This is a genomic window from Bacillus cereus group sp. N31 (genome assembly GCF_016483245.1).
Lineage (GTDB): Bacteria > Bacillota > Bacilli > Bacillales > Bacillaceae_G > Bacillus_A > Bacillus_A toyonensis.
In genome coordinates, this window is sequence record NZ_JAEHCH010000001.1 from 1 (window position 1) to 57,671 (window position 57,671).

The window sequence follows — 57,671 nt, forward strand, 5'->3', positions numbered from 1 at the left end:
TCCACAAGGTATACAAGGAGTACCAGGTCCATCAGGAGCAACGGGACCACAAGGAGTTCAAGGGATACAAGGTCCGATGGGTGAGATAGGCCCAACAGGTCCAGAAGGCCCAGAGGGACTTCAAGGCCCGCAAGGAATACAAGGAGTGCCAGGTCCAGTTGGAGCAACGGGTCCAGAGGGGCCACAGGGGATACAAGGCATACAAGGACCGGTAGGAGCAACGGGCCCACAAGGCCCACAAGGAATACAGGGAATACAAGGTGTGCAAGGGATAACGGGAGTAACAGGAGTACAAGGAGAAACTGGAATTCAAGGGATACAAGGGGAAATAGGAGCAACCGGTCCAGAGGGTCCCCAAGGAGTACAAGGTGCTCAAGGGGGGATTGGTCCAACAGGTCCGATGGGCGCACAAGGAGTGCAAGGAATACAAGGGATTCAAGGAGCAACAGGTGCACAAGGAGTGCAAGGACCACAAGGAATTCAAGGGATACAAGGTCCGACGGGAGCGACAGGAGATACGGGAGCAACCGGGGCGACAGGGGAAGGCACTACAGGCCCAACAGGAGTAACCGGTCCAACAGGGGTGACTGGCCCGTCAGGAGGACCAGCAGGACCGACCGGTCCAACAGGGCCATCAGGTCCGGCGGGAGTGACAGGTCCATCTGGTGGACCGCCTGGCCCGACAGGAGCAACAGGTGTAACTGGAGCAACAGGAGATACCGGGGCGACAGGCTCAACTGGAGTGACAGGAGCGACAGGAGAAACGGGAGCAACCGGAGTGACGGGTTTACAAGGTCCGCAAGGAATCCAAGGAGTGCAGGGAGAGATAGGTCCGACGGGTCCCCAAGGTGTTCAAGGTCCCCAAGGAATTCAAGGAGTAACGGGGGCCACTGGAGATCAAGGTCCGCAAGGGATTCAAGGCCCACAAGGCGACATAGGTCCAACCGGCCCCCAAGGAATTCAAGGCCCACAAGGTTCTCAAGGAATCCAAGGAGCGACAGGGGGAACAGGAGCACAAGGCCCACAGGGAATCCAAGGTCCGCAAGGTGACATAGGTCCGACTGGGCCACAAGGTCCAACTGGAATCCAAGGGATACAAGGAGAGATAGGCCCAACAGGTCCAGAAGGCCCAGAGGGACTTCAGGGCCCGCAAGGAATACAAGGTGTTCAAGGGCCAGTTGGAGCAACGGGTCCAGAGGGTCCTCAGGGGATACAAGGCATTCAAGGACCGGTAGGAGCAACCGGCCCACAAGGTCCACAAGGAATACAGGGAATCCAAGGTGTGCAAGGGATAACGGGAGCAACTGGAGCACAAGGAGCAACTGGAATTCAAGGGATACAAGGGGAAATAGGAGCAACCGGTCCAGAGGGTCCCCAAGGAGTGCAAGGTGTACAAGGGGCGATTGGTCCAACCGGTCCGATGGGGACACAGGGAGTGCAAGGAATTCAAGGGATTCAAGGAGCAACAGGTGCGCAAGGAGTGCAAGGCCCACAAGGAATTCAAGGGATACAAGGTCCGACGGGAGCAACAGGAGATACGGGGGCAACCGGAGCGACGGGAGAAGGAACTACCGGTCCAACAGGAGTAACCGGTCCAACAGGGGTGACTGGCCCGTCAGGAGGACCAGCAGGACCGACTGGCCCAACGGGGCCATCAGGTCCGGCGGGAGTGACAGGTCCATCAGGTGGACCACCTGGCCCGATAGGAGCAACAGGTGCGACAGGAGTAACAGGAGATACCGGGGCGACAGGCTCAACTGGAGTGGCAGGAGCGACAGGAGCAACGGGAGCAACCGGAGTGACGGGTTTACAGGGTCCGCAAGGAATCCAAGGTGTTCAAGGAGAGATAGGTCCAACCGGTCCACAGGGTATTCAAGGTCCCCAAGGAATCCAAGGAGTAACGGGGGCAACCGGAGCACAAGGTCCCCAAGGAATTCAAGGCCCACAAGGCGACATAGGTCCAACCGGCCCACAAGGAATTCAAGGTCCACAAGGTCCTCAAGGAATCCAAGGAGCGACGGGGGCAACCGGAGCACAAGGCCCACAGGGAATCCAAGGTCCGCAAGGTGACATAGGTCCGACCGGCCCACAAGGCCCACAAGGAATTCAAGGCCCGCAAGGAATTCAAGGTCCAACGGGAGCTACAGGAGCAACCGGAGCGACAGGTCCCCAAGGAATTCAAGGCCCGCAAGGAATCCAAGGTCCAACGGGGGCAACAGGAGCAACCGGTTCACAAGGTCCAACTGGAGATACAGGTCCAACCGGAGCTGGAGCCACTGGAGCGACAGGGGCGACTGGAGTTAGTACAACTGCAACGTATGCATTTGCGAATAATACATCAGGAAGTGTTATTTCTGTTTTATTAGGCGGTACAAATATCCCATTACCAAACAATCAAAATATTGGACCAGGAATAACCGTTAGTGGTGGAAATACTGTATTTACAGTTGCGAATGCAGGAAACTATTATATAGCCTATACAATTAATTTAACAGCAGGATTAGTTGTAAGTTCGCGTATAACTGTAAATGGCAGTCCGCTTGCGGGAACGATAAACGCCCCGACAGTGGCTACTGGTTCATTTAGTGCACCAATAATTGCTAACTTGCCTGCTGGAGCTGCTATTAGTTTGCAATTATTTGGAGTAGTTGCACTGGCTACATTGTCTACGGCAACGCCAGGAGCTACTCTAACGATTATTAGATTAAGTTAATAAGTAGAAAACCTTGGAACTTTTATGTTTCAAGGTTTTTTTATCCCAGTATTTGAGAGTAATTCTCGCTAATCAGAGGGGAATGGATAACTTCCTATGGTTTAAAGTTTCACTTTATTCACCGTAGCAAAAACATCGCAGTTCGAAAATATATTATAATAGAATGAAAAGAAAGAAATTTGGCAGAAAGGGAGGGTGGCGATGCAGGAGATGGTTAAAGACTTTTTTGGACGCCCACTTCAAGATTTACGCATATCTGTCATTGATCGTTGCAATTTTAGATGTACATATTGTATGCCAGCAGAAGTATTTGGGCCTGATTATGCTTTTTTGAAAGATGAGTTTTTACTGACGTTTGATGAAATTGAACGTTTGGCAAAAGTGTTTGTTAGCATCGGTGTACGAAAAATTAGACTTACTGGTGGCGAACCACTGCTTCGTAAAGATTTAACAAAACTTATTGCACGTCTCGTGAAAATTGACGGGCTAGTAGATATAGGGTTAACGACAAATGCGATTCATTTAACGAAGCAAGCGAAGGCATTAAAAGAAGCTGGATTACATAGAGTGAATGTTAGTTTAGATGCGATAGATGATGATACATTTAGAAATATTAATGGTCGAAATATTAATACGAAACCTGTGATTAAGGGCATTATAGCAGCAAAAGAGGCAGGGCTTGAAGTAAAAGTAAATATGGTTGTGAAAAAAGGGATGAACGATCATCAAGTACTACCGATGGCTGCATATTTTAAAGAACAAGGAATCACGCTTAGATTTATTGAGTTTATGGACGTTGGTAGTACGAATGGATGGAATTTTGATCAAGTAGTTACGAAGCGGGAATTAATTGAGACGATTCATGGAGTGTATCCGCTTGAGCAAGCTGAAGCGCATTATTTTGGTGAAGTTGCGAAACGATATCGGTATGTTGGAACAAATGTAGAGGTCGGTTTTATTACTTCTGTTTCTGAGTCGTTTTGTTCTTCTTGTACGAGAGCGAGAATTTCGGCGGATGGAAAGTTCTATACTTGTTTGTTTGCGACGGAAGGATTGGATATAAGGGAACTTCTTAGAGATAACCTTTCGGATGAAGAGCTATTACATGTTATACAAGATGTATGGATGAATAGAAAAGATAGATATTCAGATGAACGGACAGAAGAAAGTGCAAAAAATCGTCCGAAAATTGAAATGTCTTATATAGGAGGATAAGGAAGGGGGCTATCGTATGCAGGAGCGATATTCAAGACAAATGTTATTTCCTGGTGTTGGAGAAGAAGGGCAGCGAAAAATAAGAGAGAAGCATGTGCTTATTATCGGCGCTGGTGCCCTAGGTGCGGCAAATGCAGAAGCGATTGTTAGAGCAGGTGTTGGAAAAGTAACGATTGCAGATCGCGATTATGTAGAATGGAGCAATTTACAAAGACAACAATTATATACAGAAGAAGATGCAAAGCAGTATAAACCGAAGGCGGTAGCGGCAGCAGAACATTTAAAAGCGATTAATTCTGAGGTGGAAATTAATCCAGTTGTAACTGATGTAACGGTGCAAGAAATGGAAGAACTAGTGAATAGTGTAGACTTAATATTAGATGCGACAGATAATTTTGAAACGCGTCTTCTCATTAATGATATTTCACAAAAGTATAATATTCCGTGGATATATGGTGGTTGTGTCGGAAGTTACGGAGTGACTTATACAATTTTACCAGGGAAAACACCGTGTTTCCGCTGTTTAATGGAGCATCCGGCGAGTGGAGCAACATGTGATACAGTTGGTATTATACAGCCAGCGGTGCAGTTAGTAGTTGCGCATCAAATAACAGAAGCGTTGAAAATATTAGTAGAAGACTTTGGTGCGCTTCGTGAAACGATGCTATCGTTTGACCTTTGGAATAATCAGCAGATGGCATTTAAAGTAAATAGGCAGAAAAAAGATACGTGTTTATCTTGTGGAAGATTACGTACATATCCGAGTTTAACATTTGAAGCACAAACGAAAACGGAAGTGTTATGTGGGCGGAATACAGTACAAATTCGTCCAGGGATGCGGAAAGATTTTAATTTAGAAGAAATTAAAAAGCGCTTACAAAAAAGTGTAGAGGTAAAGGCAACACCTTATTTATTATCATTCCCGATAGAAGAATATCGATTTGTTCTATTTACAGATGGTAGGGCGTTTATTCATGGGACAAATGATATGAATGTAGCGAAAAGTTTATATGCAAGATATATAGGTTGAACCTAAAGGAAATCCTTTAGGTTCAACGGAGAGGATTACGAATTTCTCGTATAATCTCCACTTTTTCCACCTGTTTTTTCAAGTAAGTACGTTTCACCAATAATCATACCTTTATCAACAGCTTTACACATATCATACACGGTAAGAGCCGTAGCAGAAGCAGCTGTTAAAGCTTCCATTTCAACGCCAGTGCTACCTTCTGTTTTAACTTTTACTTCAATAAGTAATCGATATTGTTCTTCTGATTGTTTCCAATCGAAAGAAACGTCAACACCTTTTAATAATAAAGGATGGCACATTGGGATAATATCAGAAGTGCGTTTTGCAGCCATAATGCCTGCGATTTGGGCAACTGCTAATACGTCACCTTTCCCAATTTCATTGTGAGAGATTTTATCGTAAATTTCTTTCGTAACTACAATGCTAGAGCACGCAATTGCTGTTCGAACGGTTGTTTTTTTGTCGCTTATATCAACCATCTTCGCGCGTCCTTGGTCATTAAAGTGTGTGAATGAAGACATGGAATTCCTCCTTGAAGTAATTTCTGTTTAATATATAAAGTTTAATCGAGATAAAAAAAATTGCAAATATGGGGTGAGAAACGATGGTAGAAAAACGAATTCCAATTCAAGTTGCTGAGGCAGTAGAGCGGGTAATGAAATATGCGAAGCATGGTGAAGTAGAAGAAGTTTCTATTACGGAAAGTTACGGGAGAATTCTTGGAGAAGAAGTTGTCTCAGATCATGACGTTCCTCATTTTGATCGTTCTCCTTACGATGGTTTCGCAATTCGAGCAGAAGATACGAAAGAAGCGAATCAAGAGAATCCAGTTGAATTTGAAGTGATAGGAGAAATTGGAGCGGGGTCTGTTTTTGTAGAAGAGGTAGGCTCTTTTGAAGCAGTTCGTATTATGACGGGAGCAGCTATTCCAGAGGATTGCAATGCAGTCGTAATGCTAGAACTGACAGAAGGATTTGAGAAGAACGGAAAAACATATATGAGGTTAAAGCGTCCTTTTAATAGTGGTGACAATGTGTCATTTAAAGGAGAAGATATAAAACAAAATCAAGTTCTCGTTAAGAAAGGTGTTGCAATTAATCCAGGTGTTGCTGCGCTATTAGCGACGTTTGGATATAGTACTGTGAAAGTTGTAAAACAGCCTGTTGTCGGTATTGTAACGACAGGGAGTGAATTACTAGAAGTACACGAGTCGTTAGAACCAGGAAAGATTAGAAATAGTAACTCTTATATGATTGCCGCTCAAATTATGAAAGCTGGTGGAAAGGCCCGATATTATGGCCAACTGGCTGATGAGCTAGATGCATGTTTTACAGCTGTTCAATCAGCGATGGATGAGGTTGATATTTTAATTACAACAGGCGGTGTTTCGGTAGGAGATTATGACTACTTACCAGCTATATATGAAAGATTACAGGCGAATGTCCTCTTTAATAAAATAGCGATGAGACCAGGAAGTGTAACGACAGTAGCTGAAGTTGATGGAAAGTTACTTTTCGGTTTATCAGGGAATCCGTCTGCTTGTTATGTAGGCTTTGAATTATTTGTGCATCCGATTATAAAAACGTATTTGTATGCGAAGGAGCCTCACGTATATAGAGCTGATGCTATTTTACAAAAAGATTTTCCAAAGCCAAATCCATTTACTCGTTTCGTAAGAGCAAACGTGACGATCGTGGATGGGGCATTACAAGCGATGCCGGTCGGTTTAGATAAATCGAGTGCGGTATCTTCACTTGCGGATGCAAATGCGTTTATCGTGTTGCCTGGAGGAACGAGAGGATTTGAGGCAGGGATGAAAGTATCCGTATTATTGTTAGAGTATTCGGAGGGATGTGATTGGCCTTGGGCAAAGCCTCTTCAATCATACAAATAGTAGGGTATCAAAATAGCGGGAAAACAACACTTGTAGAGAAAGTGGTGCATGCTTTAGCCGAAAGCGAAATGAAAGTTGCTACAATTAAACATCACGGGCACGGAGGTTTTCCAGAAGTAGCACAAAAAGATAGTGAAAGACACAGAAAAGCCGGTGCTGTCGTAAGTAGTGTAGAAGGTGCGGGATTACTTTCACTTTCTTCGTTAAGAGAGGAATGGTCCTTACAAGAAATTATTCGCTTATATGAGTTTTTTGAAGTGGATACAATTTTAATAGAGGGCTATAAAAAAGAGAACTATCCGAAAGTAGTGTTACTTCGTTCTGCGGAAGACATTGAACTTGTACATAAAGTAGAAAATGTAGTAGCGGTCATTACGTGGTATAATGCGCCGGTAAATTTACGAGAAGAATATAAAGTATTTCATATAACAGAAGAAAAGTTGTACATAGACTGGTTTTTACAAACGGTTAGGAGTGCGAAATGATAAATACATATTATGAACTAATTGATACAGAAATCTCGATTGAAGAGGTAGCGAAGAAAGTAATTCGCCGTGAATGCGGTGCTGTTACAACGTTTATTGGAACGGTTAGGGAGTTTACGAAAGGGCGTCGTACATTATACTTAGAGTATGTCGCTTATAAGACGATGGCAGAAAAGATGCTACAGAAAATCGGCTCAGAAGTGAAGGAGAAATGGCCAGATACACACGTTGCGATTACGCATCGCATCGGTACATTGCAAATTTCTGATATCGCGGTTGTTGTGGCTGTTTCAACACCGCATCGTAAAGCGGCTTATGAAGCGAATGAATATATTATGGAACGCATAAAACAAATTGTTCCCATTTGGAAAAAGGAGTTTTGGGAAGATGGTGACTCGTGGATTGGTGACCAATTAGAAAAAACGCCATATCCGGCGGGAGAGCCTGGGAAGGAGTTATAAGTATGATTCGAGTATTGTTATTTGCGCACTTGCAAGAAGAAGCAGGAACAAGTGAATTACGAATAGAGAAAGAAAATATTACGGTTGCAGAGTTAAAAGATATTGTTGCCAATGAATATAATGTACCAGTATCAGCGCCAATTATGGTTGCAATTAATGAAGAATACGCAAATGAAGATGATAAAATTCAATCTGGTGATGTTGTTGCACTCATACCGCCAGTGAGCGGTGGTTAATATTGGATTCATTAAAACGACTTTCCTGAATAGGGGAAGTCGTTTTTTTATGGTATTTTTGAGAACACTAATTTATAGAACAAGGAGGGCATTATGAAAAAAATATGTGTAATGATGACGATGATATGTTCTATCTTTCTCTTTTCTCCAAGCGACTCTTTGGCGAAAGAATCGAAAGAACAACTTTTAGAGAGTGCGCTCTTAAATCGATATTACTCCGTTATAAGGCAAGCGACAGAAGATCAATATGAATGTGATTCAGTTATAAATATAGAGCGTCTCGGCAAGAAAGATGAATTCGTTCCTCGATTTGAAGTGACGCTACAATTTCTTACTTTTCAAGGTGCACATAATCCGCCAAATGACAAAGTTACACTTACTTTGGAAGATAATTTAGATCACATAAAGATCAAGAAAGTGGAAAGAGAAAAAAATGTTTCTAGTGCGATCGCAGAAAATGTTTGCGCACAAGCGAAGGAAAAAATGAAAGCACACTCTAACGGTGTAGAGCGGTAACTGATGACATTTCGTAAAGAAAGGTAATGAGCCATGGATATATTTTTAGCGATTTTACCAGCTATATTTTGGGGAAGTATTGTGCTATTTAACGTGAAACTGGGCGGTGGACCGTATAGTCAAACGCTTGGCACAACGCTTGGTGCACTTATTTTCTCGATTGTTGTTTATATTTTTGTAAAGCCAGTATTAACTCCTACCGTTATTGGAGTTGGAATTGTGTCAGGTTTATTTTGGGCACTTGGTCAGGCGAATCAATTGAAAAGTATTGATTTAATGGGTGTTTCGAGGACGATGCCAATTTCAACAGGACTGCAATTAGTTGCGACGACTTTATTTGGCGTTATCGTATTTCATGAATGGTCCACGACAATTTCAGTCGTCCTTGGAATTTTAGCGCTCGTTTGTATTCTTATCGGTGTTATTTTAACGTCACTTCAAAGTGAAGAAGAAAAAAATGCAGAGCAAGCAGCAAATTTTAAAAGGGGCATCATAATTTTATTAATTTCAACAGTCGGTTATTTAGTTTACGTAGTAGTTATTAGGCTATTTAACGTAGATGGTTGGTCGGCTTTATTACCACAAGCAGTTGGTATGGTGTTAGGAGGTATTTTACTTACGTTTAAACATCATCCATTTAATAAATATGCGATACGAAATATTATTCCAGGATTAATTTGGGCAGCTGGAAATATGTTTTTATTCATTTCGCAGCCGCGTGTCGGAGTCGCAACAAGCTTTTCACTATCGCAAATGGGAATTGTTATTTCGACGCTTGGCGGGATTCTTATATTAGGCGAAAGAAAAACGAAACGTCAATTAACAGGTATCGTTGTTGGGATCGTTTTTATTATTGCAGCTGGAATTATGTTAGGAATTGCAAAAGGTTAAGGAGGTATTGAAATGTATAGTGATTTAGAAGGGAAAGTCGTCGTTATTACAGGATCAGCAACGGGTCTCGGAAGAGCGATGGGAGTAAGGTTTGCTAAGGAGAAAGCAAAGGTCGTTATTAACTATCGCTCACGAGATTCAGAAGCGAATGATGTGTTAGAAGAAATTAAAAAGGTAGGCGGAGAAGCGATTGCTGTAAAAGGTGATGTAACCGTCGAATCAGATGTTGTGAATCTCATTCAATCTGCTGTGAAAGAATTTGGTACGCTCGACGTTATGATTAATAATGCAGGGATAGAAAATGCAGTACCATCGCATGAAATGCCACTTGAAGATTGGAATAAAGTAATCAATACAAATTTAACAGGTGCTTTCTTAGGAAGTAGAGAAGCGATTAAATATTTTGTAGAACATGATATTAAAGGGTCTGTCATTAATATGTCTAGTGTTCATGAGAAAATTCCGTGGCCACTATTTGTGCACTATGCAGCAAGTAAGGGTGGCATAAAACTTATGACAGAAACGTTAGCGCTAGAATATGCACCAAAAGGTATTCGAGTAAATAATATTGGACCAGGTGCAATTAATACGCCAATTAATGCCGAAAAGTTTGCTGATCCAAAACAGCGGGCTGACGTAGAAAGTATGATACCGATGGGCTATATTGGAAAACCGGAAGAAATTGCAGCGGTAGCAACTTGGCTTGCTTCATCAGAGGCGAGTTATGTAACGGGAATTACGCTATTTGCAGATGGTGGAATGACGTTATATCCATCGTTTCAAGCTGGGCGTGGGTAATATAAAAGGACGAAGAGATAAAACTCTTCGTCCTTTTTTTACAAAAAAAATAGCGGCCAGCTATTTTAAATTTAGTGATTAATTGTATCTTGAAGAAATTCTGTTGCTTGATGTTCAGTAACATTTTGTACGAGCGCGACTTCGCTGATCATCATTTTTCGTGCATTATCTAGCATTTGTTTTTCACTCGCATTTAATGTTCTCTCTTTATTACGGCGAAGTAAATCCCGAACCACTTCTGCGCTATCTTGTAAATTGCCATTTTTCATTTTTTCCATATTCATTGTATATCTTTGTTTCCATGAGAGTGATGGGTCTGACTCCCCGTTTTGAAATTCAAGAAGTATATCATCTAACGTACCTCGATCAACGATATAACGAATACCTGATTTTTTTAATTGTTCCATCGGAAGCATTACTTGCATATCTTTACTAATGATGCGTATCACACAATATTGACGTGAAGTACCTAATATTTCTTTCTCTTCAATTGCTTCGATAATTCCTGCACCGTGCATTGGATAAACGATTTTATCACCAATTTGAAACAAATCATCCACCTCCATATGTGGTAACCACTTTTAATGATAACATAAGTTCGTAAAAATGTCAAATTTTATATAATACCATATTGAATACATTTGAGTCAATATGTAAAAGGTCTTTTTTTATGTATTTTTTTTATGGTTTTATGTGAAATAAATATAGGTGACTTTTTTAGAAAAATAGTACAGGGTGAAGAAGGGGCATATCCACTTATTTTTAAGCATAAAATGTAAAATCGCTAATACAATATACCTAAATCCGTTCTTTGCAAAGGAGGGAGAGAAGGTGGGGCACACAATAAAAATTGATATTACAAATAAAGTTGTAGCTAAATTTAGATCAAATTATTTGGAATTATATACGAGTAAATTTATGATAGGTAAGTTTTATGTCTATACTGAAGATAAACAATATGTGTTAGAAGACGGATATATATATGAAAATGGAAAGTTTTATCGCATCATAGATACGCACCGTGGCAATAATCAAGCGGCGGAGGGCTGCGATCTAGGATGGTGTTAACATGATTCGTGTGAAAGTGTTTGATGAAAGTCACGAAAAAGACTTAGAAGACGCTGTAAATGTGTTTTTGAAAAAGATTGATGATAGTCACTTTGTAGATATTAAGTACCAAGTTGGTGTTTCTATTAACGATGATGAAAACCAAATTTATTGTTTTTCAGCAATGATTGTTTATAAAGCATAAAAAAGAGCTGGGTGAGCCAGCTCTTTTTTATGCTTTATGTTGGGACAACATGGGTTGGTAATACGTTCATAATAGATTGGGGTGCGCCTAATTTCTTTGTCGTTAAAAGATTTGCCTCTGTTTCATGATCTTGGGCATCTTTACACATACCAAGGTGATAACGATCACCTAAAAATGGATCAATATAAAAACCGTTTTTGAATACTTTATCATTCGGATGTTTTTCATGGTGAATGTCAGAACAGTTAATGCAATAGAACATAGCTTTCATCCCGATACGATAAACTTAACTAAATCTATATAATTCAATCAAATTTACACAAGTTAGTGCTTCATCGTGTTCTCGCACCCCCGAAGGGACGAGGGGTATAACACTCCACACGAGGCAGTATCGTTACCTCCTATTATCAAGCATTTATTTTACCCATCTTGATAAATTTATCGCAGCATTTACATCCCTATCATGATGGCTATTGCACCTAACACAACGCCACTCACGTATTTTTAAACTCCACTGTCCTTCTGGTTGGACTGAATGGTCGTATTTAACGCCGCAACATGAGCAAATCTTACTTGAGGCGAACCATTTATCAGCTTTTACATACTCAGTGCCGTACTTCTCACACTTGTATGATAAACATTGAAAGAAGAAGTTTAATTTTTGAAATGAAAATGCTTTTGATAGTTTTTTGTTTTTTAACAGGTTTTAGATAGATAAGTCTTCCACAACAATCCTCATTGGTTTGGTTTTCACCAATGTAGCTGTTGCTTGATGGATATGGTTATTTCGGATATTCGTAATTTTCCTAGATAACCGCAGGTGCTCAGCTTTAGCTTTTTCATATCCGACAGATTGAATTTTTACACCTTTTTTAAATCTCCTAGACATATCTCTTTGTGCTGACTTTTTCCTTTTCAAAAGTTTTTTAACCTTAGCATCTTTGTTTATATTTCGTTCTTTCATACCATTAGAAGCTACAAAAAGCTCTTTTAAACCAACATCCACACCAATCGACTCATCGGTTAGTTCTTGGAATTCAAAGGATTCTTCAAACCCTACACTAATCCACCAGTGACGACCATCAAAGGTAACTCTTGGATTTGATGTTTTTTTGTTCCTTGGTAGTTGTTGGCTTGTTTTCACTTCTCCAATAGACTGAATATGAACTACTTTTTTCCTATAATCAGTCTTTCATAATTGGCATAAAATCCCTGGATTAAATCTTTTTTAGATTTATAAGAAGTGTGAAAACCATTTTTGTACTTTTTGAACGAATTTTTCCTCGCCGTATCAAAATCTTTTGAAGCCTGTTTAGGAACTTGTGCATTGATGTCATTTAACCACTCATATCTCTTTCGCTTCTTGATCTTTGTAAATCGTTTCTGTAAAGCTAACTGTGAAACAGATTTTCCAAATAGCTTATAGTATCTATCACTCATTCTTTTACAATAGTTATAAGCGAATCTTGCAGCGCCAGCATGGTTTCTAAGCACTTTTTCTTGTTCAGGCGTTGGAATTAGTCTGACTTTCTTCGCCAATATCATCAGAATTTAACTCCTTTAATGAAAGATTTGTTCTTCTGAATAGTAGCGTGTTCCACTAGCATTCTCCTGAGAGCACTCGGATGCAAACCTGTTAATTCTGATACTTGACTAACTCGTAAAAATTTCATTATTATCCTTACCTCATTGAATTCACCATAGCACATACGTTCGATATATTCAATGAGGTTTGATAGATTTAATTAAATGTATCTCGTTCAACTAAGGGCGCAATTCCTTAGCCAGTTCTCTTATGAACTTCTCATGTTTTCACATGAGCGCAGACTATATGTTTATCTCTTTAGAGATAGAGGATTTTTCCACCACCATAGGCTTGTGGTGTACTCTCGTCAGTTATACGAGATAGTCGTTGAACGTTCATCTTATCCATTTTGACTTAGATGATTCGAGGCGGAAGACCCATTGTTCTAATGTTTAGGATTTAACCTTGCATCATCTGATTGATTTTTTCTGCTTTCGCAACATTCACGCTCGCCATTTCTAGCCACGTTGTAGTTCAATCAGCTTTAGGGATTGCCCGCAGTTAACCCTCACTACTAGCCAATCACTTGACTAGCAGGGCTTACTGATATATTTAATTAACTTTGGTTATAATTGGTTAAATAAATCGTAACAGTTAGTTACCCTTTTTATTTTGTTTGAAAAAAGTGAGTCGGTAGTCATTTCGCTCCTAAGGAAATGTTGAGGAGAAGAGAAATAACTACCTACTCAAATGGTGGGCATATTCCTTCTGATTTTTTATATCTTGCGTATTGCCTCTTGAGGGAAGGAGGAGAGACGATGTACGCATGATATAAGTAAGGCACTTCTTTCAATATGAATGATGGAGTTTCATGTTGAGAGAAGTTTTTATTTTTTATTGCCTTTGTGAGTATATTATGAGGGAATGCTGAGAAGGTGTTTGTCCTGTTGAAAAAATGTTGAGAATTTCTCAACGGTAAAAAGAATTAGTGTTGACATGAAACTAAAAGGTGTTATATCATTCAAATAAAACTAAAAGGTGTTATGTTTTAATGCCGGATAAAGGAGCTAAAAAAATGACTCAACAAAATACATTAAACGATATTAAACAAACAATCGTTTTTAACGCGTCTATTCAAAAAGTATGGAATGTAGTGTCAACTGCAGAAGGAATTGCATCATGGTTTATGCCGAATGATTTTGAATTAGAGGTAGGACATGAGTTTCATGTTCAATCACCATTTGGACCGTCACCATGTAAAGTGTTAGAAATTGATGAACCAAACCATTTATCTTTCTCGTGGGACACAGATGGCTGGGTTGTTTCATTCCATTTGAGAGACTTAGGAGAGAATAAAACAGAATTTACATTAATTCACGGCGGTTGGAAACATCCTGATGAAATTCTGCCGAAAGCGAATGCGAAGAGCTCTATTATTCGCGATAGAATGAATGGCGGCTGGGTAGCGATTGTAAATGAAAAACTGAAAAAGGTTGTTGAAGGATAAATGTCTTCGTCAGCAGCGAAATATGATGTATTTCAAGCAATTGCTGATCCGACCCGCCGAGAAGTGTTACGGTTATTAAGTGATAAAGAGTTACCAATTTCAAAAATAACGGATCATTTTCCGATGAGTCGTACGGCTGTTGTGAAGCATCTTCATATTCTTTCAGAAGCGAATTTAGTAAGTGGAAGAAAGAGTGGAAGAGAGAAGATATATTGTTTGCAGCCGGAGCCGTTAGAAGAATTAAAGCAGTGGCTCTCATATTATGAACGATTTTGGGATAATAAATTGTCCGTGCTTAAACATATTGTGGAAAATGAAGAATAAAAGAGGATGACCATTTGGGTCATCCTCTTTATTATTGCTCACTTGTTTGTGTAGCTGGTTTTAATAAGAGCCAAGCAATAATTAATGTAAATACTGCTAATACGAAAGTACTCATATAAATAACGTGTACACTTGCTGCTAATGCAGATTGTGATTCAGTTGCTACGTTTGCTGTAGTTCCGCCGTGTCCGCCAGATACAAGATCAAGGTTTTTAATACCGCGTGCGTGAATCATCGTATTGAAGATTGTACCGAATATTGCAGCACCTAACGTTTGACTAAATGTGTTAATAAATGTGTTTAAACCAACGGCTGTTCCGCGTGTATGAGCTGGTACGGCTGCTTGAATTGTTACCATGTAAATAGGTGTCACAAGCCCCATGCCTAAGCCGAATAATCCGACTGCAACATAAATAAGGAATGATGGTGAATTTGTTGACAATGTAAATAATAAGAAGGTGGCAACTGATAAAATGCTAGCTCCAAGTAAAATAATTTGTTTCGTTTGTAATTTGCCAACTAAGTTACCGGAGAACATAGCACCGAATGTCCACATAACAGGAATTGGCATTAAAATGAGTCCAGCTTCTGTCGCATTTTTTCCTAATACACCTTGGCTCCAAATTGGAAGGTACATTGTAATACTAATAATCATCGCACCGGCAATAAGAGTTAATATGTTTATCGTAGATAATGTACGGTTAGAGAAAAGTGCTAGCGGAATTAATGGTTCCGGAGATTTTTTCTCGATGTATAAGAAAATAATGAATGACACAGCCGCAAAGATTAATAGACCGATGATTGTAATGTCTCCCCAGTTTTGCTTACTGCTACCTGTTAATAATGCGTATAGTAAAGCAATTGTACTTAATGAGAAGACTGTCGCACCAAGATAGTCGATATGCTGCTTGGCGGCAGACTTAACAGATTCCTTATAAGAAGTGGCAAACATTAAGCAAGCGATAATTCCGAAAGGAACGTTTAAGAAGAAAATATAGCGCCAAGAAAGAGAATCAACTAAAAAACCACCTACTAACGGCCCGACAACACCAGATACACCCCAAACGGCACTCATCCAGCCCTGTGCTTTCGCGCGGTCTTTCGCTTCGCTATATAAGTCTCCAATAATCGTCATTGTGATTGGCATAACAGCGCCAGCGCCTATACCTTGAAGAGCACGGAAGAAGATTAATTGTTCCATCGATGTAACGACACCGCAAAGTGCAGAGCCGATTAAAAAGATTGTAGCTCCGATAAGTAGAACTTTTTTACGACCGAATAAATCAGCCAATTTTCCGTATATTGGAGTCGAAACCGCTGTGGCAAGCATATAAATTGCGTAAACCCAGCTAACAAGTTCGACGCCTGACAAATCACTCGTTATACGAGGGATTGCTGTACTAACAATCGTTCCTTCTACGGCAGAAAGAAACGTCATTAGCATTAAAGACACCATGACTTTTTTTCTCATATGTTTTCCCCTTACCCTTTTTTAAATATTCAACAATATAAAATATAAAGGTACTAAGGTATATAAAGCAACAAATAAGTAATGGGAAGTTAGGAGGAGTGTATATTTGTCGCTTATTGTCGGTAAGTCGATATATTTGAGAAATCGCCGATATAAGTTGCAGAATCGCTGATATTTTTGAAACATCGCTGATATAAGTCGTGGAATCGCTGATATATTTGCAGAATCACCGATATAATTTCGTGTACCTATAAAAAAAGAAACAGGAATCCTGTTTCTTTTTTAATATTGCATTTTCGCATTTTCTCCAGCTGTAGTTCCAGCAATTCTACCAGTAACGAGAGCAGATGTAATGTTATAACCGCCCGTATAACCGTGAATATCAAGAACTTCTCCGCAGAAATATAAGCCATTCGTGAATTTAGAAGACATTTCTTTCGGATTAATTTCTTTAACAGATACGCCTCCGCCAGTAACGAATGCTTTTTCAATTGACTGCGTACCATTTACATTCACAGTAAATTCTTTAAAGTCTTTCACAAGTGCACGAATCTTTTCATGAGAAACTTGTCCAGCTTGTTCGCTACCGTCAATTTCATTTTTTTCTAATAAGAATAGGAAGTAACGCTCGGGAACGTATCCTTTTAACACGTTTTTAATTCCTTTTTTCGGATCTTCTTTCATTTGTTTCAGCATGCGCTGGAATAGTTGCTCGCTATTTTCTTCTGGTAATGCATCAATACTCATTTGTATTGTATTCGTTTTAAACTTTTTCAGTGCTTTCACGACGAATTGACTACAGCGAAGAGCAGCAGGACCAGATAGGCCGAAATGAGTGAAGAGCATGTCCATTTTGTGAGAAATGATAGCTTTTCCTTTCGGGTTTAATACGCTTAAGTTTATATCACGTAAAGCAAGACCTTGTAATGAGCGATCACGTATAAACGGCTCGTTTGAAAGGATTGGTACTTCTGTTGGGAATAATTCTGTAATTGTATGACCACCTTTTTCAGCCCAAGCGTATCCGTCTCCAGTAGAACCAGTTTGAGGAACAGATTTTCCGCCAACAGCGATAACGACGTGATTCGTTTCTAACACTTCGCCTGTTTGTAATACAACTGCTTTCGTTTGACCATTTTCATATTCAATCGTTTCAACAGGTGTATTCGTACGGATTTTTACACCTAAATCTTTTAATCGTGTTAAAAGTGCGTCTACTACCGATTGCGCTTTGTTTGATACAGGGAACATACGGCCATGATCTTCTTCTTTCAATTTTACCCCGAGATTTTCGAAGAATGTAATAATATCTTCATTATTAAAAATAGAAAAAGCGCTGTATAAGAAGCGGCCGTTTCCTGGTATATGTTTAACGATTTCATCAAGTGGTAGACGGTTCGTTACGTTACAACGACCACCACCAGAAATCGCAAGTTTGCGCCCTAGTTTATTTCCTTTATCAAGAAGTAAGACATTTGCGCCTTCTTCTGCAGCACCGATTGCAGCCATTAGCCCAGAAGGCCCGCCACCGATTACAATAACATCATAATGCATAATATATCGACCTCATTTTCTACATTTCCTGCCTAAAAGAATAGCATGTTTTCCCTTAAAAGAAAAATAGAGTGAAGTACTGCTTGAGGGGAGAATTGTGGTACAATACAAAAGTTAGAGTTCAGCGTTATATAGGAAGTAGGAGGATTTTCGTATGTCCGATTCAAAATTTCTGCGCGGAACGCTTATTGTGACGTTAGGGACATTTTTAGTAAAGTTCTTAGGCATGATTTACGTCTTTCCGTTTCATGCATTAGTAGGCACAGAAGGCGGAACGCTCTATACATATGGATATATTCCATATACGATATTTTTAAGTATTGCAACGGCAGGGGTGCCGCTTGCTGTTTCAAAGTTTGTTTCCAAATATAATGCACTTGGAGATTATAAAACGAGCCGAAGAATGTTCCGCTCGGGAATGGTTATGATGATAGTAACAGGAGTTCTTTCCTTCTTAGTACTGTACATGACCGCACCATTATTTGCAGAAGCAATGCTTGGTAAACAAAGTTTACAAAATAAGGTAGAAGAAGTTACGACGATTATTCGCCTCGTAAGTTTCGCACTTATTGTTGTACCGGCAGCAAGTTTGATTCGTGGTTATTTCCAAGGTCACCAATCGATGGGACCGACTACGGTGTCACAAATTATTGAACAAATTATTCGTATCGTCTTTTTACTAGCGGGTAGTTTCATCGTTATTAAAATACTTGGCGGTACAGTAGCAACGGCAGTCGGAGTTGCGACATTCGCTGCATTCGTTTCAGCAGTTGGAGCACTCGGCGTATTAATTTGGTACTGGTTAAAACGTAAAAAATATTTGGATCAATATTTAATTGAACAAACTGTACCAGAATCGACAGTAAGTACCGTTCAATTGTTTAAAGAGTTATTTGCGTATGCAATTCCTTACGTTGTAATTGGGTTAACAATTCCTTTATATCAACAAATTGATACATTGACATTTAACTCTATTATGCAGGCAATTGGTCAAGGTGATATCGCAGAGCGAGCGCTCGGTATTTTCACAATGTGGACGCATAAATTAATTATGATTCCAGTATCGCTTGCAACAGCGTTTAGTTTAACGCTTGTACCAGCGATTACAAAATCATTTACGGAAAAACAATATCGCTATTTAAAATTACAAATTACACAAACATTCCAGGCGAATATGTTTTTAACATTACCAGCAGTTGTCGGTATTTCAACACTGGCTTATCCAATTTACACTGCGTTTTACGATTCAGATCCATTAGGTGGACAAGTGTTAATGTGGTATGCACCAGTTGCATTGTTATTTGCTTTATTTACGGTAACAGCCGCGATTCTGCAAGGGATTAATCAACAAAAACATGCGATTGTCGCACTTGTTATGGGTGTTATTTTGAAATTTGTATGTAACGTAATCTTTATTCGATATTTCGGTACAGTAGGAGCGATTTTAGCTACTGCAGTCGGTTTCTTAGCGTCCGTATGGTATACGAATAGACAAATCCAAAAACATGCACACTATTCATTTGGTGTTGTATATAAGAGAACATTCCAAATTGCAGTATTAACACTTGTAATGGTCGTGGCGGTAAAACTATCACAGTGGATTCTATCCTTCATGATTTCGCCAGATGGCCGTATTGGTGCTTTAATTACAGTTGCGATTTGTGCAGGTGTTGGTGGTCTTGTTTACGGTCTGTTAGCAATTCGCACAGGAGTACTTGAAAGGGTATTTGGCGGAGAAGCGTTAGAGAAAATCCAGCGTAAACTTGGCAGTAGATTCAAAATAAAGTTGAAATCAAAAGGGGCGTAAATACGTCCCCTTTTCTATGATAAATAAAGAAGGTGAAAAACGTGAGATTAGATAAATTATTAGCGAATATGGGATACGGAAGTAGAAAAGAAGTAAAGAAATTATTGAAAGACGGCGTTGTGAAGATTGATGGGACGCCGGTGAAAGATGCAAAGGTTCATGTAAATGTAGAAGAGCAAGAAGTTATGATTCACGGTGAAGTTGTAGAATATAAAGAGTTTGTTTATTTAATGCTGCATAAACCACAAGGTGTAATTTCAGCTACAGAAGATGATAATCACGAAACAGTAATAGATTTATTAGAACTAGAAGATGCAATCTTTGATCCGTTCCCAGTTGGACGACTTGATATCGATACGGAAGGTTTCTTATTGATAACAAATGACGGGAAGTTATCACATCAATTATTATCTCCGAAAAAGCATGTGCCGAAAAAATACTATGCACACGTTGCAGGAGTTGTAACGGAAGAGGATGTAAAAGAGTTTGCTAAAGGTGTTATTTTAGACGATGGTTATGAAACGAAACCAGGCGCACTTACAATATTAAAAAGCGATGATATTTCTGAAATTGAGCTTGTGATTACAGAAGGAAAATTCCATCAAGTGAAGCGCATGTTTGAAGCAGTAGGGAAAAAGGTTGTTTACCTAAAGAGAACAGAGATGGGTCCGTTAGTATTAGATGAAGAACTAGAACTTGGAGAATACCGAGAGCTAACAGATGAAGAAATAGAAATGTTAAAAACATATCAAGTAGATACTGAGAAGTAGTCCTGTTTTTAGGCGCAGAAAAGACCCCTTTCTAATGAGTTAGAAAGGGGTATGTATTTATTTACATACAATTATTTTTTCGTTATGAGGTCATTCTCACTTTCTTTCCTGTTGTTGTCCACTTACCGCGGCAAGGGCTATACACGAGTTCATTAAACTGCAACACATTTAGATCACGTTGTATCGTTCGCGGTGTGATCCCGAACTCATCTACAAGGTCTTTCGTCGTTACCGTTCCGTTTTCATTGATGTACATATAAATTGATTTAATGCGTGTTAGCATACGAGTAGTTGTAGGTTTCAAGAGAAAACCACTCCTCTACTAGTTTTTTTGACCCCATTCAGGAAAGAAGGTCGTTACTACCATTGTACTCTACATGATAAAATTCATGCTTTAATCTACTTAAATTTTACAAAAGTTTAACAAAATTTCATATAGAAAAATATTGGTAGTTGACATTGTATATATGATCAGTCAACTAACACATAAAATTCTACGTAAAACGCCAAATTCCTGCAAAATTTTTTGAAAAAATAAAAGAAAAACTAATGGGAAATATCTGAAATATTACAATTGTTCGGTATTTGACTTTCGTGTATGGCATAAGGGATTTCGGTTTGCTATGATGAAAGAGATAATATAGCGAAGGATGGATGCGTGATGTCAGCGATTAATTGGACAGAAGAAGTTGCAAAACGAAAAGATGATTTAATTCGTGATACACAACAATTTTTGCAAATTAAAAGTGTGTGGGAAGAAGAGTCGGCGAAAGAGGGCGCACCGTTCGGTGAAGGTGTAGAAAAAGCTTTATCTTTCATGTTACATAAAGGAGAATTAGAAGGTTTTGCTTCTAAAAATTTAGAAGGTTATGCAGGTCATCTTGAAATGGGACAAGGAGAAGAACTAGTAGGTATTCTTTGTCATGTTGATGTTGTACCAGAAGGAGATGGCTGGACGACTCCTGCATATAGTGCAGATATTCGCGAAGGAAAGATTTTTGCACGTGGTGCAATTGATGATAAAGGCCCAACGATGGCAGCTTATTATGCGATGAAAATTGTGAAAGAATTAGGGTTGCCTCTTTCAAAACGCGTTCGTATGATTTTAGGAACAGATGAAGAAAGTAACTGGAAATGTGTAGATCACTACTTTAAAAACGAAGAAATGCCAACAATCGGTTTTGCGCCAGACGCGGACTTTCCAATTATTAATGCAGAAAAAGGAATTTCTGATATACAAGTTGTGCAAAATGGTAGTGAAGAGAAAAAAGGTGTATATGAACTCGTTTCATTTGAGTCAGGCCGCCGTTTAAACATGGTTCCTGATTTTGCAAAAGCGGTTATTACAGGAGAAGATGTAAATGCACTTACAGTAGCATATGAAGAGTATTTACAAACGGCTAAAAAAATAGGGAACTCAACTATAGAAGGAAATACAGTGACGTTGCAAATAGAAGGAATTTCAGCGCACGGATCTACTCCAGAAAAAGGAGAAAATGCAGGTTTACTATTAGCAAACTTCTTAACTACAGTTTCACTTGATGGAAAAGCAAATGCATTTGCGACATTTGCAGCAAAAACATTTACTGGTGATATTTTTGGTGAAAAAGCTACTATTGCTTATAAAGACGAAGTTAGCGGTCCGTTAACAGTGAATGTCGGTCGCCTTTCTTATACGAAAGAAAACGGTGGTAACTTAGGGTTAAACGTACGTTACCCAGTTACGACTAACTTTGAAGAAATGATTGCGAAGTTAAAAGAATACGTTAGTATTCATGGATTTGAAGTAGCGGATTATTCTAACTCTCGTCCGCATCACGTCGATAAAGACCACGTATTAATTCGTACGCTGCAGCGCGTGTATGAAGAACAAACAGGAGAAAAAGCAGAGCTATTAGCAATCGGCGGTGGTACTTACGCCCGTTCATTGAAAGCTGGCGTTGCATTTGGCCCGCTATTCCCTGGAAAAGAAGAACTTGCGCATCAAAAAGATGAGTACATTGAAATTGAAGACTTATTAAAAGCAACAGCAATTTACGCGCAAGCAATTCATGAATTAGCGAAATAAAGGATATATGAATAATGACCGCTCTCTACTTTAGAGGGCGGCTTCTTTTTAACTGAATGAGATAAGAAAGAAAAGCAACAATAAAAAGAAGGAGATGATGTAAATGGAGCCGCATTATTTTGTCGCAATTACTTTACCAAATTATATAAAAGAAGTGCTCTCTAATTATAAAGAGGATATGGAGGAGGAATTACCATTTCGCTCGTGGGTACATAAGGAAGACTATCATATTACCCTTTCCTTTTTAGGGAGTGCGACAGAGGAACAATTAGAAGGAATAAAGAATGGATTACAAACACTTATAGAAAAAAAGGAACTACCTTTCACATTACAAGGATTTTCAACATTTGGCATGGAAGACAGGCCACGTATTTTTTGGGCGAAGGTAAGTGAGAATCATGAGTTGTTTCAGTTACAAAAGCAAGTGCATGCGATTTGTGAAGGGAATGGGTTTTCTTTAGAAACACGTCCGTATCATCCACATATTACTGTTGCTCGTAAATGGATGGGAGAAAGAAAGTTTCATTTGGAAAATATAAAAGAAGTGCCTGAAATATCATTTCAAGCGGATACAATTACTTTATACGAATCTCACGTGAAGGAAACACCGAAATATAAATCGATTGCTGAAATAAAACTACAAAAATAGAATGTATGAAAACGTTTTTTATACAGGTGAATATACTATAGAGAATAATGGAGTTACTGTATAGAGTCTTGCTAATAAGAAAAGCTTTATTATTTGCAGCTCGTATACTCACACAAAGGCCCGATTGGTGGGGGCTAATAATCAGCAGGGGATACCCTGAATTGATTAAAGATTCACTTTATTTTAATTTTGAGAATGATGGTGATTTTTTTATGTTGAAAGTAAAACGTCCATTTGATGCCTATTTAGATGAAATGAATAAAATTACAATTTTGCTCCCACATGCGTATGGAACAAGTCGGACATTTCGTTTGCAAGAAGGAAATAATGTGAAAGATTTACCGATTGCTCATACTATTGCGCTTCCGGATGCAACAAAGTATGAGTGCTTTATAGAAGAGTCACTAGATGTGGGGAAGTATTATACAGTACGAGATGAACGGAACGAAGAAACGGATTTACAAATAGGCGCTGTTATTCGAACGGCAATTTTTGATGAGAAGTATTATTACGAAGGCACAGATCTAGGTGCTGTATACAAAAAAGAAGCAACAACATTTAAAGTGTGGGCTCCAACTGCGAGGCTTGCAAAAGTAAGATTTTATAAAAGTGATAAAGAATATACCGATTATGACATGCATAGAGAAGAAAATGGTGTTTGGGTTCATGCATTACAAGGGGATCATGATGGGGCTCGATATACCTTCCTCGTCTGTATTAATTTAATATGGAATGAAGCGGTGGATCCATACACAAAGTCAACGACTGCAAATGGGAAATACGGTGTTGTTATCGATTTGGAAAAGACGAATGTAACGAGACGAGAGGAATTACCACCATTACAGTCAATGACAGATGCTATATTGTATGAACTGCATATTCGTGATGCGACTATTCACCCAAATAGTGGAGTGAATAAAAAAGGAACATATAGAGGGTTGATGGAAGAGGGAACGACGGGACGGAATGGGACGTTAACAGGATTGTCTCATATAAAAGATTTAGGTGTTACACATGTTGAATTATTACCGTTATCTTGTTTCGGTGGTGTAGATGAGGCAAATCCTTCCGGCGCATATAATTGGGGTTACAATCCATTATATTACAATACGCCAACGGGGTTTTATGCTACAAACCTTGCTGATCCGTATAACAGGATAGTAGAGTGTAAGCAATTGATTGAAACATTTCATGAGAACGGTATCCGAGTAGTTATAGATGTTGTATATAATCACGTTTATGAAAGAGAACTATCATCATTTGAAAAGCTTGTTCCAGGTTATTATTTTCGCCATGGCGAAGATGGTATGCCTTCTAATGGGACGGGAGTTGGAAATGATATAGCGTCTGAACGAAAAATGATGAGGAAATTCATTATAGAGTCTATTTTATATTGGCTGACGGAATACAATGTTGATGGATTCCGATTCGACTTAATGGGGATTTTAGATGTTGATACAATGAACATAATAGAAAAAGAAGTGCGAAACATAAAGCGAGACGCATTGTTATTAGGAGAAGGATGGGATTTACAAACACCGCTTCCTCTTGAGGAAAAAGCAACGTTAAATAATGCAAGAAAAATGCCACATATCGCGCAGTTTAATGATCAATTTCGTGATGGAATAAAAGGTAGCACATTTAATGTAAATAAACGTGGTTTTGCGTTTGGTGGGCATGTAGACTGTCAGCATTTACAGTATATAGCATCAGGTAGTCTTTTAAGTGTGAAAGAAACAGGATTATTTCTAGAACCAGTACAAAGTATTAACTATGTAGAATGTCATGACAACATGACGATGTGGGATAAACTAGTGCACAGTAATGAAGAACCGGAAGAGATTTTGAAAAAACGGCACCTTCTAGCAAGCGCAATAGTTATTCTTTCGCAAGGAATTCCTTTCTTACACGCAGGACAAGAGTTTTATCGTACGAAGAATGGAAATGAAAATAGTTATAATGCAAATGATGAAGTAAATCGATTAGACTGGGATCAAAAAGAGAAAGAGATGGAGACAGTTAACTATATAAAAGGGTTAATTGCGATTCGCAAAGAGCACGGGGCATTCCGATTACAAAACGCAGATCTTATAAAAAAGCATATGACTTTTTTGCAAACATCTACAGAAGTACTTGCATACCACCTAGAGCATGTAGAATTGTTTGGGCCGTGGAAAGAAATTGTCGTTTTATTTAATAGCGGTTTGGAAGCTAAAACGGTGCAGCTTCCAAAAGAAGGAACGTGGCATGTGTTAGTAAACGAAAAGCAAGCGAAAATAGAGCCAATTTCTTCATTTAGAGGAAAGGAACTTCAATTGGCTCCCATTAGCACGTATATATTGACGATAATGTGACAAATCGCTACTTGACGATGAGAATGTAATAAATGTAGAATTGACAAAGGTGACGATTTTGATAAGTTGTCATTCTATGAGTGGTTTTGTAAAATAAAATAGAGAGTTTTTGGCTTATGCCAAGTTTTCTTTTCATTTACAGTAAAATATATATGAATCCACAACATGTGTAGAAATGTTGCGGTTTTTCTTTTCATAACTATAAAAGATAAGGATTTGTTAACGGGTAATGAATATGGAATGGTTGGAACAATTATTAGGAAAAGAGTGGAGTCTTGTACCGGCTGGTGGAGTAACGGGCGATGCATATATTGCGCAAAACGGACAACAGAAGTTATTTTTAAAGCGGAATACATCGCCCTTTTTAGCGGTATTGTCAGCAGAAGGAATTGTTCCAAAATTACTTTGGACAAGAAGGGTAACGAACGGTGATGTGATTTCTGCTCAAAAATGGCTTCCGGGACAGAAGCTAGAGCCAGAGGATATGAAACTAGAACGTGTTGCGAAACTTTTGAAGAAAATACACTCCTCTAAAGCACTTGTGCAGATGATTCAAAGACTTGGGAAGCAGCCGCTTCACGCCCAAGAGTTATTACAACAATTGCAACTTGTTTTAAGGGGAGATATAAGGGTAGATGAAACAATTCAGCAAGGCCTTCAATATTTAACGGATTCATTAAAAAGTATTGAATACAATGAATTCGTTGTATGCCATTGTGATGTAAACCATAACAACTGGATATTGTCGGACGAAGATGAGTTGTTTTTAATTGATTGGGATGGAGCTGTCATTGCTGACCCAGCTCTAGACCTAGGTATGTTATTATACTGGTACATTCCGCGTCATGAATGGAGTGAGTGGCTCGGGTATTATGATATTGAAATGGATGAATCATTGCTTAGGCGTATGAGATGGTATGTAATAGCACAAACGATTTTATCTATTCAATGGCACACAACAAAAAAACAGCAAGCAGAAGCTGAATATTGGCATCAATATTTACAGCAACTACTTGCTTCAGAATAATACTTAAGAAAAATTGTCCATTCCAGCAATCCACTGAGTAAGTTGTTCTTGATTATTGGAAATATGGTTGTCCAAATTAGAGGAAGATTTACCCGATTGACTATAAGAATATACATCGTTTAGCATTGTTTTAGCGTCATTACTTATATTATCGTTTGCGAGTAACGATTGAATGAGGCGCTCTAATTGCTCGCATTCAGAAACTGTCCCGCAGCAATCGCTTTGGTGATTGACTAAAATATCTTTCAGCACTTCTAATTGATGTTGTTGACTAATTGGCATGAACGGATCATCCTTTCGATTGTTTTTCTCTTCTCGGAATGTAAGAGAAAAAGCTACGTCGTCATGGAATGTTTAATGCTGTATGTAGTTTTTATCAAAATGGTACATCTTATACTTGAAAGAAACGGACCGAGTGCTCGTACGTACTTGGTTTTTTGTTTGGTAGATTGATTAAAACAGAAAAAAGGAATCATTCCTTTAAAATAGCTTTGTAAAGAGAGGGAGACATCTATGCGTTTAAGACATAAACCATATGCATTAGATCGAATTAATGAGTATTCACATATCGTAATTGGAAACCCAGAAGAGCGCGCGGGTAATTGGAAAGAAGTATTTGGAAATGAACAACCCATTCACATTGAAGTAGGTACAGGTCGTGGCCGCTTTATGTACGATATGGCAAAAGCAAATCCACATATTAATTATATTGGAATTGAAAAATTTACGAGTGTTGTTGTAGATGCACTTGATAAATTAATTGAAGAAGAATTACCGAACTTAAAGTTAATAAATAAAGATGCTGAAGATTTAACAGTTTTCTTTGCAAAAGGTGAAATTGATCGTGTTTATTTAAACTTCTCAGATCCATGGCCGAAGAATCGTCACACGAAGCGTCGTTTAACGTATAAAACGTTTTTACGCAATTATGAAGAAGTGTTAGTAGAGGGCGGAGAAATTCATTTCAAAACAGATAACCAAGGGTTATTTGAATACTCTCTAATGAGTATGGCTGAGTATGGTATGTTACTAACTTACTTAAGCCTAGATCTTCATAACAGTGATTTTGAAGGTAATATTATGACTGAGTACGAAGAGAAGTTCTCTAGTAAAGGTCATCGTATTTATCGAGTTGAAGCGAAGTATCGCACAGAGCCTATGCAGTAATGCATAGGTTTTTTTATAACTAAAATAATCAGAATTTTATGTTAAAATTAATGTAAAAGGGGGATGTGTGATGGAAGAATTACGAATTGGAGATATAAAAGTGACGTGGTTAAAAGGTGGGAACACACATTTAGATGGTGGGGCAATGTTTGGCGTTGTGCCGAAAGTACTTTGGTCACGAAAATATAAACATAACGATACAAATCATATATATTTACGAACAGATCCGTTACTTTTGCAAACGAAAGATGGAAATATGCTTATTGATTCTGGAATAGGAAACGGTAAATTGAATGAGAAAATGAAGAAAAATCAAGGAGTAACGGAAGAGTCATCGGTTTATGAATCTTTAGAAAAACTGGGATTAAAGCCTGAAGATATTCACTACGTCTTAATGACGCACCTTCATTTTGATCATGCATCTGGTTTGACGAAATGGGAAGGGGATCACCTTGTATCGGCGTTTCCGAATGCGAAAGTTTATGTAAGTGAAACAGAATGGAATGAAATGAGGAACCCAAATATTAGATCACGTAATACATATTGGAAGGAAAATTGGGAGCCAATTGCAGATACAGTTGTTACGTTTAGGCAAGAAATAGACATTACGGATGAAATAAAAATGGCACATACGGGCGGTCATAGTGATGGGCATGCAGTTGTGATTCTTGAAAGTCAGGGGGAAACGATGCTTCATTTAGCGGACCTATTGCCGACGCATGCGCATCAAAATGTATTATGGGTAATGGCTTATGATGATTATCCGATGACATCGATTGAAAATAAGCAAAAGTGGATGAAATATGGTGCTGAAAACAATGCATGGTTTTCATTTTATCATGACGCATATTATCGTGCAGTGAAGTGGAATGAGGAAGGACATATTGTAGAAAAAATTGAGAGAAAAACGAGTATAGAAGCTTAAAAAAAGGAGGTTGTTCCATCATATTTATTGGAGCAGCCTCTTTTTTATTGTCGGGTTTTGTCGGTAAGTCGATATATTTAAACAAACGCTGATATAATTTGAATTGCGCCGATATAATTGGGAAATCGCTGATATAAATCGAGTTGCGCCGATATATTCGGAAAATCGCCGATATAATTTTAATCACTATCCGCAATTTTTCAAAAAAAAGAGGTTCACCTAATGGGAAACCTCTTTTTATGCTGCTATTACCTCTAAAACAGTACCTGTTTTAGCATCAACTAAAAATTCAAATCGTTCTTGTATATCATCTAACATTGTTGTAAGACCGCCGCGATAAACTTCATACGCAACATCATATTTTTCAAATGTCTCTGGAACCATATGTACCCAAGAGCCAGTAATTTCACCTTTATGATTTAATGCTTGTTTCACCATTTTCAATGCTTTTTCTGAAGAAATATGGGATTGTTCTTGTACTTTGTTTGCAACAAAATAACCAGCTGCAAATCCAACGCCAAGACCTGCTACTAAACCTTTCCAGCTCATATATTCACCTCAATTCTATAAAATAAAAATAGTGTACCGATAATAATTATAAAGCAAATGCAGCTAAAAAAGAAGAAACTAGAAACATTTCGAAAATTTCGTTACAATAAAAAAGGTATTCTACTAAGGTTTGAAAGAAGGGGACTTCGTGAATAAAGAGACATTACAATTATTTCGTGCGTTAACAGAATTACAAGGTGCGTCAGGTTTTGAACATGATGTACGCCGTTTTATGAAGCAAGAATTAAGCAAATATGCTGATGAAATTGTGCAAGACGGTTTAGGTAGCGTATTTGGTCTGAAAAAAGGGGACGAAACTGGCCCACGTGTTCTTGTAGCAGGTCATATGGATGAAGTAGGTTTCATGGTTACGCAAATTACGAAAAACGGAATGCTTCGTTTTCAAACGTTAGGCGGCTGGTGGAGCCAAGTGCTATTAGCGCAGCGCGTACAAGTGATGACGAAGAATGGTCCTGTTATAGGGATTGTTGGTTCTATCCCTCCTCATTTATTAAGTGATGCGCAACGTGCAAAAACGATGGATATAAAAAATATGCTAATTGATATAGGTGCAGATAGTTATGAAGATGCGATTGAAATTGGTGTAAAACCAGGACAACAAATCGTGCCAATCTGCCCGTTCACACCGATGGCAAATGAGAAGAAAATTATGGCGAAAGCTTGGGACAACCGTTATGGATGTGGCCTGGCAATCGAGTTATTAAAAGAATTAAAAGATGAAATATTACCGAATACATTATACTCTGGTGCTACTGTACAAGAAGAAGTAGGTCTTCGCGGAGCACAAACAGCTGCTAATATGATTCAACCAGACATTTTCTATGCGCTTGATGCAAGTCCAGCAAACGATGCTTCTGGTGATAAAACGCAGTTCGGTCAATTAGGAAAAGGTGCTCTTCTTCGTATTTACGATCGCACGATGGTAACTCATCGAGGAATGCGCGAATTCATTTTAGATACAGCAGAAACACATAATATTCCGTACCAATACTTTATTTCACAAGGTGGGACAGATGCGGGCCGTGTACATACAAGTAACTCAGGTATCCCATCAGCAGTAATTGGTGTTTGTGCTCGCTACATTCATACGCATGCTTCTATTTTACATGTTGATGATTATGCAGCAGCAAAAGAACTTATTACAAAGCTTGTAAGAACAACGGACAAAACGACGTTAGAAACAATTAAGAATAACGCGTAAAGAGGAAGGGCTGCAGAGCTCTTTCTTTTTTTAGGTAGAAGGGGTTCCTTGGTGGTGTGTGGTAGTGGTTGGCACTTCATTTGTGCTGAAGTGGATATTAGAACAGAATAATGAATTCTTATAGAGGTGAACGAAATGAAGGTAGTAGTTGGATCGAAGAATAAAACGAAGGTTGGGGCTGTGGAGAAGGTATGGAAAGATGCTGAAATTACATCTCTTTCTGTCCCATCGGGAGTATCGGCACAGCCATTTTCAGATAAAGAGACGATGCAAGGAGCAATTAATAGAGCGAAGCGAGCATTGCAAGAAGGAGAAGCTCAAATTGGTATTGGGTTAGAAGGCGGCGTGATGAAAACGGATCACGGTTTATTTATGTGTAACTGGGGCGCACTCGCAACGAGTGACGATAAGATATTCGTTGCCGGAGGAGCACGTATTAAGTTACCAGACGATTTTTTAACGCCTCTTGAAGATGGTAAAGAGTTAAGTGAAGTGATGGAAGAGTTTGTAGAGCGGAAAGATATTCGTAGTCACGAAGGTGCTATCGGTATTTTTACAGACGATTATGTCGATCGAACGGAATTATTTGTACACGTTGTTAAGTTACTCGTTGGGCAATATAAGTATGATAAAAAGCAAGCATAAACCTTGCACCGTGTACGATGTATGGTAGTATAAAGAAAAGATTATAGTGTGAAAAAAGTGCACGCATTAGAGGAGGAAATATAGATGAAATCATTAGAAAGCATGGAACAATTCCAAGAATTAAAAAATGAAGAGAATGTAGTCTTCATGTTCTCAGCAGAATGGTGCCCAGATTGCCGTTTCGTTGATCCATTTATGCCAGAAGTAGAAGAGAAGTATAGTGATTTCTCATTTTACTATGTAGATCGTGATGAGTTTATTGATCTATGCGTAAAATTAGACGTATTTGGCATTCCGAGCTTTGTAGCGTACAATAAAGGTGAAGAAACTGGACGCTATGTAAACAAAGATCGTAAAACACAAGAGCAAATCGAAGAGTTTATTGAAGGTTTAAAATAAAACAATTAGCCAATTGAATTGTAAAAACAACCTCTACCTTCGCGGGGGAGGTTATTTTTTTGGAAGGGAGGAAAAAGAGATGAAAATGACAAGTAAAAAGATGAAAGACGAGTTAATGAAGAAATTATCTCGACCAGAATGGGATTTTCATTATGATAGCGAGAAAGAAGTTCTTCGTATTGAACAAACAAACTCGAAAAAAGGTATTAACGTATCACTTCCAGGAGTAGTAGCGAAATGGGAAGTGAACAAAGAAAAGGCGATTGAAGAGGTTGCTTATTATGTACAAGAAGCGTTAATTGCAATGCATAGAGAAGAAAATAGCACGGCGAAAATTTTACCTGTTATTCGCTCTACTTCTTTCCCAAAACAATCAGAAGAAGGAAATCCGTTTATTATGACGGATCATACGGCGGAAACACGTATTTATTACGCGCTAGATTCTAATAAAACGTATCGCCTAATTGATGAGCGCTTATTACAAAAATTAGAGCTTACAGAGCAGCAAGTGCGCGAAATGGCATTATTTAATGCTCGCTCATTAGGTTATGAATTTAAGCAGGACACAGTAGCGGATAATACATTCTACTTTTTAAACACAAATGATGGGTATGATGCGAGTCGTATTTTAAACGAAACGTTACTACAATCGATGCGTGAAAAGATCTCTGGTGACATGGTTGTTGCTGTTCCTCACCAAGACGTATTAATTATTGCTGATATCGTCAACGAAATCGGTTATGATATTATTGCACAAATGACAATGAAATTTTTTGCCGAAGGGCATGTTCCGATTACATCACTTTCATTCGTTTATGAAGATGGGGACTTTGAACCAATCTTTATTTTAGCGAAGAATCGGAAGAAGACAGATGGAAAAGAGAAAGGATGAACGAAGTGAACGTTTTTTATAACCTTGAAGGAATTGGTGACACTTTAATTGTTGCCTTACAAGATATTACTTTAGAGAACCGTACTTTTGATCGCAAAGGAGATGTTGCACGCGTATACGATCGTGAAAGCAATGTAACAGCAGGATTCAACATCTTTAATGCATCTTCTTACTTAGAAGTAAAAGAAACAGGTAACCTGACATTAACGAAAGAGCTTGTAGAAACAATCAACGAAATTTTAGCGAAGAACGGCTTTGAAGAAAAAGTAGAAGCAGATCTTTCTCCGAAATTTGTTGTAGGTTATGTAGCTGAAAAAGAAAAGCACCCAAATGCTGATAAATTAAACATTTGTACAGTAGAAATCGGTACAGAAACATTACAAATCGTATGTGGTGCACCAAACGTTGATGCAGGACAAAAAATTGTCGTTGCAAAAATCGGCGCTGTTATGCCAAGTGGTATGTTAATTAAGCCAGCTGAGCTTCGCGGTGTTCCTTCTTCTGGAATGATCTGCTCTGCACGTGAATTAGAGCTTCCAGACGCTCCGCAAGAAAAAGGTATTCTTGTATTAGAAGATAGCTTTGAAGTTGGACAAGAGTTTAAATTTTAATTGATAAAAAGAAAAGAGAGGTTGTCCTTTTGGACAGCCTCTCTTTTCTTTTTATCATTCTTTGTCGGTAAGTCGAAATTTCGTATTGAATCGTTGATATATTGAGAGTTGTGATAGATATACTCAAAAAATCGTTAATATGATAAGGGGGTCACCTTTTTTAAAAAAATCTATATTGTATTTTATAAACAATCTAGTTAAAATTTAGAAAAATAGAAGGGGATAAACGTATGAAACAACAACCAAAAATCGCAGAACTTCTAAAACGAATTGAAACTTCAAAACAGCAAGATGTTGAGCTAGGTACTTATGAAATATATGTATTTAGTGAAGATGAACTGGAAAAAGGGCAGATCGGTTATCGATATGATAAACATAAAAATTCATTAATAAGCAATGAAAGTGGAAAATGGCAAGAAGAATGGATTGTTATTGGATATGAAACAGATATGGGTGATCCAGTTTTCGTGAATGTGGATGATGACGCTTATCCAGTCTATACGGCAGAGCGTGGTACAGAAACGTGGCAGCCTGTTTATATTGGAAGTATGGATGAGGTTATAAAACAATTATAAGAAAAACTTTGAGTCCGGTGCAAAGTGATGGGAGAGAAGCATGAAGTATATAAAAATAATGGTCATGACTGCATTCATTGGAATATATATGGGAGGTTGTTCACAAGAACAGTCGAAAAAAGAAACATTATCTTCTACACAAGAAAATAGTAAAGATGATAAGAAAGAAGCACCGGTAGAAAAGCAGCAAGAAAAAAAAGAAGAATCGCAAACAATTCAAACGAATGAACAAGCAGAAACTAAGCGGGAGGAAGTATCGGCCGAGGAAAAGAAAGAGGAAAATACGCCGGTGAAGCCAACTGAGCAACTTATGCAAAATAATGAACAAAAAGTAGAGAGTAATGAAAAACAAGGAAAGTTTCTCGTCGTTATTGATCCAGGGCATCAACAAAAAGCAAATTTAAATTTAGAACCGATTGGACCAGGGGCAACGACGCAAAAATATAAAGTGACAGATGGTACAACGGGTGTTGTGACGAAAAAGAGAGAGGCTGTACTTGTATTAGAAATGTCTTTTTTATTAAAAGAAAAGCTTGAAGCAAAAGGGATACAAGTAGTAATGACGAGAACGTCACAAGATGTTGATATAAGCAATAAAGAACGTGCGACATTCGCAAACGATCATAAGGCAGATTTATTTTTACGCCTTCATGCAGATGGTTCTGAAAATCCAAATCAAAGTGGGTTTGCTGTATTGACGCCAGCAGAAGGAAGTCTCTATACGAAAGAGATTTATGCAGAAAGTCTTCAAATCTCGCAAAAGATAGTAAATAAAATGAGAGAAAACAATCAGGTGAAAGTAAATGGGATTAAATTTAGGGATGACCTTTCTGGATTTAATTGGGCGAAAGTTCCTGGCGTACTATTAGAGCTCGGGTTTATGTCCAATCAGGATGAAGATAAAAAATTATCTGACCCGCAGTATGTAAATTCTTTACTGCAAAGTGTAACAGATAGTGTAGATGAATATCGGAAGAGTAAAGCTTAAAAGCAGTCTTACATGGAAGGCTGCTTTTTTCTATATGAAAACAATCGTAAATTAGAATATTATGGATAAATATGACATGCTTAATTTTACCTGCACTTTTTGCCGAATGCTGATACAATAAAGGATGTTACTATTTAGTAGAAAGAGTGGTAAGCATGTTAGATTGGATGAAAAAGCTGTTTAACAAAGAGGAAGAACAAACAGCGATGAATAAAGAAGCAATGAAACAAATTGAAAGTCAGCCGAAAATTCCTCGTGTAAACCACTACACTGAAGCAAGAGAAGCACAAATGGCAAGCAGAAATGCAGGTAAATGCCGTTTTCCATTAATACCAGATGATGGATTTGATGAGGATGACGTAAGAGAATTACCTCACTTTGAAGAACAACCTGTTCAAAGAGGTATATACGAAGAGCAGCCTACTCAAAGAGGAATAAAAGTGGAGAGAAGTAGACGGCAGTATGTGGAGAATGCAGTTTCTACATACGAAGAGCCGGAAGTGCAATATGAACCGGATCCAGAGCCAGTCGTAAAAAAAGTATCTGTATCGCCGCAAGAAAGTAGCCGTAGACCATTTCGTCCAACAGAAATGATTTCGCCGATTTATGGATATAATCGTCCTTCAGTAGAGAAAAAGGAAGAAAAGCAGGAGGAAGAAAAGGAAAGAGAAGATCTTGAAATATCTGTAGAGGGCAAATCAGTCGTTGATGCATGGTTAGAGAAAAAAGGGTATACATTATCTTATTTCTCAGAAGGAAAAGCACCAACTTCTTCTAGTCATCAAGACGTTGATCAGCAAGGTCAACAGAGTAAAAAGGAAGAAAAGTCAGTTGTTGATCAATGGCTCGAGAAAAACGGTTATGAAATTGAGCGCCAAGAGCCAGTAGTAGAAGAAAAAGAAGTAATTCAAGAAATAAATACACCGCAGGAAGTTTCAGCGGATGAATTACTTCATAAAACGGTAGCTGAGCGTATGGAAGATGCAGAGCAAGAAAAAGATGTAGTGGTGCTAAACGAAAACATTTTACAAGAGGAATTAGTAGATTCCAAAGTAGAGCACGAGGATACAATATTATCAGAAGAAATTAAACGTAATACAGAGATAGAACAACCTATTATGGAAGTAGAAAAGCAAAATCCAGAAGAATCAGTGATTGTCAAAGCAGAAGAAAAGCTTGAAGAAACAATCATTGTGGAAATACCAGAAGAGTTTGGAGAAGTTGCAGAAGTAATGGCGGAAGCAGAAGAAACTGAAGAAGCAAAAGTAGTGGTGGAAGCAGAAGAAACTGAAGAAGCAGAAGTAATGGTGGAAGCAGAAGAAACTGAAGAAGCAGAAGTAGTGGTGGAAGCAGAAGAAACTGAAGAAGCAGAAGTAGTGGAAGAAGCAGAAGTAGTAGAAGAAGCAGAAGAAACTGAAGAAGCAGAAGTAGTGGTGGAAGCAGAAGTAATTGCAGAAACAGAGGGGTCTGAAGTAGAAGCAATTGTAGAACTTGAGGAAACGCAGCAAGAAATGGTATTAGATGAAGCAATTGAACAAAAAAATGAATTCATACATGTTGCTGAGGCTGATGAACAAACGAAGGAAGATGTCCAAAGTTTTGCGAATGTTTTAATTGCAGAAACAGAGGAAAGTAAACTATTTGTAGAAGAAGGGCCAGTCGCTGAAGAACAACCAGTTGTAGAAGAAGGGCCAGTCGTGGTAGAACAACCAGTTGCAGAAGAGCAGTCAGTCGCTGCAGAAGGGCCAGCCGCTAAAGAACAACCAGTTGTAGAAGAAGGGCCAGTCGTGGTAGAACAACCAGTTGTAGAAGAAGGGCCAGTCGCTAAAGAACAACCAATTGTGCAAAAAGAAGAGCCAAAACGTGAGAAAAAGCGTCATGTACCATTTAATGTTGTTATGTTGAAACAAGACAGAACGCGATTAATGGAAAGACATGCGGCTAGAACGAGTGCAATGCAATCTTCTATGAGTGAGCGAGTAGAGAATAAGCCTGTACACCAATTAGAAGAACAACCAACGCAACAAATGGTAGTAGAACCACGAGTGGAAGAACAACCAGCGCAACAAATGGTAGTGGAACCACAAGTGGAAGAGAAACCAATGCAGCAAGTGGTGGTAGAATCACGAGTGGAAGAAACACCAGTGCAGCAAGTGGTAGTAGAACCACAAGTGGAAGAGAAACCAATGCAGCAAGTGGTGGTAGAATCACGAGTGGAAGAAACACCAGTGCAGCAAGTGGTAGTAGAACCACAAGTGGAAGAAAAGCCAATGCAGCAAGTGGTAGTAGAACCACAAGTGGAAGAAAAGCCAATGCAGCAAGTGGTAGTAGAGCCACAAGCGGAAGAACAACCAGTGCAACAAATGGTAGTAGAATCACGAGTGGAAGAAAGACCAGTACAACAAATGATTGCAGGGCAAGTACAAAAGCCAAGTTCAAGTACAGAACCACAAGAGAAAGCATATGTTGTAAATCAAAGAGAGAACGATATGCGAAATGTATTACAAACACCACCAACATATACCGTTCCGCCATTAGCATTATTGTCAATCCCGCAACAGTCAGCGTTAGATAATACGGAATGGTTGGAAGAGCAAAAAGAATTGTTAGATACAACGTTTAATAATTTCCATGTTGGAGCACATGTTATTAATGTATCGCAAGGGCCGGCAGTAACTCGTTTTGAAGTACAGCCAGATCCAGGTGTGAAAGTAAATAAAATTACAAACTTAAGTGATGATATTAAGCTGAGTTTAGCTGCGAAAGATATTCGTATTGAAGCACCAATTCCAGGGAAGAGTGCGATTGGAATTGAAGTTCCAAATAAAGAAAGTAAGCCAGTATTTCTTCGTGAAATTTTAAGAAGTCCTGTGTTTACAAAGAGTGAATCACCACTTACTGTTGCGCTGGGACTTGATATTTCTGGTGATCCAATTGTAACGGATATTCGAAAAATGCCACACGGACTTATTGCGGGTGCAACGGGTTCTGGTAAAAGTGTGTGTATTAACGCAATTTTAACGAGTATTTTATATAAAGCGAAGCCACATGAAGTGAAGTTAATACTAATTGATCCGAAGATGGTTGAGCTTGCACCATATAATTCTGTTCCGCATCTTGTAGCACCTGTTATTACGGATGTAAAAGCAGCTACTGCTGCATTAAAGTGGGCAGTTGAAGAGATGGAACGCCGTTATGAATTGTTCGCGCATGCTGGTGCTCGTGATTTAACGCGTTATAATACGATTGTAAGCGAGCGAGAAATTCCGGGTGAGACATTGCCTTACATTGTTATCGTCATTGACGAGTTAGCTGATTTAATGATGGTGGCACCTGGTGATGTTGAGGAAGCGATTTGTCGTATTGCCCAAAAAGCTCGTGCTTGTGGTATTCACTTATTAGTTGCGACGCAGCGTCCATCGGTAGATGTTATTACAGGTTTAATTAAATCAAATATTCCAACGCGTATAGCGTTTACTGTATCATCTCAAGTTGATTCGCGTACGATTATCGATATTGGTGGCGCGGAAAAATTACTTGGCCGTGGTGATATGTTATTCTTAGGGAACGGTACATCTAAGCCAGTTCGTGTACAAGGTGTATATGTATCGGATGATGAGATTGAAAAAACAGTTGATCATGTGAAAAAGCAAATGAAGCCGAATTACTTATTTAAGCAAGAGGATTTATTAGCAAAATCAGAACAGAGTGAGTCGGAAGATGAACTATTTTTAGATGCATGTCAATTTGTTGTAGAACAAGGGGGAGCGTCCACATCTTCTGTACAGCGAAAATTCCGCATCGGTTATAATCGCGCGGCACGTCTCATTGAAGAGATGGAATCGCAAGGGATTATTTCTGAAGGAAGAGGAACGAAACCGAGAGATGTCCTTATTTCTGAGGATGAATTCGCTGCTATGCAGGAAACAAATATATAGTAAACGGTTTTGCTGTATACTAAGAGAAAATGTTGGATAGTAAAGTAGGGAGTAAAGCGACATGAAAGAAATTGAATTAAAATTAAAAGGTGAAATAAATAGACTAACAAATAGAACATTTAAATTTGACGAACGTGTTGGGGAAGGTTGGTTCTCTGCCGTTTACTTTTTAAAGACTAGAGAAATCATTGAAGAATTTCGCCCGAAAAGTATTGTAACGATGCAATTTTTCCAAAAGGAAAATGCAGTTCTTTGCGGAACAGATGAAGTAATTGCATTGCTGCAAACATTCGCTAAAAATCCTGAGGAACTTGAAATTAACTCTTTAAAAGATGGCGATAATATTAGTCCATTTGAAACAGTGTTAACAATTCATGGTCCTTATGAAAATTTCGGATTTTTAGAAGGTGTCATTGATGGGATTTTAGCTCGTCGTACATCGGTTGCGACAAACGTATATAACGTTGTCCAAGCTGCACGTAGTGTAGATAAAGAAAAACCAGTTATTTTCATGGGAGACCGTGACGATCATTATACACAACAAGCTGGTGACGGTTATGCAGCATACATCGGAGGTATGAGCGCACAAGCGACGCATGCGATGAATGAATGGTGGGGCAGAAGTGGTATGGGGACGATGCCTCACGCATTAATTCAAATGTTTAATGGTGATGTTGTGGAAGCCGCAAAAGCATATCATAAGAAATTCCCAGAAGATGAATTAGTTGTATTAATTGATTACAATAATGATGTCATTACAGATGCACTTCGCGTAGCGCGTGAATTTGGATCAACATTAAAAGGTGTGCGTGTCGATACGTCTCGTACAATGATTGATCAATACTTCATTCGTCACCCAGAAGTACTTGGAACATTCGATCCACGTGGTGTAAACCCATCGCTTGTATTTGCACTTCGTAAAGCACTTGATGAGGAAGGATTCCAGCATGTAGACATCGTTGTAACTGGTGGATTTGATGAGAAGCGTATTCGTGAATTTGAAGCTCAAAACGTGCCTGTGGATATATACGGGGTAGGAAGTAGCTTATTAAAAATGAATATTGGCTTTACTGGTGATAACGTAGAATTAAATGGAAAACCAGAAGCGAAAGCTGGCCGTAAATATCGTCCAAACCCACGTCTAGAGCGTGTTCAATTAGAAACAAGAGAAGATATGTAAAAGAGAGAAAAACTGATAGGTGATTGACCCTATCAGTTTTTCTGTTATCATAGTATAGCGGCTTCTTTTTTGCTATAATGGACTTGATATGGGCATACAAAGAAGTACGTACGAGTTTATCCTGATAAGTGAAGAGAAAGAATAACTTCACTACATCAAAATGTATGATGATTACCAAAATAAGAAAAGATTCATATACTGTCTTATAGATAGGCCGTTGTATTAGTTCGAAATGTTGGAGGTTCTTTAAGATGACAGTTTACCATTTTGTAGGAATTAAAGGAACAGGAATGAGTTCATTAGCACAAATTCTTCATGACATGAAGCATACTGTTCAAGGGTCTGATTATGAAAAGCGTTTCTTTACACAAACAGCGTTGGAAAAGCGTAATATCTCAATCCTTCCTTTTGATAAAAATAATGTTAAAGAAGGACAAGTGATTATTGCAGGAAATGCATTCCCTGATACGCATGAAGAAATCGTAGCAGCGAAAGAATTAAACATCCCAGTACATCGTTACCATCACTTTTTAGGTAACCTTATGAACCAATACACAAGTGTTGCTGTAACTGGTGCACATGGAAAAACATCAACAACAGGTTTGTTAGCCCATGTAATGCAAGGTGCACACCCGACATCTTACCTTATTGGAGATGGAACTGGGCATGGGGTAGAAAATAGTAAGTATTTTGTATTTGAAGCTTGTGAGTATCGTCGTCATTTCTTGTCTTACAATCCAGACTATGCAATTATGACAAATATTGATTTTGATCATCCAGATTATTTTGCAGACATCAATGATGTATTTGGTGCATTCCAAGAGATGGCATTGCAAGTGAAAAAGGGTATTATTGCATGTGGTGATGATGAAGAACTTCAAAAAATTCAAGCGAAAGTACCTGTTATTTTCTATGGATTTGGAGAAGATAATGATTTCCAAGCACGTAACATTCAAAAGAGAACAGATGGTACAATATTCGATGTATTCGTTCGTAATACGTACTATGACACGTTCAAAATTACAGGATACGGCAACCACAGCGTATTAAATGCATTAGCAGTAATCGCGCTTTGCCATTACGAAAATGTTGATGTAGAAGCAGTTAAACATCAATTAACAACTTTTGAAGGCGTAAAACGTCGCTTTAATGAAAAGCCGATGGGAGAGCAAGTTATCATCGATGACTACGCACACCATCCGACAGAAATTAACGCAACGATTGAAGCTGCTCGTCAAAAACACCCAGAGCGTGAAGTTGTCGCTGTATTCCAGCCACATACATTCTCACGTACAGAAAAGTTCTTAGATGAGTTCGCAGAAAGCCTAAGCAAAGCTGACCAAGTATACTTATGTGATATTTTCGGATCAGCACGTGAAAACAAAGGTGACTTAACAATCGAAGATCTGCAAAAGCGTATTGACGGTGCAGAACTAATTACAGATACAACAACGGATGTATTAAAGAAACATAAAAACGGCGTTCTAATTTTCATGGGCGCAGGAGACATCCAAAAATTCGAAGCAGCTTACGTAAAAGAAGTTCAAGTTGCAGAGAAGTAATAGAAAAGACGCATAGCTTGGCTGTGCGTCTTTTTTGTTGTGTTCATATTTTATCCCGCTATTTGTGGGCAGTAAAACTCCCACCTCAAAATTCGGCTTGAGCAAAGAAGTTAGGTGGAAGCACTGCTGCCCGTAAAGCCCGATTGGTGAAGGCTAATAATCAGTAGGGATGAACAAAACCCCCACTGATTAAAGTTTCACTTTATTTACGTATTTATCTTACAACCTAGAGTTAACTCTAGGTTGTAAGATAAATACGTAAAAACAAGGGGGAGAGAACATGTATAAAATCGGTGAAGTAGCAGAGTTAACAGGGATGGGTATTCATACTTTGCGCTATTATGAGAAATTAGGTTTATTGCCACCACCAACGCGAAATAGCGGCATTCGTTAGTATACAGAAGGTGATGTGCGCCTATTGAAATTTTTATATTCATTAAAGCAAACTGGAATGTCATTAGAAGAAATCGCTCAAATTGGTGCAGCGAGAACATCTTTATTTTTTAATTTAGTGCCTGTTGTTACAATGCTTATTTCTTTTATAGAAGGAGTGAATATAACAACCGCACAATGTATAGGGATGATATTAGTTGTTACGGGAGTATTGTATTCTTCCGGTTTTATACAAATAAAATCAAAAGAAAGTGTGAATATTTAACAATTGACATCTATAAGTGTTAGAATAATAAGAAAACTAAAAAGGAGCTATAAAACATGTTCACACTTCGAGTAGACGATGAAATCGAATTACAGTTATTAGAGAAGCATCATAAAGAGGAACTATATCAATTAATAAACCAAAATCGTAACCATTTAAGAAGATGGCTCCCTTGGGTAGATGGGACGAAATCCGCTGATGCTTATGATGAGATCTTTCCAATGTGGTTAAAGAAATTTGCAGAGGGAGACGGTTTTGAAAGTGGTATACGCTACAAAGGGAAGCTCGTTGGAATGGTAGGCATTCATCCAGTAAGCTGGGGGAAGAAAGCGACGAGTCTTGGATATTATCTTACAGAAGATGCTGGTGGGAAAGGCATTATGACGCGTAGCGTAAAGGCTGTACTTCATTATGCATTTGAAAATTTAAAGCTGAATAAAGTTGAAATCAGGTGCGGTGTTGAAAATGTGAAAAGCCGCGCGATTCCAGAACGTTTAGGGTTTAAATTAGATGGTATTTTAAGAGATGATGAATGGATATATGATCATTTTCATGATATTGCTGTTTATAGTTTACTAGCTTCAGAATGGAAGGAAATTCGATGAACGAGAAGATTCATATTATTCCGTATGAAAGTGCGTTTCAAGATGAAGTAGTAGATCTCATTGTTCATATTCAGCAAAAAGAGTACAATGTTCCCATTACGAAAGAAGAGCAGCCAGACTTACTTGAAATAGAAACGTTCTATCAAAGGGATTATGGAAACTTTTGGGTTGCAACTTATGGTGGGAAAGTAGTTGGAACAGTAGCTTTGTTAGATATTGAGAATCAGCAAGTAGCGCTAAGAAAAATGTTCGTAAAAAAAGAATTTCGCGGAAAAGAATGGGGTGCATCACATAAGTTGCTCCAAACAGCAATTTCGTGGGCTGAGAATAAAAAGCTGAAAGATATTTACTTAGGAACGACAGTGAAATTTTTAGCAGCGCATCGTTTTTATGAAAAGAATAATTTCAAAAGTGTGAGTATAGACGAGTTGCCAAAAAGTTTTCCAGTGTTGCAGGTGGATAAGAAATTTTATAGATATATTGTTTAAAAAGGTCGTGTAAAAATGGCCTTTTTTTATGGACTAAAATGGTATAATTTAGGTTGGGAGGGTGCGTGTATGAACATTCCGATTCAAAGAAGTAAGTCAGTAGTAATTTTCGTTAGTCTCACGTTAGCTTTTATGTTTGTATATCCAATTGTCATGATTGTCGCAAATAAAGCGCAGTGGATGTCAGCATTAATTGGGATGGGTTTATGCTTTATTGTAAATGTACCACTCGTTTGGGAAGTGTTTATTAAAAAACATAAAGTAGAAAATGGCGTGCTAAAGTGCGGTATTTTAAATGATGATATCGTATTGAAAGAGATAAGAATAATTCGTCAAGTTGGGAAGTCCCTTGAAATTACGACGAATGCATACAAAGTACATATGATTGCGATGCCGCAAGATATGACGCAGTTTGTATCACTTGTAGAAAAAGAAAATCCAAATGTGAAAATAGAAATGGTAGGGAAGAAATGAAATATGTAAAACCTTTGTTTTGCTTGGAAATTTTGTTCGTGATTGTTGGCTGCACTAGAGTATATATGAAATGGGATCTGCCTTTATATGTTCCGATATTGATTGGTACTATTGCAGTGGCGCTTTTGTATTATTTTCACTTCCAGCAAACAAAAAGCGAGAAAAGTAGCTCAATATAGAGTGAAGATAAAAAAACGCTCGGAAAAAATCCCGAGCGTTTTTATTATTATTTTAAGTTCTCAGGATTTAAAGCTTCTAGTTCAGATACAACGAAGCGTCCGTCTTTACGGATTAGTACGTCGTCGAAATAAATTTCGCCGCCGCCATATTCAGGGCGCTGGATGCATACTAAATCCCAGTGGATGTTAGAGTTGTTGCCGTTCCATGCATCGTCGTAAGCCTGTCCAGGAGTGAAATGGAAGCTACCATCGATTTTTTCATCGAATAGGATGTCTCCCATTGGATGTAAGATGTATGGGTTTACGCCAATTGCGAATTCACCAACGTAGCGTGCACCTTCGTCTGTATCAAAGATTTTGTTAATGCGCTCTGAATCGTTTGCAGTTGCTTCAACGATTTGGCCGTTCTCAAACTTAAGTTGTACATTTTCAAATGTATAACCGTTGTAAGGAGATGGTGTGTTGTAAGAAACTGTACCGTTAACAGAATCACGAACTGGTGCAGAGTATACTTCACCGTCTGGAATGTTTAAATGACCTGAGCATTTAATAGCTGGAATGTCTTTAATAGAGAATGTTAAGTCAGTTCCAGGACCAGTTAGGCGAACTTTATCTGTTTTATTCATTAATGTAACAAGGCTATCCATCGCCTTATCCATTTTACCGTAGTCTAAGTTACATACTTCGAAGTAGAAGTCTTCGAAAGCTTCTGTGCTCATTTTAGCAAGCTGTGCCATAGAAGCATTTGGGTAGCGAAGAACAACCCAGCGTGTTTTCGGAACACGGATGTCTCTATGAACTTTCTTACCAACTGTTTGACCGTGAACTTTCATGCGCTCACTTGGAACGTCAGCTTGTTCGTTAATGTTGTCGCCAGAGCGAAGCCCGATATAAGCGTCCATATCTTTCATTACGCTCGCTTCATATGCGGCGATTTGTTCAAAATGTTCTTCAGTAGCACCCATTAATAAAGAGCGATCTACTTGATGATCTTTTAAAGAAACGAATGGGAAACCACCAGCTGCATATGCTTCTTTTACAAGTGCAGTTACAAGTTCTTTTTGTAAGCCAAAGTTTTCAATTAATACTTTCTCGCCTTTTTGTAAGCGAATAGAGTAGTTAATTAAATTGTATGCTAACTTTTCAATGCGTGGATCTTTCATATGTAAAGCCTCCCTACTAATTATGTATCCTTTCTTATTGTAACCTACTTAGTGGAATTTGTTGAATCATTTATGTTAAAGTTAACGAATAAGTATGAAAATTCTAATGAAAAGATAGGGATTAGAATGAAACGGAAAATGATTGTATAATAGGATAAAGTATGAAAAAAGATAAAGGAAGTGATGAAATGCAAGTTCTTTTATATGTAAGTGCGGCTATTATCGCGGTTGCTTTTGCTGTGTTAGTAGTGTATGTATGTAGAACGTTGTTATCGGTTCAGAAGACGTTAGAAAACGTTGCGAGCACGTTAGAAGGTTTAGAAAAGCAAATGCAAGGAATTAGTGTAGAGACGGAGCAATTATTACATAAAACAAATGCGTTAGCTGATGATATTCAACAGAAGTCGCAATCATTAAATAAAGTGGTAGCAGGTGTAGATGGAATTGGAACAACAATCCATTCTTTAAATACGAAACTTCGTAATGTATCAGAGTCTGTTACGGACGAAATTGAAAATAATGCAGATAAAGTAGCGCAAGTTGTACAGTGGAGTAGTGCGGCGATTGAAGTATACAATCATTACCGTGCATCGAGACAAGAGAAGAAGGTTGAAAAAGAAGAGCGTAAATTAGAAAAAATTGAGAAAAAAGCTGAAAAGAACGAGAAGCGCTCTAGATTTCGTATGAGAGGTGAATCTTGATGAATATGACAAAACTTGAAACAATTGAAGAGCTTGAAGTCTTAGTAGAAAAGAACGAGCCTTATGTTCTTTTTAAACATAGTACGACATGCCCGATTAGTCATGGTGCATACACAGAGTTTCAAGCGTACTGCAATGAAGAAAGAGAAGTTCTAGCGTATTACTTATACGTGCAAGATGCGAGAGATGTTTCGAATCGTGTTGCAGAACAGTACAGTATTAAGCACGAATCACCACAAGTGTTATACATAAAAGATGGGCTAGTAGTATGGAATACTTCTCATTGGAATATTAAAAAAGATGCTTTAGAAGAGAATATAAAGTAAAAAGAAGCAAGCTAAAGGTGCTTGCTTCTTTTTTTTGTTTTTGTTGAAATATATTTAATGGTACACTATGAATAGTTCAAACTAAATAATTAGATTGTTGAAAGTGGGTTTTAAGTAATGAAGAAAATGGCATTATCCTTCGCAGTCGTAAGCTTATTACTGGGAGCTTGTAGTAATAATACGATTAGCAAGAAGGATGAAGTTATACAAAAAGATACAAAAGAAAAAAGTATGATTCCGAGAACTGCTGTTTCTAAAGATTATTATAGAACTGTTATTCCTTTAAAAGAACAAAAGGTTATTAATACAGCTAATATAAAAACAAATTCTAAATTAGATTTAGCAGAGTATGAAAATGGTTTAATGAATATTGCAATGCAACAATTTGATACAGAAAATCACGTATTACAATTAAATCAGTATATTCCAGAGAAGTTAATTGATGAACTAGTCGCGAAAGTAGAAGCACCAGTTTTAACGAATATTATAGAACAAGACTATTTCGGGAAACAGAATTCAAATGAATTAAGTTTATCTGGTGTCATGATTGGTTTATCTATGTCTACAAGTGTATCAAATGAAGAAGCCATTTCTAAAGGTACTGAAGTTGCTAAACAACTTATAGAAGCTATTAATAAAAATGATAAATATAACAAATCTCCAATTACGTTTGCTATTTTCAAACAAGAAAGTACAAGTTCGTTAAAAAATGGTACGTATATTGCTAGTGCTACTGTTCAAAAGAATGATACGAACCTTGGAAGTTGGAATACAATCGATGAAAAAGCGTATTCATATCCTTCTGATGAATTTACACAAGCACATGGAGAAGATAATACAAAAATAAGTGAATTTGGTAAGGCAATAAAAGAGTTTTCTCCTGGAGATTTTATCCCAGTTAATGCTAAAGTTACTTATAAGAAAAATCAAATGGATACATTAAATATGAATATTGTTATTAAATATAATGGTAAAACAGAATTAATGGCTCTTACTCAAATGGCTGCTCAAGGTATGTTAGAGAAATTGCCTAAAGATGCGAAAGTACAATTACAAATAAAGTCCGAGAGTAAAATCGAGGCAGTTATTGTAAAAGAGAAAAACAGCGATAAACCGTTTGTTTCCTTCTTGTAAAAAAAGACAGTTTTAAACTGTCTTTTTTTATTGTGAGTGAAAATGTTCGATGTTTTTTTATAGTAATTCATTGCGGTATATCGTGTGATAATTGTATGTGTACCAGCTATAATAAGTTGTCTTTATGCGAACAAGGTATTCGCACGTATGAAAGAGCGACGTGTAATACGCTTAATATCTCCGCTGTATCGATTTTAAAGAAAGAAACACATTTACCTATCGTTGTCGATGTTACGCATTCTACAGGGCAACGTGACCTTCTGCCACCAGCTGCAAAAGCAGCGATGGCAATTGGTGCAGATGTAGCGCAGCAAATGAATATCTCACAGTTCAATGATTTTATGAAAGAATTAAAAGTATTTGGAAGTAAATCACAAAAAAGAAATAAGCATTCCAAAAAACATTTTGGAACAGTTTCCTCTCTATTATATAGTGCCTGTTGTGTTCGATTTTTGTTGGTAAATCGATATGTTTAAAAAATTGCTCATATAATTTGAGTTGCAATCGATATATGCGAAAAATCGCTCATATAATTTGAGTTGTGGTCGAAATATGCGGATAATCGCCGATATAATTTGAGGTGTGGTCAATATATTTGAAAAATCGCTCATATCAATTTCATTTACTATCGTACGGTTTAAAATAAGGTTTCTACTTATGAAACATCTATATTTTTACAAAAAATACCCTTTTTTTCATAAAAAATACGAAAATACGAGAAAAGAAGCGAATTTTTTCGAAACTTTTGCGGGAAAATATTGTATGAGCCTGCGTTTTTATCGTATCATTAGTAAAAGGAAGAACTCGGGACGATTGGTGGCATCTGCAAATAGAGTTGATGTCTTTTTTTCATTCAAGTAACCGATACATAAAAATAGATAACAAAAATAGAAGGAGTGTGCGATGAGATGAACGTAACAATCTATGATGTAGCGCGCGAAGCGAACGTTTCAATGGCTACCGTATCTCGCGTTGTGAACGGTAACCCAAATGTAAAGCCTACAACAAGAAAGAAAGTATTAGAAGCAATTGATCGTTTAGGATACCGCCCAAATGCGGTAGCACGTGGACTAGCAAGTAAGAAGACAACTACAGTGGGTGTTATTATTCCTGATATCTCAAATACGTTTTATGCAGAACTTGCTCGTGGAATTGAAGATATCGCAACAATGTACAAATATAACATCATTTTAAGTAACTCTGACCAAAACAAAGAGAAAGAGTTCCATTTATTAAATACGATGCTTGGAAAACAAGTAGACGGAATTGTTTTCATGGGTGAAGATATTACAGACATTCACATTGAAGAATTTAAAAAGTCTCCAGTACCGATTGTATTAGCAGCATCATTTGATGAGCAAAATGAAACGCCATCAGTAAATATTGATTATACACAAGCAGCTTACGATGCAATGAAGCACTTTATTGAGCAAGGATATAAACGTATCGGTTTCGTCTCTGGTCCTTTCATTGATAAAGCGGGAAGCGCTAAAAAGTTACAAGGTTATAAAAAAGCTTTAGAAGAAGCAAGTATTTCATATGATGAAAATCTTGTAATCGATGGAGATTACACATATGATTCAGGTATCGAAGCATTCGAAAAGCTTTGGAGCATGGATGAAAAGCCAACAGCTATCTTCGTATCTTCTGATGAAATGGCACTAGGTGTAATCCACGCAGCTCAAGATGCTGGATTAAACGTACCAACTGATATAGAAGTACTTGGCTTTGATAATACACGCCTTGCACTAATGGTACGCCCGCAGCTTTCAACAGTTGTACAGCCAATGTATGATATCGGTGCAGTAGCAATGCGTTTATTAACAAAGTATATGAACAAAGAAAAAGTGGAAGATCACACTGTTATCTTACCTCACCGTATCCAATTTAGAAATTCAACGAAGTAAGTATAAAAAAGCTCACAGCGATTGCTGTGAGCTTTTATTCGTATTCAGGATAGTATTTTTTAACTACTGTATCTACAGTTTCATTTTTCTTAACGTGTAAAAATCTTGCGTACAATTCTTTTCCTGTCTCAAATGGCGTTTCATCTAACTCAAAAACATGAAGTGCTTTTTGAAACTTCCATGTTACTTGTTGATCGTATACATTATCGTACGTATTTTCTGATTGTATAGCGATCTTTTTCCCTAGATCATGAGCTTCCTCTAAACTGTTCGCTTTAACGAGAATGATACTTTCTTCAAAAAGCGTATCGTGATTCTCTTCATAATGCTCATCTATCTTACTAGGATTAGGCTCACCTGAATGAACAGATTCAAACAATAATTTTACAGCGTACATTTGGGAAATATCCTTATGCCGAATGTTTCACTTTATAAACAATACTTGCTACAAGTGAAGCTGGTATTGTAAATACGTTACTTTGATAATGGTAATGTACTTGGGATTCTTCATAAGACATTTTGTGCGACATTCATTTTTTGCTGTTTTTCTTTGAACATCTTAATGTAGTTATACTGTATTGGGACGAGAATGATGAAATAGGCTAATACGATTAGTGAAATCCATATCAGTATGAACACTCCCTTACAAAGAATATTTCTATATAACAATTATATCAATAAAAGGGAAAAACAACCATTTATTTGTAACGGAAATTGATTTTCTTCCTGCAATGTTATTCTAGGCTATAATATAGAATAGGATCCCTTGTTATATGTCACATAAGTGCAAATTCAACTATTATAGGGCAATGTCATGTATAATAGAAAGAAAAGGTTTGTGAGGGGGGAGAAAAGATGATCATTCTTTGGATAATTACGCTTTGCACGACTGCTTTTTTTGCATATATGACGTTAAAACAAAATGGCTTAAAGCGATTTGTTCCAGGAAGTATTCTTGCAGGAATTGCCCTTATCACGTATGTAATTTCTATTTTTACTGAAAGTGTATCAGTGGACATGAGCACAAGTTTAATGTTCATCGGTATTACACTATTTGCAGGTAGTATTATGGTACTTATGGTTGCTGGTATTATTTTATTTATTCATATGAATTCGGAAACGTTATAACATATAAAAAAGGCATGTCCCGAGAGGGGCATGCCTTTTTATCCGTTCAATTATGCTCTATCTTTAGAAGAATTTTGTTGTTTTAATAAGTCGCGAATTTCGCCAAGAAGTTCTTCTTCTTTTGTTGGTTCTGGAATTTCTTCTGTTTTTTCTTCTTCTCTTTTAGAAGTTAGTTTGTTGAATACTTTAACAAACATAAAGATAGCAGCTGCAATAATTAAGAAGTCAAAAATTGTTTGGATGAAGTTACCATACATAATAGATGACTTACCAAATGTGATTTTTAAATCTGTAAAGTCAACGCCACCTAATACCATACCAAGTAATGGTGTGATGATATCTTTTACTAAAGAACTAACGATTTTACCGAATGCAGCACCGATTACAACCCCGACAGCTAAATCAATTACATTCCCTTTGAAAGCGAACTTTTTAAACTCGTTCCACATGTGTTAATCCCATCCTTTCCACGTTTCATTATGAAATTTATAATTCCTATCAACATATTCTATAGAAATTTACGAGAGAAATAAAGGGGAAATGGGAATGAAAGTAAATTCTGAAAAATGTATCCGTTTTAAATTTTATTTACTTTGTCAAGTAGAGTTTGTAGCATTTGTTGCGTTTTTAATCCTTCTAATCCATCTACAACAGGCTTCGTATCTCCGTGTACACATTCAATAAAATGATGAACAGCATCTTCAAAACCACGCTGCTTTAACGTCGTTTCCCATGAGGGAGAACCGCTTTGTGAAACGGAATTTTCCTGTTCGATTTCAAATGTATTCATATTTTTTACGCGAATGATTTTTCCTGCTGTTACAAGTTCAATTTGTTCTAAATTTGTACCAGCATGGCGGTGCATTGCTGTTGAAAGTAATAGTCCGTTTGTTGTTGTATATGTATGATGGCCGTAAAGAAGTTCATTTTTCTCATTTATTTGCATCATATTATGAACGACGTTAAGGTCATCATTAGCTAACCAGCGAGCAGTATCTACAATATGTAAATAATCATCTAACATAGTAAAGTCGTACGTATTTGGCCCCACTTTATTTGTACGGTGTTTTTCAATTCGAATCCATGAAATAGCATTAGCCTGTTCTTTTGCAGCAACGTACATAGGAACGAAGCGGCGGTTAAATCCGACCATTAATTTTCGATTGTATTTTTCGCTCAATTCGACTAGTTTTTCAGCTTGTTCTACTGTAGCTGCTAACGGCTTATCTACATAAACATCGATTCCTTTTTTCAGAAGTTCAGAAACGATTTCATAATGTGTAGCAGTGGAACTATGAACGAAAACTGCATCACATTCTGAAGCTAACGTTTCAATAGAATGAAAGTCTTGAATACGGTATTGCTGACAAATTTGTTTTCTTTTTTCCGCGTTAGGTGTAAATGCCCCAACAAAATGCCAATCTAATTCTTTCGTAAGTGTTGGAAGATATGCCTTTTGTGCAATACTTCCAAGTCCAATCATCCCAATTTTAGGTTTATTCATTTGTATTCCCACCCTATCAATATTGATGTAACGGGTTAAATGTAGCATAGGGTGGGGGAGGAAGGCAAAAGTTAGCTTTTTACTTACGTCCTTCTACTAGAATCTTCTCTATCTCTTCAAAATTATGAGCACGAGCATGCTCTAGTGGGGTGACACCATCATTATCGGGAATGTTTACATCTGCGCCGTGTTCAATGAGCAGGCGAATGACTTGTTGTTGTGTTTCATCGCCGTTACTTAGTACGATAGCTTCCATTAAAGCTGTCCATCCGAGATTATTGACATGGTTTACATCGATATTTGTTCGCGTGAGGAGTTCTTTTATAACAGTAATATAGCCATGTTCTGAGGCTGGGATAAGAGCTGTTCCACCGTAACGATTCGTAAGCGCTGGATCCGCACCAGCGTATAGAAATGGATTGTTTTTTATATTATCTTGGATATTTACATCGGCGCCAGCATCGATAAGAGCTTTCGCGGTCTTTATATCATTTTTGTATGTGGCAATCATAAGCGGGGTGCGTCCTTGACTATCCGTTGCATTTATATTTGCTCCTTGTTTTAATAAAGATATAACAGTGTTCGTTTCGTTTTTTTCAGTAGCTGCTAGTAGTGCAGTCTCCATGTTTGTCATCTCCTTTTTTACTTCTTGTTCTTGCGAGCATCCTTGTAAAAAAATTACACAACATATCATGCTTAATGTTTTTTTGAACATGGAATTTCAACCTCCTAATTTCAACTGTAAAATAAGAACATTAAATTTTTATAAACTGACGCTAAAATTACTATAAAATCGCTTGAGTAATTGAACATATATTTTTATGCTTATGAATATGAAAGTTGAATCAATCGGGCGTTTACGGGTAGCCCGACTTTCATCTAACTTTTTGTTTTAACCGAATTTTGAGGTGGAAGTCTTACTGCCCACAAATAGCGTGATAAAGTGAGGATGTAAATGATGTCTATTAAAACAAGATTTTTATTTTCTTATATCGCTGTTATTCTCGTCTCCATTACGCTTATTTTAGTTGCGGGATTTTTAATTGTATTTTCCATAACAGGTGACTTGGAAGCAGTGAAAAATTTTTATAAAAGTTCTTATATTCAAAAGCCGCTGACTCCAGAAGAAGAGAATGCGTATCTTGAATTGAAAGGAGCGGCAAAGCAACATCAATATCAACTATTAGATGAATCGTTCGTTGCATCACTTGAAAAAGAAGGTGTGAAAATAGTTGTAAGAAAGGGAGAAACCATTTCTTATGCTACAAAGGGTTTTGAAAGTTCGACTGTAACAGAAGCCCTTCCGAAATTTGAAGCAGCAAATATTAATAGTCGTGGTACAACGGAACTAGGCGATACATTTTATCGGTATGTAAAATTTGATTTTTCTTTTCAAAATAATGAAGAAGGGAGTATATTTGTACTAAAAAAGCAAAGTTCGTTTGTAGATCTTACACAAAAATTATTTCCGATTTTGTTCGTAGCACTTTTACTGTTAGCCATTTTGCTCATTGGGTTAGTAAGCTATTTCGTCTCAAAAAGTGTGATAAAACCAATCTTTGTATTGAAAGATGCGACGGAGAGAATTAAAGAAGGGAATTTAGAATTTCAAATTCCAGTTACATCGCATGATGAAATAGGTCAATTGAATCAAGGGTTTGAGGAAATGAGGAAGAAGTTAAAAGAGTCGATTGAAGTACAAACGCAGTATGAAGAAAATCGAAAAGAGCTCATTTCAAACATTTCCCATGATTTGAAAACACCGATTACATCTATTATCGGATATGTGGAAGGAATAAAGGACGGGGTAGCAAATACCCCGGAAAAAATGGATAAGTATTTAACAACGATTCATACGAAAGCAAAACATATGGATACACTCATTGATGAACTATTTTTATTTTCGAAGCTCGATTTGAATCGAGTCCCATTCCAGTTTGAAACGGTTGAATTAAATATGTTTATGCAGGAATTAATAGAAGAGATGCAGATGGATTTAAGTGAAGAAGGTATAGAAGTGTACTTACAATTACATCCATCACCACTATATGTAACGGCTGATTGCGAAAAGATAAATAGAGTGATATCAAATTTAATTCATAATAGTGTGAAATACATGGATAAAGAAGAGAAAAAAATTGCTGTAACAGTATCGAGTGATAACGATAAAGTTATTGTGAAAGTGATGGACAATGGATCAGGTATAGAATCTGATACACTTCCTTATATTTTTGAACGGTTTTATCGTGCAGAGCAATCTCGAAACTCTAGCACAGGTGGAAGTGGACTTGGTTTAGCGATTGCGAAGCAAATTGTGGAAGAACATGGCGGGGAAATTTGGGCGGAAAGCGAGCCTAGAGAAGGCACAAGCATTTTCTTCTCATTGGAAAAAGTAGAGAAATGTGGTGAGTAAATTGAAAAGAATCTTACTAATAGAAGATGAAGTAAGTATTGCAGAATTACAGCGAGATTATTTAGAAATTAGTGATTTTCAAGTTGATGTAGAGCATTCTGGAGAAATAGGCTTACAAATGGCCTTGCAAGAAGACTATGATTTAATTATTTTAGATATTATGCTTCCGAAAATGAACGGATTCGAAATTTGTAAACAAATACGTGCTATAAAAGATATTCCGATTTTACTTGTTTCAGCTAAAAAAGAAGATATAGATAAAATTCGTGGACTCGGATTAGGAGCGGATGATTATATAACGAAACCGTTTAGCCCAAGTGAATTAGTTGCAAGGGTAAAGGCACATATTTCTCGTTATGAAAGATTATCAGGAAATGTAAGTAAGCAACGTGATACGTTATATATTCATGGAATCTCTATCGATCAACGAGCGAGGAAAGTTTTTATAAACAATGAAGAAATCGCGTTTACAACGAAGGAATTTGATTTATTAACATTCTTTGTAACGCACCCAAACCAAGTATTAAATAAAGAACAGTTATTTGAACGCATTTGGGGATTAGATTCTGCTGGCGATTTAGCTACTGTTGTCGTTCACATTAGAAAGTTACGTGAAAAAATTGAAAGAGATCCTGCCCACCCGCAATATATTGAAACGGTATGGGGAGCTGGTTATCGTTTTAATGTGTAGTAAACCTGTCAAAGTGTTGACAGGTTTTTTATATGCGTAATAGTGTATTACACTTATGATTTGAATTTGAAAGGGAATATTAGGTAATTCGTGTTAAAATATAAAGAGAAATAAAACGCAGGATGGTTTGAGAGGAAGTGTTAGGTTTTGGGGGATGTATGAAAGAATATTAAATCAAACAAGGCTTTAAAGATTGGGACTAATATCATACTTATTTTATTAATTATTGGTGCAATACAAATGTTTTATGATAAAGATTATACAAATGACCATTTAGGTGGATTATTTTTGGTGGCTTTTTGGATGGTTAGAAGTATGTTTGGTATTACAATCAGCGTAAAAGAAGGAGATAAAAAGTCAGTATTTATTGATTTAGGTTTAGTCCTTTTTTCTTTTTATCTTTTATTTTATTATAGTATGAAGTTTTTCTTCTAAAAAATAAAGCTCAAAGTCATATAGAGACTTTGAGCTTTTATTAGTACATTAGTCTGTGAATTCATATGTTATTTATTTAGATTTTTTTAATAGTAACTGAACTCAAAACTGGATTTTTCCTGTTATAACGTTTTGTAAAATTCTTGTGTGATAGAAATAAAGTGGATAGCCTCTTCTAAAAAAGGATAATGGTTACTGTCCTCAAATGGAATAAAGATAGAATTACGTATACCCTCATGCATCTCGATAGAATATTGAATTGGGCACTGCACATCGTGTCGTCCGCACATAATAAGTGTCTTTGTTTTAATAGAAGGTAAAGACTCTCTTAAATCAAATGAAGAATATTCATGAGCGAAAGCGTTCATCCGGCTGGTGGACATTGTTTTTTTGATCGGTCTACAAAAATAAAAGTTATAGTTTTCTGGTTTATACAATGATAATTTTGTTCTCTTAGTAGATAGTTCTTTCCGTTCTTCACTTGTAAGGTAAGGGCTTTTTAAGTTTTCGATGAGCTCTTGCATATAATGAAACTGTGGATGTTCTGGATGATAAATGCAAAATGGTGTTTCGGCATAGTTACTTGCTGCAGCTCCTGCTACGACTAATGATTGTAAGGAATTCGGATATGTAATCGCATACAAAAGTCCAAGCATACCACCTGTTGAATGACCGGCGAAATGCCATGTTGGAAGTTGTGATGCTTCTCGTATTGCTTCTAAGTCGTGGATTGTTTCAATCATGCTTAATTCGTTTTCTGACTGGGCGGTTACAGAGCTACCGGCATCTCGTAAATTAATGAGAAATACACGATGCGTAGCAGTAAAAACATCCGCAAAGTAATCACCAGTTTCATTAAATTGTGAATAATGGTGTGTAACACAAAGCGGTTCACCATTCCCTTTTATAAAGAGTTCAAATGTACCACGTTTCGTGCGGAGCATTTGTCGTTTCCACATAATATCACGACCTTTTCTCATAAAAGTTGGGCCAGGCTGTTATGAAATGAAAATATATCAGCGATTATTAGAATATATCGGCGCAACTCGAAATATATCAGCGATTATCAGAATATATCGGCGCAACTCGAAATATATCAGCGATTATTAAAATATATCGACTTACTGACAGAAATCGACAATAAATAAAAGGAGGCTATTAAAAAACGAGCCTCCTTTTCGTTTAGTACAAAGATTTTGTCATATTATTCCGAATAATTTCAAGGGATTTCGCTACAGTTAATGCATTCTTTTCTTCAATTTCTGGTTTACGGGGGATAGGTTTATACATGTTGTCTGGATCTTCCCATGTGAGGGGAAGTTCTGTTTCTGCTTGTCCTTTCCAAGCGTCAATCCATTCTGGAGGAAGATAACCTGAGATGTTTTGGATGTTGTTCATTTCGAGCCAAATGAGTGCCCACGCTCTTGGGACGACGCGCCAGTGGTCATAGCCACCACCGCCGACAGCGATCCAGCGACCGTTGCAATATTCATTAGCGATTTCGCGAGCGAGCTTCGGTATTTCACGGTAAATATTCATCGTTGCACAAAGGTGTGTAAGTGGATCGTAATAATGTGCATCGGCTCCGTTTTGCGTTAAAATAATATCCGGCTTAAAGTATGCGGCAACTTCTTTTACGACAGTTCGATAAGATTCTAGAAACGATTCGTCTTCTGTAAAAGCGTCGAGTGGAACGTTAAAAGAATAACTATAGCCATTGCCTTGTCCACGTTCATTTACAGCGCCAGTTCCAGGGAATAAATAACGTCCGGTCTCGTGTAATGAAATGGTGCATACGTTAGGATCATCGTAAAATGACCATTGTACACCATCGCCGTGATGGGCATCAGTATCAATATATAAAACACGTAAACCGTATTTCTTTTGAATGTATTTCATTGCGATAGAACTATCGTTATAAATACAAAAACCAGATGCCTTGCCACGGAAGCCGTGATGTAAGCCGCCGCCTAAATTAAGTGCGTGTTTTACTTTTCCAGAAAGAACAGCATCGACAGCTGTTAACGTACCGCCAACGAGCAGTGCGCTTGCTTCGTGCATATTTGGGAACATCGGTGTATCTTCTGTTCCGAGTCCATATGTCATCGCAATTGATTTTTCTAACTTTCCTTCTCCAGCACGTTTTACCGCATTTATGTACTCCTCTGTATGAACGTAGGCAATCTCTTCATCTGTAGCCATCCGTGGTGAGATGATTTGAGAGGGAGAGATGAAACCGCCCTTTTGTAATAAATCATACGTAAGTGTGACGCGCAGTTGGTTAAAAGGATGATCAGGGCTAAATGAATAGCCCCGAAAGTCATCCGAATAAATAAACGCGCTACTCATGCTTGCATCCCCATGATGTTTGGCCATAATACGCGGTAGCCTTCTGCTTCAAGTGCATCAATCACTTTTAGAGGATTCATCGTTTGAATGCGGAAAACGAGTACTTTATCATTCTCATCTTTTGCTGGGTAGACGAGAACGCTCACGATATTGATTTGTAAATCACTAAAAATAGCAACGACTTTTCCAAGAATACCAGGTTCGTTTTTTACTTGAATTTCAATTTGCGAACTTGGTTGATGTGCTCCTGTTAATTTTACTAACGTGTGCAGTACAGTAGATTCAGAAATAATTCCAACTAACTTTCCAGCCTTTG

Annotated in this window: 60 protein-coding genes and 5 pseudogenes (1 of these 65 running past the window's edge); 47 read left to right on the forward strand and 18 right to left on the reverse strand. The window is 37.8% G+C overall.

All coding sequences use genetic code 11. From position 1 onward, the window contains the following. Positions 1–76: 76 nt before the first annotated feature. From JDS81_RS00005 to JDS81_RS00015, 3 genes are all read left to right on the forward strand, one after another. Positions 77–2,713, forward strand: coding sequence for a BclA-related collagen-like exosporium protein (locus JDS81_RS00005; protein ID WP_472926271.1), 2,637 nt, complete (start codon positions 77–79; stop codon positions 2,711–2,713). Between the two features lie 201 nt (positions 2,714–2,914). After that, on the forward strand, positions 2,915–3,928 hold the full coding sequence (gene moaA, locus JDS81_RS00010) for a GTP 3',8-cyclase MoaA (RefSeq protein WP_001157125.1): 1,014 nt from the start codon (positions 2,915–2,917) through the stop codon (positions 3,926–3,928). A 16-nt stretch (positions 3,929–3,944) separates the two neighbouring features. After that, the gene (locus JDS81_RS00015) at positions 3,945–4,958 is read left to right on the forward strand and encodes a molybdopterin-synthase adenylyltransferase MoeB (protein WP_097954860.1); all 1,014 of its coding nucleotides are present in this window, start codon (positions 3,945–3,947) and stop codon (positions 4,956–4,958) included. 35 nt (positions 4,959–4,993) lie between these two features. Here JDS81_RS00015 and moaC read toward each other — a convergent pair whose 3' ends face one another. After that, the gene (gene moaC, locus JDS81_RS00020) at positions 4,994–5,479 is read right to left on the reverse strand and encodes a cyclic pyranopterin monophosphate synthase MoaC (protein WP_000094153.1); all 486 of its coding nucleotides are present in this window, start codon (positions 5,477–5,479) and stop codon (positions 4,994–4,996) included. A gap of 83 nt (positions 5,480–5,562) precedes the next feature. Between moaC and moeA the strand changes: the two genes are divergently transcribed. From moeA to JDS81_RS00055, 7 genes are all read left to right on the forward strand, one after another. Then, positions 5,563–6,852, forward strand: a complete 1,290-nt coding sequence (gene moeA, locus JDS81_RS00025; RefSeq protein ID WP_097954861.1) for a molybdopterin molybdotransferase MoeA — start codon at positions 5,563–5,565, stop codon at positions 6,850–6,852. Beyond that, positions 6,816–7,337, forward strand: a complete 522-nt coding sequence (mobB, locus tag JDS81_RS00030) for a molybdopterin-guanine dinucleotide biosynthesis protein B (protein ID WP_141499575.1) — start codon at positions 6,816–6,818, stop codon at positions 7,335–7,337. The genes moeA and mobB overlap by 37 nt, the downstream gene beginning before the upstream one ends. Continuing rightward, positions 7,334–7,798, forward strand: a complete 465-nt coding sequence (moaE, locus tag JDS81_RS00035; protein WP_097954863.1) for a molybdopterin synthase catalytic subunit MoaE — start codon at positions 7,334–7,336, stop codon at positions 7,796–7,798. The genes mobB and moaE overlap by 4 nt, the downstream gene beginning before the upstream one ends. Before the next feature lie 2 nt (positions 7,799–7,800). Beyond that, the gene (gene moaD / locus JDS81_RS00040; protein ID WP_000621781.1) at positions 7,801–8,034 is read left to right on the forward strand and encodes a molybdopterin converting factor subunit 1; all 234 of its coding nucleotides are present in this window, start codon (positions 7,801–7,803) and stop codon (positions 8,032–8,034) included. 93 nt (positions 8,035–8,127) lie between these two features. Then, positions 8,128–8,550 carry a DUF3888 domain-containing protein gene (locus JDS81_RS00045; RefSeq protein WP_097954864.1) on the forward strand — a complete coding sequence of 141 codons (423 nt, stop codon included), beginning with the start codon at positions 8,128–8,130 and terminating at the stop codon, positions 8,548–8,550. Positions 8,551–8,583: 33 nt separating this feature from the next. After that, a complete protein-coding gene (gene glcU, locus JDS81_RS00050) occupies positions 8,584–9,441 on the forward strand; it encodes a glucose uptake protein GlcU (protein WP_000350875.1) in 858 nt (285 codons plus the stop codon). Between the two features lie 12 nt (positions 9,442–9,453). Beyond that, positions 9,454–10,239 carry a glucose 1-dehydrogenase gene (locus JDS81_RS00055; RefSeq protein ID WP_000286694.1) on the forward strand — a complete coding sequence of 262 codons (786 nt, stop codon included), beginning with the start codon at positions 9,454–9,456 and terminating at the stop codon, positions 10,237–10,239. A 71-nt stretch (positions 10,240–10,310) separates the two neighbouring features. On the opposite strand, the gene JDS81_RS00060 is transcribed toward JDS81_RS00055, so the two are convergent. Beyond that, positions 10,311–10,805 (reverse strand): CarD family transcriptional regulator, encoded by a 495-nt coding sequence (locus JDS81_RS00060; RefSeq protein WP_000451446.1) that lies wholly within the window; start codon positions 10,803–10,805, stop codon positions 10,311–10,313. Between the two features lie 265 nt (positions 10,806–11,070). Here JDS81_RS00060 and JDS81_RS30235 point away from each other — a divergent pair, with 265 nt between their 5' ends. Next, a complete protein-coding gene (locus tag JDS81_RS30235) occupies positions 11,071–11,307 on the forward strand; it encodes a DUF2553 family protein (protein WP_000510185.1) in 237 nt (78 codons plus the stop codon). A 1-nt stretch (position 11,308) separates the two neighbouring features. Continuing rightward, complete coding sequence (locus JDS81_RS00070) at positions 11,309–11,491, forward strand: sporulation protein Cse60 (protein WP_000621749.1); 183 nt, start codon at positions 11,309–11,311, stop codon at positions 11,489–11,491. A gap of 34 nt (positions 11,492–11,525) precedes the next feature. On the opposite strand, the gene JDS81_RS00075 is transcribed toward JDS81_RS00070, so the two are convergent. Together JDS81_RS00075 and JDS81_RS30240 are read right to left on the reverse strand one after the other, a co-directional pair. Beyond that, the gene (locus JDS81_RS00075) at positions 11,526–11,753 is read right to left on the reverse strand and encodes a DUF3973 domain-containing protein (protein ID WP_000498976.1); all 228 of its coding nucleotides are present in this window, start codon (positions 11,751–11,753) and stop codon (positions 11,526–11,528) included. A 153-nt stretch (positions 11,754–11,906) separates the two neighbouring features. Next, positions 11,907–13,036 (reverse strand): annotated as a pseudogene (locus tag JDS81_RS30240) (RNA-guided endonuclease InsQ/TnpB family protein). Between the two features lie 1,055 nt (positions 13,037–14,091). Between JDS81_RS30240 and JDS81_RS00090 the strand changes: the two are divergent. Together JDS81_RS00090 and JDS81_RS00095 are read left to right on the forward strand one after the other, a co-directional pair. Continuing rightward, positions 14,092–14,523 (forward strand): SRPBCC family protein, encoded by a 432-nt coding sequence (locus tag JDS81_RS00090; RefSeq protein WP_033661377.1) that lies wholly within the window; start codon positions 14,092–14,094, stop codon positions 14,521–14,523. Beyond that, positions 14,524–14,847 (forward strand): ArsR/SmtB family transcription factor, encoded by a 324-nt coding sequence (locus JDS81_RS00095; RefSeq protein ID WP_000098843.1) that lies wholly within the window; start codon positions 14,524–14,526, stop codon positions 14,845–14,847. A 31-nt stretch (positions 14,848–14,878) separates the two neighbouring features. Here the strand turns inward: JDS81_RS00095 and JDS81_RS00100 are convergent, their stop codons facing one another. Together JDS81_RS00100 and JDS81_RS00105 are read right to left on the reverse strand one after the other, a co-directional pair. Next, complete coding sequence (locus JDS81_RS00100) at positions 14,879–16,318, reverse strand: MDR family MFS transporter (protein WP_001228036.1); 1,440 nt, start codon at positions 16,316–16,318, stop codon at positions 14,879–14,881. Between the two features lie 282 nt (positions 16,319–16,600). After that, the gene (locus JDS81_RS00105) at positions 16,601–17,872 is read right to left on the reverse strand and encodes a BaiN/RdsA family NAD(P)/FAD-dependent oxidoreductase (RefSeq protein ID WP_000558865.1); all 1,272 of its coding nucleotides are present in this window, start codon (positions 17,870–17,872) and stop codon (positions 16,601–16,603) included. Between the two features lie 154 nt (positions 17,873–18,026). On the opposite strand from JDS81_RS00105, the gene JDS81_RS00110 reads away from it, so the two are divergent. Beyond that, positions 18,027–19,679 carry a putative polysaccharide biosynthesis protein gene (locus JDS81_RS00110; RefSeq protein WP_001284037.1) on the forward strand — a complete coding sequence of 551 codons (1,653 nt, stop codon included), beginning with the start codon at positions 18,027–18,029 and terminating at the stop codon, positions 19,677–19,679. 41 nt (positions 19,680–19,720) lie between these two features. After that, entirely contained in the window at positions 19,721–20,449 is a 729-nt protein-coding gene (locus JDS81_RS00115; protein WP_097955270.1) for a pseudouridine synthase, read from the forward strand. Positions 20,450–20,531: 82 nt separating this feature from the next. Here the strand turns inward: JDS81_RS00115 and JDS81_RS00120 are convergent, their stop codons facing one another. After that, positions 20,532–20,753, reverse strand: a complete 222-nt coding sequence (locus tag JDS81_RS00120; protein ID WP_000805512.1) for a DeoR family transcriptional regulator — start codon at positions 20,751–20,753, stop codon at positions 20,532–20,534. 357 nt (positions 20,754–21,110) lie between these two features. Here JDS81_RS00120 and pepV point away from each other — a divergent pair, with 357 nt between their 5' ends. The 4 genes from pepV (at position 21,111) to JDS81_RS00140 (ending at position 26,547) form a co-directional block, all read left to right on the forward strand. Further along, positions 21,111–22,517, forward strand: a complete 1,407-nt coding sequence (pepV, locus tag JDS81_RS00125; protein WP_001274243.1) for a dipeptidase PepV — start codon at positions 21,111–21,113, stop codon at positions 22,515–22,517. A gap of 103 nt (positions 22,518–22,620) precedes the next feature. After that, the gene (gene thpR / locus JDS81_RS00130; RefSeq protein WP_097955268.1) at positions 22,621–23,166 is read left to right on the forward strand and encodes an RNA 2',3'-cyclic phosphodiesterase; all 546 of its coding nucleotides are present in this window, start codon (positions 22,621–22,623) and stop codon (positions 23,164–23,166) included. 212 nt (positions 23,167–23,378) lie between these two features. Continuing rightward, positions 23,379–25,520, forward strand: coding sequence for a type I pullulanase (gene pulA, locus JDS81_RS00135; protein WP_097955267.1), 2,142 nt, complete (start codon positions 23,379–23,381; stop codon positions 25,518–25,520). A 229-nt stretch (positions 25,521–25,749) separates the two neighbouring features. Continuing rightward, positions 25,750–26,547, forward strand: a complete 798-nt coding sequence (locus tag JDS81_RS00140) for a phosphotransferase family protein (RefSeq protein WP_002039786.1) — start codon at positions 25,750–25,752, stop codon at positions 26,545–26,547. 3 nt (positions 26,548–26,550) lie between these two features. Here the strand turns inward: JDS81_RS00140 and JDS81_RS00145 are convergent, their stop codons facing one another. Beyond that, the gene (locus JDS81_RS00145; RefSeq protein WP_001122853.1) at positions 26,551–26,829 is read right to left on the reverse strand and encodes a YtzH-like family protein; all 279 of its coding nucleotides are present in this window, start codon (positions 26,827–26,829) and stop codon (positions 26,551–26,553) included. 231 nt (positions 26,830–27,060) lie between these two features. On the opposite strand from JDS81_RS00145, the gene trmB reads away from it, so the two are divergent. Both trmB and JDS81_RS00155 read left to right on the forward strand, forming a co-directional pair. Continuing rightward, positions 27,061–27,714 (forward strand): tRNA (guanosine(46)-N7)-methyltransferase TrmB, encoded by a 654-nt coding sequence (gene trmB, locus JDS81_RS00150; RefSeq protein WP_001239372.1) that lies wholly within the window; start codon positions 27,061–27,063, stop codon positions 27,712–27,714. Positions 27,715–27,784: 70 nt separating this feature from the next. After that, positions 27,785–28,639 carry a YtnP family quorum-quenching lactonase gene (locus JDS81_RS00155; RefSeq protein WP_097955265.1) on the forward strand — a complete coding sequence of 285 codons (855 nt, stop codon included), beginning with the start codon at positions 27,785–27,787 and terminating at the stop codon, positions 28,637–28,639. Positions 28,640–28,876: 237 nt separating this feature from the next. On the opposite strand, the gene JDS81_RS00160 is transcribed toward JDS81_RS00155, so the two are convergent. Then, positions 28,877–29,188 (reverse strand): PepSY domain-containing protein, encoded by a 312-nt coding sequence (locus tag JDS81_RS00160; protein WP_000118536.1) that lies wholly within the window; start codon positions 29,186–29,188, stop codon positions 28,877–28,879. A gap of 148 nt (positions 29,189–29,336) precedes the next feature. Between JDS81_RS00160 and JDS81_RS00165 the strand changes: the two genes are divergently transcribed. From JDS81_RS00165 to JDS81_RS00240, 16 genes and pseudogenes are all read left to right on the forward strand, one after another. Next, on the forward strand, positions 29,337–30,410 hold the full coding sequence (locus tag JDS81_RS00165; RefSeq protein ID WP_097955264.1) for a M42 family metallopeptidase: 1,074 nt from the start codon (positions 29,337–29,339) through the stop codon (positions 30,408–30,410). A gap of 135 nt (positions 30,411–30,545) precedes the next feature. Further along, entirely contained in the window at positions 30,546–31,055 is a 510-nt protein-coding gene (locus JDS81_RS00170; protein ID WP_097955262.1) for a DUF84 family protein, read from the forward strand. 84 nt (positions 31,056–31,139) lie between these two features. Further along, the gene (locus JDS81_RS00175; RefSeq protein WP_000838192.1) at positions 31,140–31,454 is read left to right on the forward strand and encodes a thioredoxin family protein; all 315 of its coding nucleotides are present in this window, start codon (positions 31,140–31,142) and stop codon (positions 31,452–31,454) included. 79 nt (positions 31,455–31,533) lie between these two features. Continuing rightward, positions 31,534–32,346: a DUF1444 domain-containing protein gene (locus JDS81_RS00180; protein WP_000784599.1), complete on the forward strand. Its 813-nt coding sequence runs from the start codon at positions 31,534–31,536 to the stop codon at positions 32,344–32,346. Continuing rightward, positions 32,343–32,957: a YtpR family tRNA-binding protein gene (ytpR, locus tag JDS81_RS00185; RefSeq protein WP_097955259.1), complete on the forward strand. Its 615-nt coding sequence runs from the start codon at positions 32,343–32,345 to the stop codon at positions 32,955–32,957. Before JDS81_RS00180 ends, ytpR begins: the two co-directional genes overlap by 4 nt. A 230-nt stretch (positions 32,958–33,187) precedes the next feature. Continuing rightward, positions 33,188–33,532 (forward strand): hypothetical protein, encoded by a 345-nt coding sequence (locus JDS81_RS00190; RefSeq protein WP_000813346.1) that lies wholly within the window; start codon positions 33,188–33,190, stop codon positions 33,530–33,532. Between the two features lie 40 nt (positions 33,533–33,572). Next, positions 33,573–34,520, forward strand: a complete 948-nt coding sequence (locus JDS81_RS00195; protein ID WP_142312415.1) for an N-acetylmuramoyl-L-alanine amidase — start codon at positions 33,573–33,575, stop codon at positions 34,518–34,520. A 155-nt stretch (positions 34,521–34,675) separates the two neighbouring features. Continuing rightward, positions 34,676–38,458: a DNA translocase FtsK gene (locus tag JDS81_RS00200; protein WP_199688491.1), complete on the forward strand. Its 3,783-nt coding sequence runs from the start codon at positions 34,676–34,678 to the stop codon at positions 38,456–38,458. A gap of 61 nt (positions 38,459–38,519) precedes the next feature. Beyond that, positions 38,520–39,638 (forward strand): nicotinate phosphoribosyltransferase, encoded by a 1,119-nt coding sequence (locus JDS81_RS00205; RefSeq protein WP_000658377.1) that lies wholly within the window; start codon positions 38,520–38,522, stop codon positions 39,636–39,638. 251 nt (positions 39,639–39,889) lie between these two features. Continuing rightward, the gene (gene murC, locus JDS81_RS00210; protein WP_097952232.1) at positions 39,890–41,200 is read left to right on the forward strand and encodes a UDP-N-acetylmuramate--L-alanine ligase; all 1,311 of its coding nucleotides are present in this window, start codon (positions 39,890–39,892) and stop codon (positions 41,198–41,200) included. A gap of 280 nt (positions 41,201–41,480) precedes the next feature. Continuing rightward, positions 41,481–41,684 (forward strand): annotated as a pseudogene (locus JDS81_RS30870) (MerR family transcriptional regulator); the annotation flags it as partial. Next, positions 41,667–41,858, forward strand: a pseudogene (locus JDS81_RS30875) (EamA/RhaT family transporter); the annotation flags it as partial. The pseudogenes JDS81_RS30870 and JDS81_RS30875, both read left to right, overlap by 18 nt. 56 nt (positions 41,859–41,914) lie before the next feature. After that, complete coding sequence (locus tag JDS81_RS00225) at positions 41,915–42,463, forward strand: GNAT family N-acetyltransferase (protein WP_097952233.1); 549 nt, start codon at positions 41,915–41,917, stop codon at positions 42,461–42,463. Further along, complete coding sequence (locus JDS81_RS00230) at positions 42,460–42,951, forward strand: GNAT family N-acetyltransferase (protein ID WP_097952234.1); 492 nt, start codon at positions 42,460–42,462, stop codon at positions 42,949–42,951. Before JDS81_RS00225 ends, JDS81_RS00230 begins: the two co-directional genes overlap by 4 nt. A 69-nt stretch (positions 42,952–43,020) precedes the next feature. Further along, positions 43,021–43,425, forward strand: a complete 405-nt coding sequence (locus tag JDS81_RS00235) for a PH domain-containing protein (RefSeq protein ID WP_097952235.1) — start codon at positions 43,021–43,023, stop codon at positions 43,423–43,425. After that, the gene (locus tag JDS81_RS00240; protein WP_081339638.1) at positions 43,422–43,604 is read left to right on the forward strand and encodes a hypothetical protein; all 183 of its coding nucleotides are present in this window, start codon (positions 43,422–43,424) and stop codon (positions 43,602–43,604) included. Before JDS81_RS00235 ends, JDS81_RS00240 begins: the two co-directional genes overlap by 4 nt. Positions 43,605–43,651: 47 nt before the next feature. Here JDS81_RS00240 and JDS81_RS00245 read toward each other — a convergent pair whose 3' ends face one another. Then, positions 43,652–44,767: an aminopeptidase gene (locus JDS81_RS00245; protein WP_000654730.1), complete on the reverse strand. Its 1,116-nt coding sequence runs from the start codon at positions 44,765–44,767 to the stop codon at positions 43,652–43,654. A 188-nt stretch (positions 44,768–44,955) separates the two neighbouring features. On the opposite strand from JDS81_RS00245, the gene JDS81_RS00250 reads away from it, so the two are divergent. The 5 genes and pseudogenes from JDS81_RS00250 (at position 44,956) to ccpA (ending at position 48,835) form a co-directional block, all read left to right on the forward strand. Next, positions 44,956–45,468 carry a DUF948 domain-containing protein gene (locus tag JDS81_RS00250; RefSeq protein ID WP_033657337.1) on the forward strand — a complete coding sequence of 171 codons (513 nt, stop codon included), beginning with the start codon at positions 44,956–44,958 and terminating at the stop codon, positions 45,466–45,468. Next, a complete protein-coding gene (gene ytxJ / locus JDS81_RS00255) occupies positions 45,468–45,794 on the forward strand; it encodes a bacillithiol system redox-active protein YtxJ (protein ID WP_142312520.1) in 327 nt (108 codons plus the stop codon). The genes JDS81_RS00250 and ytxJ overlap by 1 nt, the downstream gene beginning before the upstream one ends. Before the next feature lie 117 nt (positions 45,795–45,911). After that, positions 45,912–46,928, forward strand: coding sequence for a CamS family sex pheromone protein (locus tag JDS81_RS00260; protein WP_000738035.1), 1,017 nt, complete (start codon positions 45,912–45,914; stop codon positions 46,926–46,928). Between the two features lie 95 nt (positions 46,929–47,023). Then, positions 47,024–47,299 (forward strand): annotated as a pseudogene (locus JDS81_RS00265) (bifunctional 3-deoxy-7-phosphoheptulonate synthase/chorismate mutase); the annotation flags it as partial. 537 nt (positions 47,300–47,836) lie between these two features. Further along, entirely contained in the window at positions 47,837–48,835 is a 999-nt protein-coding gene (gene ccpA / locus JDS81_RS00270) for a catabolite control protein A (protein WP_097952237.1), read from the forward strand. A gap of 34 nt (positions 48,836–48,869) precedes the next feature. Here the strand turns inward: ccpA and JDS81_RS00275 are convergent, their stop codons facing one another. Together JDS81_RS00275 and JDS81_RS00280 are read right to left on the reverse strand one after the other, a co-directional pair. Further along, positions 48,870–49,232 carry a DUF4288 domain-containing protein gene (locus JDS81_RS00275; RefSeq protein ID WP_097952238.1) on the reverse strand — a complete coding sequence of 121 codons (363 nt, stop codon included), beginning with the start codon at positions 49,230–49,232 and terminating at the stop codon, positions 48,870–48,872. A gap of 13 nt (positions 49,233–49,245) precedes the next feature. Continuing rightward, a pseudogene (locus JDS81_RS00280) lies at positions 49,246–49,465 on the reverse strand (DUF3949 domain-containing protein). A gap of 225 nt (positions 49,466–49,690) precedes the next feature. Here JDS81_RS00280 and JDS81_RS00285 point away from each other — a divergent pair. Beyond that, complete coding sequence (locus tag JDS81_RS00285) at positions 49,691–49,963, forward strand: DUF3917 domain-containing protein (RefSeq protein WP_000585028.1); 273 nt, start codon at positions 49,691–49,693, stop codon at positions 49,961–49,963. A 50-nt stretch (positions 49,964–50,013) separates the two neighbouring features. Here the strand turns inward: JDS81_RS00285 and mscL are convergent, their stop codons facing one another. The 3 genes from mscL to JDS81_RS00300 all read right to left on the reverse strand — a co-directional run bounded on the left by mscL (position 50,014) and on the right by JDS81_RS00300 (position 52,182). After that, complete coding sequence (gene mscL / locus JDS81_RS00290; protein WP_000267005.1) at positions 50,014–50,412, reverse strand: large-conductance mechanosensitive channel protein MscL; 399 nt, start codon at positions 50,410–50,412, stop codon at positions 50,014–50,016. A gap of 128 nt (positions 50,413–50,540) precedes the next feature. Further along, complete coding sequence (locus tag JDS81_RS00295) at positions 50,541–51,467, reverse strand: Gfo/Idh/MocA family protein (protein WP_097952239.1); 927 nt, start codon at positions 51,465–51,467, stop codon at positions 50,541–50,543. 79 nt (positions 51,468–51,546) lie between these two features. Continuing rightward, entirely contained in the window at positions 51,547–52,182 is a 636-nt protein-coding gene (locus tag JDS81_RS00300; RefSeq protein WP_199688492.1) for an ankyrin repeat domain-containing protein, read from the reverse strand. 243 nt (positions 52,183–52,425) lie between these two features. Between JDS81_RS00300 and JDS81_RS00305 the strand changes: the two genes are divergently transcribed. From JDS81_RS00305 to JDS81_RS00315, 3 genes are all read left to right on the forward strand, one after another. After that, positions 52,426–53,880 (forward strand): sensor histidine kinase, encoded by a 1,455-nt coding sequence (locus JDS81_RS00305; RefSeq protein WP_000023853.1) that lies wholly within the window; start codon positions 52,426–52,428, stop codon positions 53,878–53,880. A 1-nt stretch (position 53,881) separates the two neighbouring features. Further along, a complete protein-coding gene (locus tag JDS81_RS00310; protein WP_002039721.1) occupies positions 53,882–54,571 on the forward strand; it encodes a response regulator transcription factor in 690 nt (229 codons plus the stop codon). 168 nt (positions 54,572–54,739) lie between these two features. Further along, positions 54,740–55,006: a hypothetical protein gene (locus JDS81_RS00315; RefSeq protein ID WP_033665756.1), complete on the forward strand. Its 267-nt coding sequence runs from the start codon at positions 54,740–54,742 to the stop codon at positions 55,004–55,006. A gap of 122 nt (positions 55,007–55,128) precedes the next feature. Here JDS81_RS00315 and JDS81_RS00320 read toward each other — a convergent pair whose 3' ends face one another. The 3 genes from JDS81_RS00320 to JDS81_RS00330 form a co-directional block, all read right to left on the reverse strand. Further along, on the reverse strand, positions 55,129–55,986 hold the full coding sequence (locus JDS81_RS00320; RefSeq protein ID WP_142311453.1) for an alpha/beta fold hydrolase: 858 nt from the start codon (positions 55,984–55,986) through the stop codon (positions 55,129–55,131). A gap of 202 nt (positions 55,987–56,188) precedes the next feature. After that, positions 56,189–57,355: an acetoin utilization protein AcuC gene (acuC, locus tag JDS81_RS00325; protein ID WP_097952241.1), complete on the reverse strand. Its 1,167-nt coding sequence runs from the start codon at positions 57,353–57,355 to the stop codon at positions 56,189–56,191. After that, positions 57,352–57,671 carry the end of an acetoin utilization AcuB family protein gene (locus JDS81_RS00330; protein WP_000634576.1) on the reverse strand. Its footprint extends 325 nt past the window's final position, so 320 of the gene's 645 nt are visible here — the last part of the coding sequence; its start codon lies beyond the right edge, outside the window — the gene reads right to left on this strand; the stop codon is at positions 57,352–57,354. The genes acuC and JDS81_RS00330 overlap by 4 nt, the downstream gene beginning before the upstream one ends.

Coding starts and splice junctions, on each gene's coding strand:
- JDS81_RS00005 (WP_472926271.1), top strand. CDS start 77: ATGGGTGAGATAGGCCCAACAGGTCCAGAAGGCCCAGAGGGACTTCAA.
- moaA (WP_001157125.1), top strand. CDS start 2,915: ATGCAGGAGATGGTTAAAGACTTTTTTGGACGCCCACTTCAAGATTTA.
- JDS81_RS00015 (WP_097954860.1), top strand. CDS start 3,945: ATGCAGGAGCGATATTCAAGACAAATGTTATTTCCTGGTGTTGGAGAA.
- moaC (WP_000094153.1), bottom strand. CDS start 5,479: ATGTCTTCATTCACACACTTTAATGACCAAGGACGCGCGAAGATGGTT.
- moeA (WP_097954861.1), top strand. CDS start 5,563: ATGGTAGAAAAACGAATTCCAATTCAAGTTGCTGAGGCAGTAGAGCGG.
- moaE (WP_097954863.1), top strand. CDS start 7,334: ATGATAAATACATATTATGAACTAATTGATACAGAAATCTCGATTGAA.
- moaD (WP_000621781.1), top strand. CDS start 7,801: ATGATTCGAGTATTGTTATTTGCGCACTTGCAAGAAGAAGCAGGAACA.
- JDS81_RS00045 (WP_097954864.1), top strand. CDS start 8,128: ATGAAAAAAATATGTGTAATGATGACGATGATATGTTCTATCTTTCTC.
- glcU (WP_000350875.1), top strand. CDS start 8,584: ATGGATATATTTTTAGCGATTTTACCAGCTATATTTTGGGGAAGTATT.
- JDS81_RS00055 (WP_000286694.1), top strand. CDS start 9,454: ATGTATAGTGATTTAGAAGGGAAAGTCGTCGTTATTACAGGATCAGCA.
- JDS81_RS00060 (WP_000451446.1), bottom strand. CDS start 10,805: ATGGAGGTGGATGATTTGTTTCAAATTGGTGATAAAATCGTTTATCCA.
- JDS81_RS00070 (WP_000621749.1), top strand. CDS start 11,309: ATGATTCGTGTGAAAGTGTTTGATGAAAGTCACGAAAAAGACTTAGAA.
- JDS81_RS00075 (WP_000498976.1), bottom strand. CDS start 11,753: ATGTTCTATTGCATTAACTGTTCTGACATTCACCATGAAAAACATCCG.
- JDS81_RS00090 (WP_033661377.1), top strand. CDS start 14,092: ATGACTCAACAAAATACATTAAACGATATTAAACAAACAATCGTTTTT.
- JDS81_RS00095 (WP_000098843.1), top strand. CDS start 14,524: ATGTCTTCGTCAGCAGCGAAATATGATGTATTTCAAGCAATTGCTGAT.
- JDS81_RS00100 (WP_001228036.1), bottom strand. CDS start 16,318: ATGAGAAAAAAAGTCATGGTGTCTTTAATGCTAATGACGTTTCTTTCT.
- JDS81_RS00105 (WP_000558865.1), bottom strand. CDS start 17,872: ATGCATTATGATGTTATTGTAATCGGTGGCGGGCCTTCTGGGCTAATG.
- JDS81_RS00110 (WP_001284037.1), top strand. CDS start 18,027: ATGTCCGATTCAAAATTTCTGCGCGGAACGCTTATTGTGACGTTAGGG.
- pepV (WP_001274243.1), top strand. CDS start 21,111: ATGTCAGCGATTAATTGGACAGAAGAAGTTGCAAAACGAAAAGATGAT.
- thpR (WP_097955268.1), top strand. CDS start 22,621: ATGGAGCCGCATTATTTTGTCGCAATTACTTTACCAAATTATATAAAA.
- pulA (WP_097955267.1), top strand. CDS start 23,379: ATGTTGAAAGTAAAACGTCCATTTGATGCCTATTTAGATGAAATGAAT.
- JDS81_RS00140 (WP_002039786.1), top strand. CDS start 25,750: ATGAATATGGAATGGTTGGAACAATTATTAGGAAAAGAGTGGAGTCTT.
- JDS81_RS00145 (WP_001122853.1), bottom strand. CDS start 26,829: ATGCCAATTAGTCAACAACATCAATTAGAAGTGCTGAAAGATATTTTA.
- trmB (WP_001239372.1), top strand. CDS start 27,061: ATGCGTTTAAGACATAAACCATATGCATTAGATCGAATTAATGAGTAT.
- JDS81_RS00155 (WP_097955265.1), top strand. CDS start 27,785: ATGGAAGAATTACGAATTGGAGATATAAAAGTGACGTGGTTAAAAGGT.
- JDS81_RS00160 (WP_000118536.1), bottom strand. CDS start 29,188: ATGAGCTGGAAAGGTTTAGTAGCAGGTCTTGGCGTTGGATTTGCAGCT.
- JDS81_RS00170 (WP_097955262.1), top strand. CDS start 30,546: ATGAAGGTAGTAGTTGGATCGAAGAATAAAACGAAGGTTGGGGCTGTG.
- JDS81_RS00175 (WP_000838192.1), top strand. CDS start 31,140: ATGAAATCATTAGAAAGCATGGAACAATTCCAAGAATTAAAAAATGAA.
- JDS81_RS00180 (WP_000784599.1), top strand. CDS start 31,534: ATGAAAATGACAAGTAAAAAGATGAAAGACGAGTTAATGAAGAAATTA.
- ytpR (WP_097955259.1), top strand. CDS start 32,343: ATGAACGAAGTGAACGTTTTTTATAACCTTGAAGGAATTGGTGACACT.
- JDS81_RS00190 (WP_000813346.1), top strand. CDS start 33,188: ATGAAACAACAACCAAAAATCGCAGAACTTCTAAAACGAATTGAAACT.
- JDS81_RS00195 (WP_142312415.1), top strand. CDS start 33,573: ATGAAGTATATAAAAATAATGGTCATGACTGCATTCATTGGAATATAT.
- JDS81_RS00200 (WP_199688491.1), top strand. CDS start 34,676: ATGTTAGATTGGATGAAAAAGCTGTTTAACAAAGAGGAAGAACAAACA.
- JDS81_RS00205 (WP_000658377.1), top strand. CDS start 38,520: ATGAAAGAAATTGAATTAAAATTAAAAGGTGAAATAAATAGACTAACA.
- murC (WP_097952232.1), top strand. CDS start 39,890: ATGACAGTTTACCATTTTGTAGGAATTAAAGGAACAGGAATGAGTTCA.
- JDS81_RS00225 (WP_097952233.1), top strand. CDS start 41,915: ATGTTCACACTTCGAGTAGACGATGAAATCGAATTACAGTTATTAGAG.
- JDS81_RS00230 (WP_097952234.1), top strand. CDS start 42,460: ATGAACGAGAAGATTCATATTATTCCGTATGAAAGTGCGTTTCAAGAT.
- JDS81_RS00235 (WP_097952235.1), top strand. CDS start 43,021: ATGAACATTCCGATTCAAAGAAGTAAGTCAGTAGTAATTTTCGTTAGT.
- JDS81_RS00240 (WP_081339638.1), top strand. CDS start 43,422: ATGAAATATGTAAAACCTTTGTTTTGCTTGGAAATTTTGTTCGTGATT.
- JDS81_RS00245 (WP_000654730.1), bottom strand. CDS start 44,767: ATGAAAGATCCACGCATTGAAAAGTTAGCATACAATTTAATTAACTAC.
- JDS81_RS00250 (WP_033657337.1), top strand. CDS start 44,956: ATGCAAGTTCTTTTATATGTAAGTGCGGCTATTATCGCGGTTGCTTTT.
- ytxJ (WP_142312520.1), top strand. CDS start 45,468: ATGAATATGACAAAACTTGAAACAATTGAAGAGCTTGAAGTCTTAGTA.
- JDS81_RS00260 (WP_000738035.1), top strand. CDS start 45,912: ATGAAGAAAATGGCATTATCCTTCGCAGTCGTAAGCTTATTACTGGGA.
- ccpA (WP_097952237.1), top strand. CDS start 47,837: ATGAACGTAACAATCTATGATGTAGCGCGCGAAGCGAACGTTTCAATG.
- JDS81_RS00275 (WP_097952238.1), bottom strand. CDS start 49,232: ATGTACGCTGTAAAATTATTGTTTGAATCTGTTCATTCAGGTGAGCCT.
- JDS81_RS00285 (WP_000585028.1), top strand. CDS start 49,691: ATGATCATTCTTTGGATAATTACGCTTTGCACGACTGCTTTTTTTGCA.
- mscL (WP_000267005.1), bottom strand. CDS start 50,412: ATGTGGAACGAGTTTAAAAAGTTCGCTTTCAAAGGGAATGTAATTGAT.
- JDS81_RS00295 (WP_097952239.1), bottom strand. CDS start 51,467: ATGAATAAACCTAAAATTGGGATGATTGGACTTGGAAGTATTGCACAA.
- JDS81_RS00300 (WP_199688492.1), bottom strand. CDS start 52,182: ATGTTCAAAAAAACATTAAGCATGATATGTTGTGTAATTTTTTTACAA.
- JDS81_RS00305 (WP_000023853.1), top strand. CDS start 52,426: ATGTCTATTAAAACAAGATTTTTATTTTCTTATATCGCTGTTATTCTC.
- JDS81_RS00320 (WP_142311453.1), bottom strand. CDS start 55,986: ATGAGAAAAGGTCGTGATATTATGTGGAAACGACAAATGCTCCGCACG.
- acuC (WP_097952241.1), bottom strand. CDS start 57,355: ATGAGTAGCGCGTTTATTTATTCGGATGACTTTCGGGGCTATTCATTT.